This window comes from Cellulomonas sp. EB106-03-03-XG116 (assembly GCF_058792015.1).
On sequence record NZ_JBYTEP010000035.1, the window covers coordinates 1 to 46,850 of the forward strand.

Annotated in this window: 35 protein-coding genes; 15 read left to right on the forward strand and 20 right to left on the reverse strand. The window is 76.2% G+C overall.

The window, feature by feature from the left end; translation table 11 throughout:
• Positions 1-418 precede the first annotated feature (418 nt).
• Positions 419-1,282, reverse strand: coding sequence for an isochorismatase family protein (locus tag AC3WUG_RS13145; protein ID WP_492328074.1), 864 nt, complete (start codon positions 1,280-1,282; stop codon positions 419-421).
• Complete coding sequence (locus AC3WUG_RS13150) at positions 1,279-2,862, reverse strand: purine-cytosine permease family protein (protein WP_492328075.1); 1,584 nt, start codon at positions 2,860-2,862, stop codon at positions 1,279-1,281. The genes AC3WUG_RS13145 and AC3WUG_RS13150 overlap by 4 nt, the downstream gene beginning before the upstream one ends.
• Positions 2,863-2,974: 112 nt before the next feature.
• Between AC3WUG_RS13150 and AC3WUG_RS13155 the strand changes: the two genes are divergently transcribed.
• Positions 2,975-3,784, forward strand: coding sequence for a phosphotransferase family protein (locus tag AC3WUG_RS13155; RefSeq protein WP_492328076.1), 810 nt, complete (start codon positions 2,975-2,977; stop codon positions 3,782-3,784).
• 73 nt (positions 3,785-3,857) lie between these two features.
• Here the strand turns inward: AC3WUG_RS13155 and AC3WUG_RS13160 are convergent, their stop codons facing one another.
• A complete protein-coding gene (locus AC3WUG_RS13160) occupies positions 3,858-4,667 on the reverse strand; it encodes an ABC transporter permease (RefSeq protein ID WP_492328077.1) in 810 nt (269 codons plus the stop codon).
• Positions 4,664-5,599: an ATP-binding cassette domain-containing protein gene (locus tag AC3WUG_RS13165; RefSeq protein WP_492328078.1), complete on the reverse strand. Its 936-nt coding sequence runs from the start codon at positions 5,597-5,599 to the stop codon at positions 4,664-4,666. The genes AC3WUG_RS13160 and AC3WUG_RS13165 overlap by 4 nt, the downstream gene beginning before the upstream one ends.
• 86 nt (positions 5,600-5,685) lie before the next feature.
• Between AC3WUG_RS13165 and AC3WUG_RS13170 the strand changes: the two genes are divergently transcribed.
• Together AC3WUG_RS13170 and AC3WUG_RS13175 are read left to right on the forward strand one after the other, a co-directional pair.
• Positions 5,686-6,996: a TetR/AcrR family transcriptional regulator gene (locus AC3WUG_RS13170; RefSeq protein ID WP_492328079.1), complete on the forward strand. Its 1,311-nt coding sequence runs from the start codon at positions 5,686-5,688 to the stop codon at positions 6,994-6,996.
• A 58-nt stretch (positions 6,997-7,054) separates the two neighbouring features.
• Positions 7,055-7,867: an exodeoxyribonuclease III gene (locus AC3WUG_RS13175; protein WP_492328080.1), complete on the forward strand. Its 813-nt coding sequence runs from the start codon at positions 7,055-7,057 to the stop codon at positions 7,865-7,867.
• 102 nt (positions 7,868-7,969) lie between these two features.
• Here AC3WUG_RS13175 and AC3WUG_RS13180 read toward each other — a convergent pair whose 3' ends face one another.
• Both AC3WUG_RS13180 and AC3WUG_RS13185 read right to left on the reverse strand, forming a co-directional pair.
• Positions 7,970-9,196 (reverse strand): hypothetical protein, encoded by a 1,227-nt coding sequence (locus AC3WUG_RS13180; protein WP_492328081.1) that lies wholly within the window; start codon positions 9,194-9,196, stop codon positions 7,970-7,972.
• 68 nt (positions 9,197-9,264) lie between these two features.
• Positions 9,265-10,578 (reverse strand): MFS transporter, encoded by a 1,314-nt coding sequence (locus AC3WUG_RS13185; protein WP_492328082.1) that lies wholly within the window; start codon positions 10,576-10,578, stop codon positions 9,265-9,267.
• A 56-nt stretch (positions 10,579-10,634) separates the two neighbouring features.
• On the opposite strand from AC3WUG_RS13185, the gene AC3WUG_RS13190 reads away from it, so the two are divergent.
• Positions 10,635-11,243 carry a winged helix-turn-helix transcriptional regulator gene (locus tag AC3WUG_RS13190; RefSeq protein ID WP_492328083.1) on the forward strand — a complete coding sequence of 203 codons (609 nt, stop codon included), beginning with the start codon at positions 10,635-10,637 and terminating at the stop codon, positions 11,241-11,243.
• Positions 11,244-11,247: 4 nt separating this feature from the next.
• Here AC3WUG_RS13190 and AC3WUG_RS13195 read toward each other — a convergent pair whose 3' ends face one another.
• The 9 genes from AC3WUG_RS13195 to AC3WUG_RS13235 all read right to left on the reverse strand — a co-directional run bounded on the left by AC3WUG_RS13195 (position 11,248) and on the right by AC3WUG_RS13235 (position 20,384).
• The gene (locus tag AC3WUG_RS13195) at positions 11,248-12,450 is read right to left on the reverse strand and encodes an ABC transporter permease (protein WP_492328084.1); all 1,203 of its coding nucleotides are present in this window, start codon (positions 12,448-12,450) and stop codon (positions 11,248-11,250) included.
• The gene (locus tag AC3WUG_RS13200) at positions 12,447-13,265 is read right to left on the reverse strand and encodes an ABC transporter ATP-binding protein (protein WP_492328085.1); all 819 of its coding nucleotides are present in this window, start codon (positions 13,263-13,265) and stop codon (positions 12,447-12,449) included. The genes AC3WUG_RS13195 and AC3WUG_RS13200 overlap by 4 nt, the downstream gene beginning before the upstream one ends.
• Complete coding sequence (locus tag AC3WUG_RS13205; protein ID WP_492328086.1) at positions 13,262-14,290, reverse strand: permuted SH3 domain-containing protein; 1,029 nt, start codon at positions 14,288-14,290, stop codon at positions 13,262-13,264. The genes AC3WUG_RS13200 and AC3WUG_RS13205 overlap by 4 nt, the downstream gene beginning before the upstream one ends.
• Positions 14,291-14,523: 233 nt before the next feature.
• The gene (gene galK, locus AC3WUG_RS13210; protein WP_492328087.1) at positions 14,524-15,786 is read right to left on the reverse strand and encodes a galactokinase; all 1,263 of its coding nucleotides are present in this window, start codon (positions 15,784-15,786) and stop codon (positions 14,524-14,526) included.
• A 5-nt stretch (positions 15,787-15,791) separates the two neighbouring features.
• The gene (locus AC3WUG_RS13215; protein ID WP_492328088.1) at positions 15,792-16,610 is read right to left on the reverse strand and encodes a DeoR/GlpR family DNA-binding transcription regulator; all 819 of its coding nucleotides are present in this window, start codon (positions 16,608-16,610) and stop codon (positions 15,792-15,794) included.
• 106 nt (positions 16,611-16,716) lie between these two features.
• On the reverse strand, positions 16,717-17,001 hold the full coding sequence (locus AC3WUG_RS13220; protein WP_492328089.1) for a PspC domain-containing protein: 285 nt from the start codon (positions 16,999-17,001) through the stop codon (positions 16,717-16,719).
• Positions 17,002-17,210: 209 nt separating this feature from the next.
• Positions 17,211-18,377, reverse strand: a complete 1,167-nt coding sequence (locus AC3WUG_RS13225; protein WP_492328090.1) for an Mrp/NBP35 family ATP-binding protein — start codon at positions 18,375-18,377, stop codon at positions 17,211-17,213.
• Between the two features lie 62 nt (positions 18,378-18,439).
• Entirely contained in the window at positions 18,440-19,048 is a 609-nt protein-coding gene (locus tag AC3WUG_RS13230) for a DUF1003 domain-containing protein (RefSeq protein WP_492328091.1), read from the reverse strand.
• Entirely contained in the window at positions 19,041-20,384 is a 1,344-nt protein-coding gene (locus AC3WUG_RS13235) for a magnesium transporter MgtE N-terminal domain-containing protein (protein WP_492328092.1), read from the reverse strand. Before AC3WUG_RS13235 ends, AC3WUG_RS13230 begins: the two co-directional genes overlap by 8 nt.
• Before the next feature lie 161 nt (positions 20,385-20,545).
• Between AC3WUG_RS13235 and AC3WUG_RS13240 the strand changes: the two genes are divergently transcribed.
• Positions 20,546-21,283, forward strand: a complete 738-nt coding sequence (locus AC3WUG_RS13240) for a YflT domain-containing protein (protein WP_492328093.1) — start codon at positions 20,546-20,548, stop codon at positions 21,281-21,283.
• 66 nt (positions 21,284-21,349) lie between these two features.
• Here the strand turns inward: AC3WUG_RS13240 and AC3WUG_RS13245 are convergent, their stop codons facing one another.
• A complete protein-coding gene (locus AC3WUG_RS13245; protein ID WP_492328094.1) occupies positions 21,350-22,918 on the reverse strand; it encodes an aminopeptidase P family protein in 1,569 nt (522 codons plus the stop codon).
• Positions 22,919-22,995: 77 nt separating this feature from the next.
• On the opposite strand from AC3WUG_RS13245, the gene AC3WUG_RS13250 reads away from it, so the two are divergent.
• The 7 genes from AC3WUG_RS13250 (at position 22,996) to AC3WUG_RS13280 (ending at position 35,038) form a co-directional block, all read left to right on the forward strand.
• Positions 22,996-23,838: a PHP domain-containing protein gene (locus AC3WUG_RS13250; protein WP_492328095.1), complete on the forward strand. Its 843-nt coding sequence runs from the start codon at positions 22,996-22,998 to the stop codon at positions 23,836-23,838.
• The gene (locus AC3WUG_RS13255; RefSeq protein WP_492328096.1) at positions 23,835-24,458 is read left to right on the forward strand and encodes a MarC family protein; all 624 of its coding nucleotides are present in this window, start codon (positions 23,835-23,837) and stop codon (positions 24,456-24,458) included. The genes AC3WUG_RS13250 and AC3WUG_RS13255 overlap by 4 nt, the downstream gene beginning before the upstream one ends.
• Positions 24,459-24,670: 212 nt before the next feature.
• Positions 24,671-30,673 (forward strand): RHS repeat-associated core domain-containing protein, encoded by a 6,003-nt coding sequence (locus AC3WUG_RS13260; protein ID WP_492328097.1) that lies wholly within the window; start codon positions 24,671-24,673, stop codon positions 30,671-30,673.
• Between the two features lie 468 nt (positions 30,674-31,141).
• A complete protein-coding gene (locus AC3WUG_RS13265) occupies positions 31,142-32,578 on the forward strand; it encodes an RHS repeat-associated core domain-containing protein (protein WP_492328098.1) in 1,437 nt (478 codons plus the stop codon).
• A 187-nt stretch (positions 32,579-32,765) separates the two neighbouring features.
• Positions 32,766-33,170 (forward strand): hypothetical protein, encoded by a 405-nt coding sequence (locus AC3WUG_RS13270; RefSeq protein ID WP_492328099.1) that lies wholly within the window; start codon positions 32,766-32,768, stop codon positions 33,168-33,170.
• A 151-nt stretch (positions 33,171-33,321) separates the two neighbouring features.
• Positions 33,322-33,735: a hypothetical protein gene (locus tag AC3WUG_RS13275; protein ID WP_492328100.1), complete on the forward strand. Its 414-nt coding sequence runs from the start codon at positions 33,322-33,324 to the stop codon at positions 33,733-33,735.
• A gap of 421 nt (positions 33,736-34,156) precedes the next feature.
• Positions 34,157-35,038, forward strand: coding sequence for an oxygenase MpaB family protein (locus tag AC3WUG_RS13280; protein ID WP_492328101.1), 882 nt, complete (start codon positions 34,157-34,159; stop codon positions 35,036-35,038).
• Between the two features lie 210 nt (positions 35,039-35,248).
• Here the strand turns inward: AC3WUG_RS13280 and AC3WUG_RS13285 are convergent, their stop codons facing one another.
• Both AC3WUG_RS13285 and AC3WUG_RS13290 read right to left on the reverse strand, forming a co-directional pair.
• Positions 35,249-36,991, reverse strand: coding sequence for a DEAD/DEAH box helicase (locus AC3WUG_RS13285; protein WP_492328102.1), 1,743 nt, complete (start codon positions 36,989-36,991; stop codon positions 35,249-35,251).
• A gap of 253 nt (positions 36,992-37,244) precedes the next feature.
• Entirely contained in the window at positions 37,245-38,528 is a 1,284-nt protein-coding gene (locus AC3WUG_RS13290; protein WP_492328103.1) for an MFS transporter, read from the reverse strand.
• A 142-nt stretch (positions 38,529-38,670) separates the two neighbouring features.
• On the opposite strand from AC3WUG_RS13290, the gene AC3WUG_RS13295 reads away from it, so the two are divergent.
• The gene (locus tag AC3WUG_RS13295; protein WP_492328104.1) at positions 38,671-39,435 is read left to right on the forward strand and encodes a ferritin-like fold-containing protein; all 765 of its coding nucleotides are present in this window, start codon (positions 38,671-38,673) and stop codon (positions 39,433-39,435) included.
• Between the two features lie 66 nt (positions 39,436-39,501).
• Here the strand turns inward: AC3WUG_RS13295 and AC3WUG_RS13300 are convergent, their stop codons facing one another.
• Both AC3WUG_RS13300 and AC3WUG_RS13305 read right to left on the reverse strand, forming a co-directional pair.
• A complete protein-coding gene (locus AC3WUG_RS13300; protein ID WP_147794234.1) occupies positions 39,502-39,726 on the reverse strand; it encodes a DUF3107 domain-containing protein in 225 nt (74 codons plus the stop codon).
• 42 nt (positions 39,727-39,768) lie between these two features.
• On the reverse strand, positions 39,769-40,494 hold the full coding sequence (locus tag AC3WUG_RS13305; protein ID WP_492328105.1) for a TetR/AcrR family transcriptional regulator: 726 nt from the start codon (positions 40,492-40,494) through the stop codon (positions 39,769-39,771).
• Between the two features lie 154 nt (positions 40,495-40,648).
• Here AC3WUG_RS13305 and AC3WUG_RS13310 point away from each other — a divergent pair, with 154 nt between their 5' ends.
• Together AC3WUG_RS13310 and AC3WUG_RS13315 are read left to right on the forward strand one after the other, a co-directional pair.
• Positions 40,649-44,071, forward strand: coding sequence for an ATP-dependent helicase (locus AC3WUG_RS13310; RefSeq protein WP_492328106.1), 3,423 nt, complete (start codon positions 40,649-40,651; stop codon positions 44,069-44,071).
• Positions 44,068-46,850: ATP-dependent helicase (locus tag AC3WUG_RS13315; protein WP_492328107.1), on the forward strand; the 2,783-nt coding region annotated here is incomplete at its 3' end. The genes AC3WUG_RS13310 and AC3WUG_RS13315, both read left to right, overlap by 4 nt.

Genomic DNA, 46,850 nt, shown 5'->3' on the forward strand with positions numbered 1-46,850 from the left:
ACGGCCTTTGTCGGCAGCGTCAGGTGTGGAGAAGAGACAGGCCGCGACCCGGGCGTCGCGCTGCCCGCGGGGCGTCACCCGGCGCGCGGCCTGCGGCGCGCGGCTCGCGGCTCGCAGCGCGAGGTCGTCACATCGGGACGAGGTCGTCACTCGTTTCCACCGACCTCGCTCGGATGTGACGACCTCACGGGTCGCCCGCCGAGGTCGGCGGTTGCGGCCACGGCGACCGGTGCGGAACCGTCGACGTCGGGCGCGACCGCCGACGTCGGGCGGAGGCGCCGACGTCGGGCGGAGGCGACGACCTCGGGCGGAGGCGACGACGGAGGCGGAGCTCGCGGGGTCGCCGGGCGGGGTGGGCTCGCCGCTCCAGCGCGTGGTGCAGCGCGGCGTCTGCGCGACCGGCGAGGCCCCGCGGACGTCAGGCCGGTGGGGCCGTGGTCGTCGCCAGGATCGCGCCCGCCGTGGTCGCGTCGACCACGTCGGCCAGCGGGGCGTAGAGCCGGATCGCGTCCAGGGCGCGCGCGTGGCTCGCGTCGTCGGCCCCCGCGCACGCCTCCGCCACGACGCGCACGGCCACGCCGGCGTCGGCCGCGGGGAGCGCCGTCGACAGCACGCAGCAGTCGGTCGAGACGCCGGCGAGCAGCATGGTGTCGCCCGGGCGGAGGTGCGCCGCGAGGTCCGGGCCCCACTTGCCGAAGGTCGTGGCGGTGACGACGGACGACGCCGCGGCGAGGTCGGCCAGCTCCGGGACGATCGCGTAGGCCGGGGCGTCCTCGGGCTGCAGGGCGAACGGCCAGTCGGCGTAGTACGCCACCCACGCGCCCTCGGGGCGCTCCGGGGCGACGAACCGCGTGAACACGGTGCGGTCGGCGCCCGCCTGCTCGGCGAGGGCGCGGACGACGGGCAGCGCCTCCGCGAACCGCGGCGCGGCCCACGGGCTGCCCGGGTCGGCGAACACGGGCTGCATGTCGATCACGACCAGCACCGCCCGCCCGGGGGCGGCACCCTCCGCACGCGCGTCCGTGGTGCTGCGGTCGCTCGTGGTTCCGCGCTCGCCCGTCGCACCGCGCTCGCCCGTCGCACCGCGCTCGCCCGTGGTGCCGCGCTCGCCCGTCGCACCGCGCTCGCCCGTGGTGCCGCGGTCGCCCGCCGTGCCGCGGTCGCTCGTCGCACCGCGCTCGCCCGTGGCGCCGTGCTCGCCCGTGGCGCCGCGCTCGCCCGTCGCGCCGCGCTCGCCCGCCGTCGCCCCGCCCGCGTCGTCGCCCACCGGGGCGGCCGTCACCGCGCCACCCCCGCGCCCGCGCCGGCGTCCACGGCCCCGGCCGTCGGCGGCAGCGCCTCCTGCCGCCGCACCGCCCCGCGGCGCAGCAGCAGCGTCCCGAGCAGCCCGACGGCCAGCGCCACCAGTACCCCGAGGTTCGCGTACGCCCAGGCGCCCGAGGTGCCGCCGAGACCGAACGGCCCGAGGAGGTAGCCCTGCCAGGACAGCCAGCCGGCGGACGCGTTGGTGACCAGGCCCCAGCCGAGCACGGTGCCGAGTGCGAGCAGCGTCAGCGGCACCCCGGCGGCCCGCCCGTAGCGACCCCGCGGGTCGAACAGGTCGAGGTCGTCGTAGTCGCGGCGCCGCAGGACGATGTCGGCGATCATGATGCCCGCCCACGCCGCGATCGGGACGCCGAGCGTGATGAGGAAGCCCTGGAACACGCCGAAGAAGGTGTCGGAGCCGAACACGATGTAGATCGTCCCGAGCACCATGATCACGCCGTCGATCCCGGCGGCGACGGGCCGCGTGATCGGCAGCCCGGTGGACACGAGCGCCAGCCCGGACGAGTAGATGTCCAGCACGGCGCCGCCGATCAGCCCGAGCACCGCCACGACCGCGAACGGCACGAGGTACCAGGTCGGCAGGATGGTGGTGAGCGCGCCGATCGGGTCGTCGCTGATGGCCGCGCGCAGCTCCGGGTCGGAGCCGGCCAGCAGCAGGCCGAACAGGAGCAGCACGACGGGCGCGAGCGAGGCGCCGAACGTGGTCCAGCCGACGACGCCGCGCCCCGAGGTGTGCCGCGGCAGGTACCGGGAGTAGTCGGCGGCCATGTTGACCCAGCCGAGGCCGAAGCCGGTCATCATGAAGACGAGCGCGCCGATGAACGCCTGGGCGGTGCCGGAGGGCAGTGCGGTGACGGCGGCGGTGTCCACGTGGTCGAGGACGAGCAGCACGTAGCCGACGGTCAGCACGGCGGTGACCACGGTGATGATGGTCTGCATCCGCATGATCAGGTCGAAGCCGAACACCCCGCCCGCGATGATGAGCGCCGCGACGACGACCAGGGCCACGACCTGCACGCCGGTGCCGCCGCCCCAGCCGAGCGCCTCCACGACGGTCGCGGTCGCGAGGGTGGCGAGCGCGGTGAGGATCGTCTCCCAGCCGACGGTGAGCAGCCAGGACAGCACCGCGGCGACCCGGTTGCCCTGCACGCCGAGGGCGGCGCGGGACAGCACCATCGTCGGGGCGGACCCGCGCTTGCCGGCGAGCGCGACGATCCCGCACAGCAGGAACGAGAACACGATGCCGACGACGCTCGCGACGACGGCCTGGGTGAAGGACACCCCGAAGTCGAGGACCCACGCGCCGTAGGACAGGCCGAGCACGGAGACGTTCGCGGCGAACCACGGCCAGAACAGCTGCCGCGGGGTGCCCTTGCGGTCGCGGTCGGCGATGACGTCGACGCCGGCGGACTCGACGGCCAGCGCGCGGCCGGGCGGCACGGCGCCGCCGGGCTCCGCGTCGGGGCCGGGCGCGGGGACGGAGCCGGGCGCGGGGACGGGGCCGGGCGCGGCGCCCGCCGGGGGAGGGACGGTCATGCGACCCATCCCACCACCGCGGACGCCCGCGGTCACCCCCTGGGGGCAGGCCTGGGGACGACGCCCGGCGCGTCGGGGCTGCCACGATGGTGGGGTGTGTCCGGGAGGGCTCGTGGACGAGGTGATCAGGGCGGTGCTCGGGCCGGGCGCCCGGACGACGTCCGTGCTCGCGGGCGCCGGCGGTGCGTCGGTGCGCGCCGTGACGAATCCCGGTGGCGAGGCCCTCGTCGTGAAGACCGCGCCCGCGGGTGCGGCGCCCGACCTGCTCCGGGCGGCGCTGGCGCAGGAGTCGGCGCGGGCGGCCGGGGTGCCGGTGCCGCGCACGCTGGCCGCGCGGGTGGTGGCCGGGACGCAGGTGCACGTGACCGAGCGGGTGGCCGGCCGCGGGTGGCACGAGGTGCACCCGCGCGTGGGCGACGCGGCCCGGCGGGCGGTGCTGGCCGAGCTCGCCGGCGTCCTGGCGCGCCTGCGGGCGGCGGCGCAGCCGGGGTTCGGCGAGCTCGACGCGCCGGGCGCGCCGGAGCGGGACGCCCTGCGCGAGCGGACCCGCCGGCGGGTCCCCGCCGGGTGGCGGCTGGACGCGGCCGAGCGCCTGCTCGACCGGTACGACGCCCTGTTCGACGGGGCCGGGGGCGCGGTGCTCGTGCACGGCGACCTGCACCACGCGAACGTGCTGGTGCGGCCGGACGGTCCCGGGTGGCGGCTGGCGGCGGTGCTCGACTGGGACAGCGCGTGGGCCGGTCCGGCGGACGCCGACGCGGCGCGGGCCGCCCTCTGGGACGGGATGCCCGGATCGCCCGACGACGCCGACGGACGCGCCGCGGTCCAGCAGCTGCTGTGGTGCCTGGAGTTCCGGGACGAGGGTGCCCGGCACCGCGCGGACACCGCGCGGCTCGCTGCGCGCCTCGGCGTCGCGCTGTGACGTCGGGGACCGCCGGCGGGGTGCGCCGGCGGTCCCGGCGCGGCCGGTCGGGGCGGCCTGTCGGCGCGGCCGGTCAGCGCGTCGCGCGCCGCCGGAACAGCCAGGCCGCGGTGAGGCGCGCGACCACGAGCAGCCCCGCGCACCACGCCAGCGCCACGAGCGGCTGCCCGCCCGGCGCGCCGATCAGCCACGCGCGCACGGTGTCGGTCACCGGCGTGACGGGCTGGTAGGTGGCGATCCACTCCAGGACCCGCGGCATGGACTCGGGCGGGACGAACGCGCTCGACACGTAGGGCAGGAACATGATCGCGAAGGTGAACCCGTTGGCGGCCTCGGGACCGGACGACACCATCCCGATGCACACCGCCGTCCAGGTCAGCGCGAGGACGTAGAGCAGGACGAGCCCGGCGACGGCCAGCCACCCGCCGGCGCCCGCGGTCGGCCGGAACCCGGCGAGGTACGCCACGCCGACGACCAGCGCGGTGGACACGGCGTTGCGGACGACGGACTCGACGACGTGGCCGGTCAGCGCGGCGACCGGTCGCACGGGCAGGGTCCGGAACCGGTTCATCAGGCCGCCGGTCATGTCGGACGCCACGGAGACGGCCGTCGTGGCGGCGCCGTAGCCCGCGCAGAGCAGCACGATGCCGGGGACGACGTAGTCGACGTAGGCGGCCTGCCCGGTCTGGATGGCACCGCCGAACACGTAGACGAACAGCAGCATGAGGATCACCGGCAGCGCGATCCCCATGATCAGGGTGTCGGGCGTGCGCAGGGACCGGCGCAGGCTCCGGCCGATCATCGCGGCGGTGTCCTGCAGGGCCCAGCCGCCGGCGGGCGGGCGGGTGACGGCGCGCGCGGGCGCGAGTGCGGTGGCGGTCACGAGGCCTCCCGGGCGAGCAGGTCCGCGGCGTCGGCCGCGGGCGCGTCGGCGGCCGGCGCGGCGTCCGCCGGGCGGCCGGTGAGGGTGAGGAAGACGTCGTCGAGCGTGGGCACGGCGACCCGCCAGGACTCGACGGGCAGCCGGCGGAGCTCGACGTCGGCGAGGATGCGGCGCACGTCCGGCACGGAGGCGTCGGTCGCGACCCGCTCGGTCCGCCCGTCGGCCAGCTGCAGCTCGACGTGCGCGGCGCCGACCTGGCGTTTGAGCTCCGCGGCGGTGCCCTGCGCGATGACCCGGCCGTGGTCCAGGACCGCGACGCGGTCGGCGAGGGCGTCGGCCTCGTCCAGGTACTGCGTGGTCAGCAGCACGGTGGCGCCCTGCCCGACGACGTCGCGGATGACGGCCCACAGGTCGGACCGGCTGCGCGGGTCGAGCCCGGTGGTCGGCTCGTCGAGGAACAGCACGGCCGGGCGGGTGAGCAGCCCGACGGCGAGGTCGAGCCGCCGGCGCATCCCGCCGGAGTAGGTGCGCACGAGCCGGTCGGCGGCGCCCTCGAGGTCGAACAGCCCGAGCAGCTCGTCCCCGCGGGTGCGCCCGGCGGAGCGGGGGAGGTGGGCGAGCCGGGCCATCAGCCGGAGGTTCTCCCGGCCGGTCAGCAGCTCGTCGACCGCGGCGTACTGCCCGGTCAGGCTGATCGCCTCGCGCACCCGGTCGGGCTCGCGCACGACGTCGTGGCCGGCGACGGCCGCGGTGCCGCCGTCGGGGCGCAGCAGCGTGCTGAGGATCTCGACGGTGGTGGTCTTGCCCGCGCCGTTCGGCCCGAGCAGCGCGAGCACCTGGCCCTGCGGGACCGCGAGGTCGACGCCGGTCAGCACGGTGGTCGACCCGAACGCCTTGCGCAGCGCCCGGGTCTCGATCATCGGGGTGTCCATCGCCGGCTCCTTTCTGTCTACGTCGTACACGGATAGTGCGGTGTGTATGTTGTACACAGTTGTCCGCCCGACGGTCAAGGAGTCCGATGCAGCCCGACGACGAGCGGCCTTCGGCCCCCGACGCCCCCGACGCCCCCGACGCCCCCGGCGAACCGCACGACGGGGACGACCCCGCCGCGCGCAAGCACGCCGAGGCCCTGCGCCGGGACCGGGAGAAGGCCGCGCGCGCCGCCCAGAAGGAGGCGGCCCGGGCGGAGAAGGACCGGGAGCGCGCCCGCCGCGACGCGGAGAAGGCGCAGCGGGACCGGGACCGCGCCGCCCGCGCGGCCGAGAAGGAGGTCGAGCGGCTGCGCGCGGAGCAGGAGCGCGCGGTCCGCGAGGTCGAGCGCGAGGCCGACCGCGCCGAGCGCGAGGCGGAGAAGGCGGCGCTGGACGCGGACCTCGCGGCCCGGCGCGCGGCCCGGCAGGTCGAGCGGGCGCGGCTGCGGGCCGAGGCGGCCCGGGAGCCGGGCGACGAGCAGCCGGGCGCCGACCTCCCGCCGGGCCTGGCCGTGCTGTGGCGCCCCGCCCCCGTCGGCCGCCGGGGGCCGCGGCCCGGGCTGACGCTGGACGGGATCGCGGGGGCGGCCATCGCGCTCGCGGACGCGGACGGGCTGGGCGCGGTGTCGATGGCGCGGGTCGCGGAGCGGCTGGGCGTGACGACGATGGCGCTCTACCGGTACGTGTCGAGCAAGGACGACCTGCTGGCGGTGATGCTGGACGCGGCGCTGGCGGAGGCGGTGGAGGAGACGGGGCCGGCCGACGCGCCGGGATCGCCCGGCGGCCCGGGTTCGCCCGGCGCGGGGGACGACGGCGCGCCCGCCTGGCGCGCCGCGCTCGAGCGCTGGTGCCACGACCAGCTCGACCTCGCCCGCCGGCACCCGTGGGCGGTCCAGACCCCGGCCGCCGCCGCGCTGCCGGGGCCGGCGCGGGTGGCGTTCCTCGAGCGCGGGCTGCGGGCGCTCGACGGGACGCCGCTGACCTGGCCGGAGCGGACCGCGGTCGTGGGGCGGGTGTCGCTGCACCTGCTGGCGGAGGGGCAGGTGGTCGCCGCCGAGGCGCAGGCGGCGCGGGCGGCCGAGGCGGTCGCGCGGGAGGACGGCGGCGCCACCGGTGCGGGTCCGGCCGCGCACCCGGCGCTCGTCGACTACGCGTCGCTGCTGCGCGCGGTGACGGACCCCGAGCGGCACCCGGTGCTGGCGGAGGCGCTCGACGCGGGCGCCTTCGACGACGACGCCGTCGCCGAGGACGACGACGGGCACCCCGACTGGGGGCTGCGGCTGGTGCTCGACGGGGTGGCCGCGGTGATCGCGCGGGCGGAGGCGCGCGAGGCCGCCCGGACCGCCGCGGACGGCTGACCTCGGGGGCCGACCGCGCGGTCCGTCCGTGTCGGTGGCATGAGGTTGGATGGTCCGCGTGCTGACGGTAGCGAGTGTCAACGTGAACGGGATCCGGGCCGCCTTCAAGCGGGGCATGGCCGACTGGGTCGAGGCCCGCCGGCCGGACGTCCTGCTGCTGCAGGAGGTGCGCGCCTCGGACGAGATCCTCGGCGACCACCTGTCCGCCGCGGACTGGCACCTGGCCCACGAGGCCAGCGAGACGAAGGGCCGCGCGGGGGTCGCGATCGCCTCGCGGCTGCCGATGCGCGCGGTGCGGATCGGCATCGGCACCGGCGTGCCCGCCGACAGCGGCCGCTGGGTGGAGGCGGACCTCGAGCTGCCCGCGGCGGACGGCGCCGAGCCGCGGCTGCTCACCGTCGTGTCCGCCTACGTGCACTCCGGGCAGGCCGGCACCCCGAAGATGGACGAGAAGTACGCGTTCCTCGACGTGATGACCAAGCGGCTCGCGGAGCTCGCGGGGGAGGGCGCGGACGTGGTCGTCGCGGGCGACCTCAACATCGCGCACCGCGAGGTGGACATCAAGAACTGGCGCGGCAACCGCAAGGCGGCGGGCTTCCTGCCCGAGGAGCGGGCGTACCTGGACACCTGGTTCGATGAGCAGGGCTGGCGCGACCTGGGCCGCGAGCACGGCGGCGAGGGCCCCGGCCCGTACACGTGGTGGTCGTGGCGCGGCCAGGCGTTCGACAACGACTCCGGCTGGCGGATCGACTACCAGCTGGCGACGCCGTCGCTCGCGGACCGCGCCCGGACGGTGGAGATCGACCGGGCCGCGACGTACGACGCGCGGTTCAGCGACCACGCCCCGGTGGTCGTCACCTACGACGTCTGACCCGCGCGGCGGGGCCGGACGCGCGGCGGTGGGCGACGTCCGCCCGCGGCGCGGTGCCGGTGGCGGCGGTCGCGCGCGGCCGCACCCGGCGCGCCCCGGGATTCACCCGGCGTGCGCCGCCTCCCACGCCTCCGACGGCGAGCCCGGCCGCCCGCCGTGCATCGACACGACCGTCCCGGTCGCGTCGGCGGTCAGGTAGGCGTCGTCGTACTCGTCACCGACCCAGAGGTGGAACTCGACCGGGGTGGTCACCGCCGGGTCGGTCGCCCGCCGCACGAGCACGGACGGCCCGCCGGGCGCGGTGATCCCGGTGAGCTCCGGCACCTGCGCGACGAGCGGCTCGACCAGCGACCAGTCGACCGCGGTCACGTCGAACAGCTCGTCGGGTAGCGTGGCCGGGTCGGGCTGCATCGTCGCGGCACCGTCCCGGGCCGCCTCGCCGTCCCGCCAGGTGTACCGGTCGGTGGTCGGCGCGCCCGGCGCGGTGAGCCCCTCGGCCACGATGTAGTCGCCGTAGATCCCGACCTCGGTGAACTGGGTGCCGCCCGCCACCGCCGCCAGGTCGTCGACCGCCCCGCGCGTGTTCGCCGCCGCGAACAGGTCGACCGGCGCAGCGGTCTCGGCGTCGGTGACCGGGCCGCTCGCCGCACCGGCCTCGGCCTGGACCTCCTCCAGCGGCGTGCCCTGCACCAGCGCGAGCGCCTCGTCGCGGACCGGCCAGACCCGCGCGCCGAACCCGACCAGCGCGAGGACCAGGAGCAGCACCGCCGGGATCCGGATCAGCCCGCGCCGGTCGCGGCCCCGTGCGGGCGCGGCCTCCCAGACCGGCGCCTCGGGCAGGTCGCGGACGTGCGTGTCGCGGTCGGCGATGTCCTGCCAGCCGGCGGGGGCCGGGTCGAGCAGCGCGACGTCGGGCCGCTCGGCGTCGAGCTGCGCGACGACCACGACGGCGCCGCGCTGCAGCCCGGGCAACCGCCCCAGGTTGACGACGCTCCGGGTGGTCGTGGTGTACGCGGGACGGGTGCGGGACGCGACGACGAGCCGGATCTCGCACAGCGGCTGGTCGTTGATCGTGGTGCCGGTGGCCCGGGTGTCCAGCACCTTGGCCAGGCTGACCCGGTTCTCGCGGAGCGCGGCCTCGACGTCCTGCGGCCGGGCGTGCCGCGACCCCGCGAACGTGCGCCCGATCGACACGAGGACCATCAGCGGCACCATCACCCCGAGGGAGGCGCCGAACGCCCACTCCCACCCCGCGTCCAGGTCGGCGACCCGGAGGACGACCGAGGCGACGAAGAACCCGATGACGGCGGAGAGGAGCAGGCGGAGCACGGACCCCACTCTGCCCAAGCTGCCCGAAGCATCTCAAACCGGGCATGTCGCTGACGTGCGGGAACGCGTCACTCGGGGGTGGGCGCGCCCGGCAGCTCCCGCATCCGCAGCAGCGGCGAGAGCAGCACCGGCAGCGCCGCGACGACGGCACCGGCGGCGCCCACCCACAGCGTCGTGGTGGCGCCGAAGGTGTGCCCGAGCCAGCCGCCGAGCAGCCCGCCGATCGGCGTCGTGCCCCACACGATGAACCGCACCGAGGCGTTCATCCGGCCGAGGAGGGGCGGCGGGCACACCCGCTGCCGGAAGCTCACCTGCGCGACGTTGTAGACGACGACCGCGAAGAAGAACAGCGCTCCGCCCGCGATGAGCGTGGCCTGCGGCGGGAACGGCAGCACGGCCGCGAGCGGGGTCAGCGCGGCGCCCGGCGCGAACGCCAGCGCGGACAGGGGGATCACCCGGCCCTCGCCGAACCAGCGCACCAGCCGGTCGGAGGCGACCGCGCCGAGCAGGCCGCCGACCGCCGAGGCGGACAGCACGGTGCCGTACGCCGCCTCGTCGAGACCGAGCGTGCGGAGCGCGAAGATCACCGTGACCGCGCCCGCGGCGGCGGTGAACAGGTTGCCGATCGCGGTGCAGGCCACGATCCGGCGCAGCAGCGGCTGCCGGACGACGAAGTGCCACCCCTCCGCGATCTCCTCCTTGAGCGGCCGGCGGTGCTCGCGGGGCGGCAGCTCCTCGACCTTCCGGATCCGGGACAGGGCCAGCGCGGACACCAGGTAGGTCGCGACGTTCACCGCGAGCAGCACGGGGGCGAGCACCACCCGCAGCAGCGCACCGCCGATCGCCGGCCCCGCGACCTGCGCCACCGACTGGGTGGCCTGGAGCTTCGCGTTGCCCTCGCCGATGTGCGCGAGCCCGACCAGCCCGGGCACGTACGACTGGTGCGCGACGTCGAAGAACACGGTCGCGACGCTCATCACCAGCGCCCCGGCGTACAGCACGGCCATCGAGGCGTGCCCGGTCAGCGCGAGCACCACGACCACCGAGAGCGCGGCGGCCCGGACCAGGTCCGCGGTGATGAGCACCCGGCGCTTGCGCATCCGGTCCACCCAGGCGCCGGTCGGCAGCCCGATGACGAGGAACGCCGCGGTCTCGGCGGCGGTCAGCAGGCCCATCTGCCACTCGGTGGCGTGCAGGTCCCGCACCGCGAGCACCGGGAGCGCGATGCTCGTCAGCTGGAAGCCGAGCTGGCCGAACGCGTCGCCCGCCCACAGCCGGCGGAAGTCCGGGTGCCGGGCGAGCGAGCGCCGGGTGCCGGGCGGGTCCGGCTCGACGGGCGCGGAGGTGCCGAGCGGCGGGCCGGCGGGTGCGGGGGTCGACATGGCACCAGGGTGGCGCGACTGATTGAGAGAAGTCAATCGGTGATTAGGATCGGACCATGGCACCGTCCCCCGACCCCGACCGCGACCGCGACCGCGACCGCGAACCGGCCCCGGCGTGGGCCCCCGCCGCGCCCGACCCGGCGGGAGGTCCGGACTCCGCGCCCGACTCCGCCGAGCTGGACGCCGACGCCCGGGCCCTCGCGTCCACCCTCCGGATCCGCATCCTCCGGCTCTGCCTCGACGACCCGCTGACGAACCGGGAGATCGCCGAACGCCTGGGCAAGAACCCTGCGACCGTGCTGCACCACGTCCGCACCCTGGTGGACCGGGGATTCCTCGCCGCGGAGCCGGTCCGCCGGGGCGCGCGCGGCTCCCGCGAGGTGCCGTACCGGGCGACCAGGAAGTCGTGGCGCGTGCCCGACTTCCCCGGTAAGTGGCAGCTCATGCTGTCGACGTTCGTGGAGGAGGTCGCCGAGGCCGACCCGGAGTCCGTGCGGATGACCCGGCTCGGCGTTCGGCTCAGCGCGGACGAGCGCGACGAGCTCATGTCCCGGGTGGACGCGTTCTTCGGTGAGCTGGCCGAGCGCCGTCCGACGCCGGAGGGCCGCCCGTACTCGATCCTGTTCGCCCTGCACGAGGACGCCGGCCGGCTCCCGCGGGGGTAGCCGCTCAGTACCGGATCGCGTCGATCACCTTGACCCGGACCGCCCAGACGGCGGGCAGCAGCCCGGCCAGCGCACCGACGCCCGCCGCGCAGGCGAGCCCGGTGAGCGCCGCCGACAGCGGGAACGGCGGGCGGTCCTGGAGGACGGTCCCGAACATCCGGTCGACCGGCAGCAGGTCGAGCGCGACCACGGCCAGGGCCACCCCGACCGCGCCCGCGACCAGCGTCGCGACCACCGACTCGAGCAGCACCCCGAAGAACACCCGGCCCGACGTGGCGCCGAACGACCGCCGGATGCCGATCTCCCGGATCCGCTGCCGGACGGTGACCAGCGCGATGTTGAGCAGCCCGAGGCCGCCGAGCAGCAGGGCGAACCCGCTCACCGCGAGCACCACCCAGCGCGCGGCGGCGTCCAGCACGGCGGGGTCGCCCTCCGAGGTGTAGGCGTCGACCTGGTACCCGGGCAGCGCCGCGGTCAGGTCCGCGGTCACCCGCTCGCGCAGGGCGTCCACGTCGGCGGGCGGCACCCACAGCTCGAGGGCCGGCGGCTGGGACCCCTGGCCCCACGGGTCGACGGCCAGCCCCCAGCGGTCGGCCTGGTCGAGCAGCACCGTGTAGGTCGGGGGCTCGTCGGTGTACTGGTTCGGCACCACCCCGATCACCTCGGCCGTGACGGGCTGCTGGCCCTGCAGGACGACGGTCGGGTGCCCGGACAGGTCCTCCGCGCCGAGCGCGGCGAGGAACGCCTCGTTGACGACCAGCGTCGGCGCGAGCCGGTCCGCGTCGCCCGGCGCGAAGTACCGGCCCTGGGTCGGCACGATGCGGTGGATGATCCCGTACGCGGGGTCGACCATCTGGCCGTTGAGCACCTGCGCTCCGCCCGGGAGCTCGGCGGCGACCTGGCCCCAGGTCGTGCGCGACGCGTAGGTGACGGCGTACCGGTCGACGACGTCGAGCATCGCGGCGGACGCGGCCGCCCCGTCGGAGGCGCCCGTCGTCGACCACGCGGAGACGCTGATCGTGGTCTCCCGGCCGTTCCAGCGCTCGGTCTGCTCCCGCATCGCCTGGCCGAGCATGTCGACGGCGGCGGTGACGCCGGTGATCGCGGTGACCGCCGCCGCGACGCCGATCAGCGAGAGCAGCACCCGCAGCTTGTGGACCCGCAGCTCGTCCCAGGCCTCGACGAGCGCGCCGGCCAGCCCGGTCACGCGGCACCGCCCGGGAGCGCGGGGCGGTCGGGGCCGGCACCGACGGCGGCCGGCGTCCCGTCGGCGGTCGCGCCGAGCGTGGGGACGTCGCCCACCCACTCCGCGAGCGACCCCGGCCGGTCGGGGGCCACCAGGGTCACCGGCACCAGCACGCCGTCCGCCAGCCGGTAGTGCCGGCTGGACCGCGCGGCCACGGCGAGGTCGTGCGTGATCGTCACGAGCGCCGCGCCGGACTCCCGGGCGATGTCGTCCAGCAGCGTCATCACCGCGCCGCCGGTGTCGACGTCGAGGGCGCCGGTCGGCTCGTCGGCGAGGATCACCCGCGGCCGGCGGACCAGGGCCCGGGCGATCGCGACCCGCTGCTGCTCGCCGCCGGACAGCCGGTCGGGCAGGTCGTCGAGCCGGTCGCCCAGCCCGACGCGCTCGAGCATCTCGGCCGCGAGCCGGTCCCGGGACCAGAACTGCCGGCCCCGCGCGTACAGCAGCGGCGCGGCGACGTTCTCCAGCACGGTCCGCCCGGTCAGCAGGTTGAACTGCTGGAACACGAACCCGAACGACGCCCCGCGCAGCCGCGCCCGCCGGCGGCCCGACAGCCGCCGGGTGGAGGTGCCGCCGAGCAGGTACTCGCCCTCGGTGGGGGAGTCGAGCAGCCCGAGCAGGTTGAGCAGCGTCGACTTGCCGGTGCCGGAGCGCCCGACGACGGCGACGTGCTCGCCGGCGTCCACGCTCAGCGTGACGCCGCGCAGGATGTGCAGCACCCGGTCGTCGGCCAGCCGCACGGACCGGGTGACGTCCGTCAGCTCCAGGAGGCTCATCCGCCGCACACGTTCGGGTCGGCGGTGGCGGGGTCGGTGCAGTCGACGTCGGTCAGGCTCGACACCGGGGCGTACTCCAGGACGGTGTCGCCCTCGGCCAGCCCCTCGGTGATCTGCACCTGCTTGCCGTCGGTGAGGCCCAGGACCACCGCGCGCTGCTCGCTCGCGCCGTCGGCGCCGACGACCCACACGTTGCCGTTCTGCACGGAGCCCTGGACGGCCGTCACCGGCACGACGAGCGCGCCCTCGGCCGTGCCGTTCACGATCTCGATGTCCGCGCCCAGCCCCGGGAACGCGGTGACCTCCGCCGGCACGGCGCAGGAGACGGTCCCGGACGTGGTGGTGCCGGCGTCGGGGGCCTGCGGGTCGGCCGGCTCGTCCTGCGCGGCCGCGCCGATCCGCAGCCCGGTGCAGGTGAACGGCGCGGGACCGCCCTTGAGCGTGACGGTGGCCTCGCCCGGCGCGTTCACGAGCCGGTACTGCTGGTCCGGCGTCAGCGTGCCCTGGACGGACAGCGTGCCCGGGGTGACGGTGCCGACCGAGTCGCCCACGGCCACGACCTGGTCCTTCAGCACGGAGAGGCGCAGCGTCCCCGGCGTGCCCGCGAGCACCGTCTGCCGGGTGACCTTCGGCTTGTTCTCGGTGACCGTCTGCATCCCGGTCTCCGGGTCGGTGGCGACGGTGGGGTCGACCGGGGTCTCCGAGCGCAGCTCGAGCACCGGGGTGTCGGCGGCGACCGCCTGGCCGTCCTCCGCGAGCAGCCGGTGCACGGTGCCGGCGAGCGTCGCCCGGACGGGCTTCGCCGGGTCCGCGACGACCGAGGCGGAGACCGTGACCGCGTTGGTGACGGTGCCGGTGGCGACCTGCACCTGCGGCTCGGTCACCTGGGCGGACGGCTGCAGCGGGTCCTCCGCCGCGGACACCCGGTCGGCGCCCGCGAACGCGATCTTCGCGAGGGCGACGGCGATGACCGCCCACAGGACGATGCGGATCGCGGGGAACACGATCCGGCGCGTGACGCCCACGGCGCCTCCTCCGGTCCACGCGCGCGGTCCGGGGTGCCGCGCGCTATCTTGCGGCGAACGCTACCGCGCGAAGCGGACTACCGAGGCCGGTTTCGGGCACCGACTTCCCACGAGGACGACCCGGGCACCCGCGGCCCGCCTTGGCGCCGAGATCGGTGCTCCGGGCCGAGATCGGTGGTTCGGAGCACCGATCTCGGCGAGAAGCACCGATCTCGGCGAGCGCCCGGCGTGGGTCAGGCCGCCGGGGCGCTCGCGGTGGCCACCAGGAACGCCGGCGCGTGCAGGCCCTCGGCCGCGAACGCCGCCGCGACGGCACCCGCCACGGCGTCGACCGCGTCGGCGCGCACCAGCGCGATCGCCGAGCCGCCGAACCCGCCGCCGGTCATCCGGGCGCCGAGCGCGCCGGCCTCGCGCGCGGACTCGACCGCGACGTCGAGCTCGCGGCAGGACACCTCGTAGTCGTCGCGCAGCGAGGCGTGCGAGGCGTCCATCGCCGACCCGACCTCCTCGACGCGGTCGTCGTCGAGCAGCCCGACGAACTCCTCGACGCGCGCGATCTCGGTGACGACGTGCCGGACCCGGCGCACGAGCACCTCGACCTCGTCGCGGCCCTCGCCGACCGGGCCGGTGCCGTGCGCGAGCGCGGCGAGGGCGTCGCCGAGCCCGTGCAGGTCGATCTCGCGGAGCGTGGCGATGCCCAGGCGGGACGCGGCCTCCTCGCACGCGGCGCGGCGGGCGGCGTACTGGCCGTCGACGAGCGCGTGCTCGGCCTTGGTGTCGATGACGAGCAGCGCGAGGTCGTGCGCGGACAGGTCGAACGGCACGTGCCGGGTGGACCCGTCGCGGCAGTCGAGCAGCAGCGCGTGGCCGGCCCGGGCGCGCAGCGACACCGCCTGGTCCATGCCGCCCGTGCTGGCGCCGGCGATCTCGTTCTCCGCGCGGATGCACGCGTCGGCCAGCGCGGCGCGCCCGGCGTCGTCCGGCGCGTCCGCGGTTCCCGCGAGGCCGAGGCCGTACAGGGCGTCGAGGGCGACCGCCGCGGCGCACTCGAGGGCCGCCGACGAGGACAGCCCGGCGCCGTAGGGGACGCACGAGTCGACCGCGACGTCGAAGCCGCCGACCTCGTGGCCGGCCTCGCGCAGCGCCCAGGCGACGCCGACGACGTAGGCGGGCCAGCCGCTCACCGCGCCGGGCGCGACCTCGGACAGCGCGACCTCGCGGACGCCGGTGCTCTCCTGCGCCGACACCAGGCGCACGGTGTCGCCGTCGGTGCGGCGCACGGCGACGTAGGTGCGGTGGGGGAGCGCGAACGGCAGGCAGAGCCCGCCGTTGTAGTCGGTGTGCTCGCCGATGAGGTTCACCCGGCCCGGCGCGGACCAGGTGGCGTCGGGCTCGGCGCCGAACCGGTCGGCGAACAGCGCGCGCACGCGCTCGGCCCCCGCGGCGGGCTCCCAGGCCCCGACCCACACCGGGGTGTCCTCGTGCTGCTGCTCCATGCGGGTCATCGCTCCTCGGGCTGGTGGTCGGTCGGGGTGAGCAGCGCGCAGCCGGCGTCGGCCAGCACCGCCCGGGCGGGCTCGGGGAGTCCGGCGTCGGTGACGACGACGTCCACCTCCTCCAGGGACGCGATCCGGGCGAGCCCGACCACGCCCCACTTCGTGTGGTCGGCGAGCACGGTCACGGCGGCCGCGCACCGCAGCAGCGCGCGGTCGGTGGCGGCCTCCGCGAGGTTCGGGGTCATCAGACCCGACTCGTCGAGGCCGTGCACGCCGAGGAACAGCCGGTCGACCCGCAGCGTCGCGAGCGCGGTGTCGGCGACGGGGCCGACCAGGGCGTCGGACGGGGTGCGGCTGCCGCCGGTGAGGATCACGTCGAGCGCGGGCGCGCCCGCCCCGGCCGCGGCGTCGTGCAGGGTCCGCGCGACCGGAAGCGAGTTGGTGACCACGGTCAGCGGCCGCAGCGCGGGGTCGGCGGCGATCTGCTGCGCGAGCAGGTGCACCGTCGACCCGGCCGACAGCGCGACGGCCTGGCCGGGCTCGATGGTGCGGGCGGCGAGGGCGGCGATGTCCCGCTTCTCGGCCGTGGCCCAGGTGCTCTTCTCGGCGAAGCCGGGCTCGTCGGTGGGTCGGCCGGGCCCGCCGTCCGCGGCCACCGCCCCGCCGTGCACGCGGCGCACGAGGCCGGCGCGGTCGAGCTCGGTGATGTCCCGCCGCACGGTCATCTCGGAGACGTCGAGCTGCTCCACCAGGTCGGCGACGCGGACCGCTCCGTGGGCGCGCACCTCCGCGAGGATCCGGTCCTGACGCTGACTCGCGAGCACCGCGACAGTATCCACCAGGACCGGACAGGAACCAACACCGCCGGCGTCGGGGGCGGGTGGGGCGCCGCGCCGCGGGTCGGAGGGACGCCCGCGGCGCGACGCCGGCTCAGGCGGCCGCGGCGGCCGGCGCGAGCGGGAACGCCCGGGCGTACGCCTCAGGGCCGTGCCACCGCTCGACCCACGCCTGGTGCGGCATGAGGATCCAGAGCAGCGGGTACAGCAGCACCGGGGTGCCCGGCAGCACGACCAGCACGATCACCGCGAGCCAGCGCATGGGCCAGGCGCCGATGCCCACGCGCTGCGCGAGTCCCGCGCACACCCCGCCGAGCACCCGGCCCTCCTGGGGCCGGACCAGGCCGTGCCGCCACATGAAGCCGTAGATCCCGTTCATCGTCATCTCTCCTCCGGTCGGTTCTGATACCCAGAACACTGCCGGGGAGCCGGGGTGCGGCACATCGGGGGACGACCCGGGGCCGCCCCTGAGATCACCGGGACCGGGGTCGGCCGGACGGGCGACGCGGGCGGCCCGGCCGCGCCGGTCGCGGGTCGCCCGCGCGGACGAGCGGGGTCCGCCCGCGGGGGGACGGCGCCCGGCGGGCGTCAGCGCCCGACCGGCGTCAGCCCGAGCGACTTCCCGGCCAGCCCGCGCGAGCGAGCGGTCAGCGCCGTCGCCACCCCGCGCAGCGCGACCGCCGCGGGGGAGTCCGGGTCGGTGAGCACGACGGGCGTCCCGCCGTCGCCGGCCTCGCGCAGCCGGATGTCGAGCGGCACCTGGCCCAGCACCGGGACGGTCGTGCCGGTCGAGCGGGACAGCCCCGCGGCCACCCGCGCGCCACCGCCGGCGCCGAACAGCTCCAGCCGCGAGCCGTCCGGCTGCTCCAGCCAGGCCATGTTCTCGACGACGCCGACGACGCCCTGCCGGGTCTGGGTGGCGATCGACCCGGCGCGCTCGGCGACCTCCGCCGCCGCGAGCTGCGGGGTCGTCACGACCACCAGCTCGGAGCCGGGCAGCAGCTGCGCCACCGAGATGGCGATGTCGCCGGTCCCGGGCGGCAGGTCGAGCAGCAGCACGTCGAGGTCGCCCCAGAACACGTCCGCGAGGAACTGCTGGAGGGCGCGGTGCAGCATCGGCCCGCGCCAGACGACGGGCTGGCCCGGCGGGACGAACATGCCGATCGAGATCACCTTGACCTCGTGCGCGATCGGCGGGAGCAGCATCTCGTCGACGCGGGTCGGCGGCTGGGTCACGCCGAGCATCCGCGGGATCGAGAAGCCGTAGATGTCCGCGTCCACGACGCCGACCCGCAGCCCCTGCTGCGCCATCGCGACGGCGAGGTTCGCCGTGACCGACGACTTGCCGACGCCGCCCTTGCCGGAGGCGACGGCGAACACCTTCGTCAGCGAGGTCGGCTTGCTGAACGGGATCACGGGCTCGGCGCCGCCGCGCAGCCGCTCGGTGAGGGCCGCGCGCTGCTCGGGGCTCATCACGCCGAGCGCCATCCGGACGTCCGCGACGCCCTCGACGGTCCGCACGGCCGCGGTCACGTCCTTCGTGATGGTGTCCCGCAGCGGGCACCCGGCGGTCGTCAGGTCGATGCCGACGGTGACGAGCGCGCCCGCGGCCGGGGTGGTGTCGACGTCGACCGACCGGACCATGCCGAGGTCGGTGATCGGCCGCCGGATCTCCGGGTCGAGCACCCGGGTGAGGGCCTCCCGCACGGCGGCGGCGACGGCCTCGGGGTCACGGGTGTCCAGCGCGGGCGACATGCCGTCCATCGTAGGTGCGCCCGCGGTGGTGCCGGCCGGGACCCGGGCGCGAGACCCGCGGCTCAGCCCGTGGGGGTGCGCCCGCGGTCGTCCGCGACCGCCCGGCGGTCCCGCTCGCGGGCGCGGTCGGCGCGCCCGCGGTCGACCCGGTCCCGCGCGGCCGCGTCGCGCGCCGTGTCCGCGGCGTCGTCCTCGGCCGCCTCGCGCTCCTCGACCAGCTCCTCCAGCAGGTTCCGCAGCTCGGACCGGACGAAGTCGCGGGTGGCGACCTCGGACAGGGCGATGCGCAGGGCCGCCATCTCCCGGGCCAGGAACTCGGTGTCCGCCAGGTTCCGCTCGGCGCGCTGCCGGTCCTGCTCGGCCTGCACCCGGTCGCGGTCGGTCTGCCGGTTCTGCGCGAGCAGGATCAGCGGCGCGGAGTACGACGCCTGCAGCGACAGCATGAGCGTGAGGGCGGTGAAGCCGTTGGCGGCCTTGTCGAACCGGAGGTGCTCCGGGCCCCACGAGTTCCAGACCAGCCAGGCCGCGCAGAACAGGCTCAGCCAGAGCAGGAACTTGGGCGTGCCCATGAACCGGGCGATGCCCTCGGAGACCTTGCCGAACGCGTCGTCCTCGAGCTTGGGCAGCAGGCTGCGGCGCGCGGTCTTCGGGGTGTCGAGACGGTCAGCCACGGCGGCCTCCCCTCGGGGTCGGGCGTGCCGCGGGGCGGCCGCCGCGGGCGCCGACGGCGGGCACCTCGCCCGTCGGGACGGGCTGCACCTCCTCGTCGGTCTCGCGCCAGTCCTCGGGCAGCAGGTGGTCGAGCACGTCGTCGACGCTGACGGCGCCGAGCAGCCGACGGTCGTCGTCGACGACGGGGATCGCGAGCAGGTCGTAGGTCGCCAGCCGGCGGGTCACCGCGAGCAGCGGCGCGTCGGCGGGCACGGGGTCGATGTCGGTGTCGACCAGGGCGCCGATCGCCTCGTGCGGCGGCTCGCGCAGCAGGCGCTGCAGGTGCACGACGCCGATGAACCGGCCGGTGGGCGTCTCCAGCGGCGGCCGGACGACGAACACCATCGACGCCAGGGCGGGGGTGAGGTCCTTGCGGCGCACGTGGGCGAGCGCCGCGGCGATCGGCGTCTCGGGGCCCAGGACGACCGGCTCGGTCGTCATCAGGCCGCCCGCGGTGTTGTCCTCGTACGCGAGCAGCCGGCGGACGTCCCGCGCCTCCTCGGGCTCCATGAGGGCCAGCAGCTCGGCCTGCTGGTCGTCGGGGAGCTCGCCGAGCAGGTCGGCGGCGTCGTCGGGCTGCATCGCCTCGAGGACGTCGGCGGCGCGGGTGCGCTCCAGGTGCGACAGGATCGCGACCTGGTCGTCCTCGGGCAGCTCCTCCAGCACGTCGGCGAGGCGCTCGTCGTCCAGCGCGGCCGCGACCTCCATCCGCCGGGTCGAGCCCATGTCGTGCAGCACGTCCGCGAGGTCCGCGGGCTTCAGCTCGTCGTACTGCTGGAGCAGCAGCGCGGCGCCCTGGGCATCCGCGGCGGTGCGCGCCAGCCCGGCGATCTCGTCGATGTCGAGCAGCTCGGGCACCCCGCGGCGGCGCAGCAGCCCGCCGCGCCCCGTGTGCTTGCGGACGAACACCTTGGCGACCAGCCAGTCGCCGTTGCGCTGCCGCTCGATCGCGACGTCCTCGACCGTCGCCGAGCCGGAGCCGTCGGCGAGCTGCACGGTGCGGTCGAACAGCTCGCCGACCACCAGGGTCTCGAACGGGCGCTGCTCGAACCGGCGCATGTTCACCAGGCCGGTGGAGATGACCTGGCCGGCGTCGATCGCGGTCACCCGGGTCAGCGGCACGAACACCCGGCGCTTGCCGGGCACCTCCACGACCAGGCCGACCGCGCGCGGGGCGCCCTTGGGGCGGAGCAGCACGACGACGTCGCGGACCCGCCCGACCTGGTCGCCGATGGGGTCGAAGACGTTGGTGCCGGCGAGGCGCGCGACGAAGACTCGGGTCCCGGTGCCGCTCACGGTGGTCAGCGTAGACGGCGCACGCCCCCGGGGCGCGCCGCGACGCGGGTGGTCCCGGGCCGGGTGCGACCCTGGCCGGATCCTGGACGCCGACCACGAAACCCCTGCGTATCGGCCGTACCGCCTGGCGCCGCGACCCCCCGTGGGGCGAGGATGGAGGCATGTCGTTCACCGGCGGTGCCCGCATCCCCCAGACGCCCACGCTGCCCCAGGGCGAGACGGTCGCGTCCTACGGCACGTACCTCGAGGCGCAGAAGGCCGTCGACCACCTCTCGGACCACCAGTTCCCGGTCCAGATGGTGACGATCGTCGGCACCGACCTGCGCATGGTGGAGCGCGTCACCGGCCGCCTGACCTACGCGCGCGTCGCGATGGGCGGGTTCGGGTCGGGCGCGTGGTTCGGCGTGTTCATCGGCCTGCTGTTCCTCCTGTCCGGCGGCTCCTCCGGGATCCTGTTCGCGGCCGTGCTGTTCGGCGGCGCCGCGGGCCTGCTGCTCGCGGTGCTCGTCTACGCGACCAGCCGCGGGAAGCGGGACTTCACGTCGCAGAGCCAGATCGTCGCCGCGCAGTACGCCGTGCTGTGCCGGGCCGAGCGCGCGCACGAGGCGCGCCAGATGCTGCGCGAGGTCGGCGGCGTGCGGGTGGGTGCGGCGACGCCGGTGCCGCCCGCGGCCCCGATGGGCGGGCGGCCGTCCGACCGGACGGCGGCGTACCCGCAGCCCGCGCCGGGGCAGCCCGCGCCGGGCCAGCCGCCGGTCGCCCCGGGACAGCCGCCCGCGCAGCCGCGCTACGGCCAGCTCGCGCCGCAGCCGCCGGCCGAGCCCCGCTACGGGCAGCTCGCCCCGCAGCCGCCGGCGGGTGCGCCCGAGACCCAGCCGGGCGCCGAGAAGCAGGACTGACGACCGACGGCCCGGTTCCCCTCGCGCGGAGGGGGACCGGGCCGTCGTGCTGCCTGGATCGTGGCGTCAGCGGGGGAGCAGCCCCGCCATCCACGCCTCGACGTCCTCCGGGGTGCGGGGGAGCGCGGCGGACAGGTTCTCGTTGCCGTCGGCGGTCACGAGCACGTCGTCCTCGATCCGCACGCCGATGCCGCGCAGCTCCTCGGGGACCCGCAGGTCGTCGACCTGGAAGTACAGGCCCGGCTCGATGGTGAACACCATGCCCGGCTCGATCACCGCGTCCAGGTACATCTCCCGGCGGGCCTGCGCGCAGTCGTGCACGTCCAGCCCGAGGTGGTGGCTCGTGCCGTGCACCATCCAGCGGCGGTGCTGCTGGCCCTCGGGGCTCAGCGACTCCTCGACGGGGACGGGCAGCATGCCCCACGCGCCCAGCCGGTCGGCGATCACGTCCATCGCGGCCGCGTGCACGTCGCGGAACCGGTTGCCCGGCACGGCGACCGCGAACGCGGCGTCCGCGGCGTCGAGCACGGCCTGGTAGACCCGCCGCTGCGCGTCGGTGAACGTGCCGTCGACCGGCAGGGTGCGCGTCACGTCCGCGGTGTAGAGCGAGTCGACCTCGACGCCCGCGTCGATCAGCACGAGCTCGCCCTCGCGGACCTGCCCGTCGTTGTCCGTCCAGTGCAGCGTGGTCGCGTGCGGCCCGGCGGCGGCGATGGTCTCGTAGCCGACGTAGTTGCCCTCGACGCGCGCCTGGGACAGGAACGTCCCCTCGATGACGCGCTCGCCGCGCCGGTGCGCGACGGCCTCGGGCAGCCGGCGGACGACCTCCGCGAAGCCCTCGGCGGTCGCGGCGACGGCGCTGCGCAGCTCGGCGACCTCGTGCTCGTCCTTGACCAGCCGCAGCTCGGACAGCGCCTCGACGAGCACCGCGTCGCGCTCGCCCGCGTCCTCGGCCGCGCGGATCTCCGCGACGACGGCCTCGACGGCCTCGTCCACGCCCGGGACGACCAGCACGCGCACGCCGTCGGCGCCCGCGTCCTTGGCCAGGGCGTCGCGCAGGTCGTCGCTGTGCGCCGTCGTGATCCCGGTGACCGTCGCCATGTCCTCGAGCGTGGGGCGCGGGCCGACCCAGAACTCGCCGTACCGGGCGTCGGAGAAGAACTCCTCGGTGTCCCGGCCCGCGAGCGGGCGCATGTAGAGCACGGCGCGGTGCGTGGACCGGCCGCCGCCGGGCAGCTCGTCGCCCTCGCCGTCCGCGGCGGGGTGCAGCACCAGCACGGCGTCGGGCTCCTGCTCGGCGCCCAGGCCGGTGAGGTGGGCGAACGCCGAGTGCGGGCGGAACCGGTAGTCGGTGTCGTTCGACCGCACCTTGTAGGAGCCGGCCGGGACCACGAGGCGCTCGCCCGGGAACGCGGCGGCCAGGCGGGCACGGCGCGCGGCGGTGAACGGGGCCGCCGGGCCCGGGACCGCGCTGCTCGCGGGGCGCTCGGCCCAGCCGGAGGTCACCCAGTCGAGGAACGCGGCCGACTGGGGGCGCTGGCTGCGGTTCGAGCCGCGGTCGGCGAGGGTCTGCTCGCCCTCGGCGGGCTCGGACAGGGCGGGCGCGGGGGTCTCGGGCGTGGGGTCGGTGGCCATGCGCCCAGTCTGGCACCGCGGACGGGGCGAGGGGGCGGGCGGCGCAGGTCACCGGTACCGGTGAGTAGCCTTGCGCGGTGCGCATCGACCTCCACACCCACTCGTCGGTCTCCGACGGCACCGAGACCCCGGGGGAGCTGGTCGCCTCGGCCGCCGCGGCCGGCCTCGACGTCGTCGCGCTGACCGACCACGACACGACGGCCGGCTGGGCCGAGGCGTCCGACGCCGCCCGGCGGCTCGGCGTCGCCCTCGTCCCCGGCACCGAGGTGTCCGCCCTGTCGCGCGGCGTCAGCGTGCACCTGCTGTCGTACCTGCAGGACCCGGCCGCGCCTGCGCTCGCGGACGTGGTCGCGCAGACCCGGGACGCGCGGCTGCACCGCGGCCGGGCGATCGTGGAGCGGCTGTCCGAGGACCTGCCGATCACCTGGGACGACGTGCTCGCGCAGCAGTCGCCCGGCACGGTCGTCGGCCGGCCGCACATCGCGGACGCGCTGGTCGCGCTCGGCGTCGTCCCCGACCGGACCGCGGCGTTCGCCGACCTGCTGTCGGCGCGCGGCCGGTACTACGTGCCCTACTACGCACCGGAGGCGGTCGAGGCCGTCCAGGCGGTCCTGGCGTCCGGCGGGGTGCCGGTGTTCGCGCACCCCGGCGCCGACGGCCGCGGCCGGGTCGTGCCGGACGCCGACATCGAGGAGCTGGCCGAGGCCGGGCTCGCAGGGCTCGAGGTGCACCACCGGGACCACACCCCCGAGCAGCGCGCCCGGCTGACGGCGCTCGCCGACCGGCTCGGGCTGCTGGTCACGGGGTCGAGCGACTACCACGGGACGGGGAAGGACAACGTGCTCGGCGAGAACACGACGGCTCCGGAGGTGCTCGCGGAGATCGAGCGCCGGGGCCGCACGGCGGTGGTGCGCGGATGAGCGCGGTGCTCGACTGGCGGCTGCTGTCCGAGGTCTTCATCACCCTGTTCGTCATCATGGACCCGCCCGGGACGGTGCCGATCTTCCTCGGGCTCACCGGCACGATGACCCGGCAGCAGCGGAACCGCGCCGCCCGGCAGGCGATCCTCGTCGCGTTCGGCGTCGTGCTCGCGTTCGCCGTGTTCGGGCAGAGCCTGCTGTCGTACATGCACATCTCGCTGCCCGCCCTGCAGGCGTCCGGCGGCCTGCTGCTGCTGCTCGTCGCGATGGAGCTGCTGACCGGCAAGTCCGAGGAGCCGCAGCCGTCCGGGAACTCCAAGGTCAACGTCGCGCTGGTGCCGCTCGGGACCCCGCTGCTCGCGGGGCCGGGCGCGATCGTCGCGGTGATGGTGTTCGTGCAGCAGAGCGACGGGACCCTGGCCGACTGGGTGGCGATCGCGGTCGGCATCGTGCTGGTGCACGTGTGCCTCTGGCTGGCGATGCGGTTCGCGGGGGTCATCCACCGGCTGCTCGGCGACTCGGGGACGACGCTGGTGACGCGGATCGCCGGTCTGCTGCTGGCGGCGATCGCGGTGCAGCTGGTGGCGGACGCGGTGACGGCGTTCGTGAAGGCGGCGTAGCGCGCGGTCGCGGCGGTGTCGCCGCGAGCGTGTGCGTCCCCGAAGTGACCCTTGTGAGGGCGTCGGGCCGCCGATAGCGTCGTCGCTCGCAGCCGCGCGGACCGACCCGGTGGGTCGGTCGTCTCGTGCTCCCCAGCGACGGCGGTGTGCTCGTGCTCCTGCGTGGTCGATCCGGCTCCGGTCCCTCCCACCCCGGCACGCTCCGCGCGCGCGTGCGGCGGATCGTCGCGTCGTCGGTCGTGGCCTGCGTGGCGGTGACGGGGTTCCACCTGCCGACCGCGGTGGCCGACCGGGGCCGCCCGGCCGGATCGGTGGTCGTCCCGGGGGCGCCGGAGACCGAACTCGAGACCGAGCCCGAGACCGCGCTCGAGCCTCAGCCCGGAGCCGAGCCGGCGGCGGATCCTCGTCCCGAGCCCGCCCCGGCAGCGCCGCAGGAAGGCGAAGGGCGGTCCGCCGACCGTTCGTCCGAGAGGGCCGGCCTGCCCGACACGATCGCGGCCGTCTCGACGCTCGCCGGCAGCGGCCTCGCCGAGTCCGCCGACGGCGTCGGGGCGGACGCGGGTTTCCTCGCGCCGCGCGGGATGCACGTCATCGGGAACCTGGGCTACGTGTTCGACACCGGGTACCTGCGGACCGTCGATCTCACCACCGGCGAGGTCCGGAAGGTCGCGGGGACCGGCGTCGTCGGGTACAGCGACTCGACCGACCCGATGGCCGCGAAGGTCGACGGGACCGCCGCGATGGCCGACGACGGGGAGCTCCTGTACTTCATCGCGAGTTGCCCGCAGAGCAACGGGTTGCACCGGACGTGCCTGCGCACCTACTCCCTGACCACGGGGGCCGTCCGGACGGTGCGGATCTCGATACCCGAGCAGTTCCTCGCCCGGCAGGATGGCGTGCTGTACGGCGCGACGTCCGCGGGCGTCACGCGGGTGGACCCGGCCACGGGGGAGTCCACGACGATCGCGACGATCGCCCGCGCCGGCGGCACCACCGTGAACGTCCAGGGCATGGCCTCCGACGGGCGGTACCTGTGGGTGTCCGCCATAGACTCGTACGTCTCGGGCATCACGACGCTGACGAAGGACCCGCGACTGGTGCGCGTCGACCCGCTGACCGGGGCGCAGACTCCGGTCGTCAGCGAGAACCTGCCGCTGCAGTACTCGTCGCTGCGATTCGTGGGGGATCGGCTGTACGCGGTGACGTCCAGCCGCGTCGTGCTGCTCGACACCACGGGCGGCCCCGCGCGCACTGTCGCCGGCCAGCCCACCGCACTCGGGCACCTGGATGGTTCCGGGGCCGAGGCCTGGTTCGACTCGATCTCGGGGCTGGGTTCGGACGGCACGACCCTGTTCGTCACGGAGCGGAACAACCGACGGGTGCGCGCTCTCGCGAACACGCAGGAGCCCGAGCGCCGGCTGCCCGACGTCGCCCGCTCGACCGTGGCGATCGCGCCCGCCCTGGTGTCCACGTTCTCCGGGAGCGGTGAGACGGGGTACCGCGACGGTCCCGCGTCGTCGGCCCAGTTCACCGCGCCGTCGGGTCTGCACGTCATCGGGAACCGTGGGTACTTCGTGGACAGCAACCGCCTGCGCGTGGTCGACCTGGCAACGGGGGCCGTCGCGACGGTCGCCGGGACGGGCGTCGCCGGGCAGAAGGACTCGCCCGACCCGCTGCGGGCGACCTTCAGCGGGGGCGCCTCGATCTCTGACGACGGGCAGTTCCTGTACGTGGCGCACAGCTGCGCGACGTCGGGGAACCCCGAGATCAGGTGTCTGCGGAAGATGTCCCTGACGACCGGGGCGGTGTCGACGGTTCTCATCGACAGCCTGGTCAAGGGGATCACGGTCGCGGGCGACGGTCAGGTGTACACGGCCGTGAACTCGACCGTGTTCCGCATTGATCCGACGGACGGCACCAGTTCGGCGGCGGCGAGGATCCCGGCAGCAGCCAGTGGCTGGGTCACTCACGCGCAGAGTCTCACCGCCGACGACCGCTACCTCTGGTTCGCCTCCTTCGAGGAGTATCGGGATCTCATCCCGCGGTACCAGAACGCGTGGATCACGCGCATCGACGTACGAACCGGTGAGCAGGTCGTACTCCCGGCGGGCGTGCCACGGACCAGCTATCCCTCTCTCGTTTCCGCGGGCGACTACCTGTACGCCGCGACGACGAGGGAGGTGGTGCGGATCGCGAAGTCGGACGGGACGACGGTGTCGATCGCCGGCGACGCCGACGCCGGCGGTTACCGGGACGGAAACGCCTCCGAGGCCCGCTTCAGCTCCATCAGCGGCATCGCGTCGAACGGGACATCGCTGTTCGTCCTCGATCAGAACAACCGGCGCATCCGCTCCCTGGTCCAGGGAACCTGGCCGACGACCGGTGTCGGCTCCTCGGGCCCGAGCCGGGCCGAGACCACCGGCGGCCGCAACCCGTCCCAGGCGCAGTCCCAGTGCTGCCACGGCGATCCCGTGAACAGCGCGACGGGCGAGCTCTGGGACTCGGTCACCGATCTGCGGGCCTCGACCGCCGGCCTGCCGCTGGAGCAGCAGCGGCACTTCTCCACCTGGCGGAAGAACGAGGCGGGCGCGCTGGGGCACGGCTGGTCGACGGATGTCGAGATGCACGTGCGGCGCACGGCGTCGGCGACCGGCTCCGGGCTGGCGGGTGCGTCGGCAGTCGAGGTGGTGCAGGAGAACGGCAGCACGGTCACCTTCACCCGGGCCACGGACGGCACGTACTCCGCTGCCGCTCGCGTGCTCGCCACCCTGACCGGGGACGACGCGGGCGGGTTCGTCCTGGCCCGGCACGGCGCCGAGTCGTTCACCTTCGACGACGAAGGCCGGCTCACCCGGGTCGAGGACCGCAACGGCAACGCCCACGCCGTCGTGCGTGCGGACGACCGGGTGGTGCGCGTGGAGTCCAGCACGGGAGCCGTCCTGCGCTACGGCTGGGTGGGCGACCGGATCGAGACGGTGACGGACGCCCTCGGGCGGGAGGTCCGGTACGAGTACTCCGAGGACGGCGACCTGGTGGCGGTCTCCGGGCCGGACGGCGCCGTGACGCGGTACACCTACCAGGACCACCGGATCGAGACGGTCACGTCGCCGATCGGCGGGGTGCTGACGAACGCGTACGACGCGGCGAACCGGGTCGTCACCCAGACGGACGCCCTCGGCTACGCGACCACGTTCGAGTACGGCGACGGGACGACGACCGTCACGTGGCCGGACGGCGGCGTCAGCGTGGAACGGTACGTGGACAACCAGCTGCGCGAGGTGACCACCGCGCTCGGCACGGACGTCGAGCGGACCCGGCGGATGGAGTACGGGCCGACGAACCAGGTGATCCGGACGGAGGACAGCGCGGGTGGCGTGACCACGGCGGAGTATGACGCCCAGGGCGGCCTCGTCTCCGCCACGGACGAGCTCGGTCGCACGACGACGTTCGAGCGGGACGCCGCAGGCCGGGTGCTCGGCACGACGGCGCCGGACGGGACGACGCAGCGGGCCGAGTACGACGAGCGCGGGAACCTGGTGGCGTCGACGGACGCGACCGGTGCGACGACCCGGTACACCGTCAACGGCGACGGCACCGTGGCGGCGGAGATCGACCCGACAGGGCTGCAGACGTCGTACGAGTACGACGCCGCGGGCCACGTCGAGCGGGTCGTGGCGCCCGACGGCTCGGCCACCCTGCTGGAGCACGACGCGGCGGGTCGCCTGCTCTCGGAGACCGACGGGACGGGCGCCGTGACGGTCTACGAGTACGACGGCGCGGACCGGGTCACGGCCGTGACCGACCCGACCGGGGCCAGGACGGAGCTGGATCGCGATGCCGAGGGCGGCGTCACGCGGATGCAGGAGGGGGACGGCCGGACCTGGACCTGGTCGCACGACCCGACCGGGCAGGTGGTGTCGGCGACGGACCCGACCGGTGCGACCACCACGTCCACCTACGACGGCGCAGGGCGGGTGGCGGTGGTCACCGACCCCGCCGGGGGCACGACCGAGCACCGGTACGACGCCGCGGGCAACCTGGTCGCGGTCACCGACCCGCTCGGCCGCGTCACCCGGGCGACCTACGACGGACGCGGGCTGGTCCTCGCGACGACGACGCCCGGCGGGGCGACCACCCGGGCCGAGCACGACGCCGCCGGGCAGCTGGTGGCTGTGACGGACGCGACCGGCGGAGTCACGCGGACGACGTACGACGAGGCGGGCCGTCCGGTGACCGTCACGGACGGCGACGGGCGAGAGGTGACGGCGACCTACGACGCGGCGGGACGGGTCCGCACCACCGCGACGGCGGACGGCGAGGAGCAGACCTGGGAGTACGACGCCGCGGGCCGGCTGCTGACCTACACGGACGCGGCGGGGGCGAGCACCACGTACACGTACTCCGCACGAGGCGAGGTCGCGACCCGCACCGACGCCGCCGGCCGGGTCACCGCGCTCACCCACGACGGCGCCGGCCGGGTGGTCGCGAGCACCGCGCCGGACGGCGAGGTCACCGAGCTCGATCACGACGCCGCCGGCCGGGTCGTCGCCGTCCGCTACCCGACCGGCACGGCGGACGTGTCGTACGCCTACGACGCGGCGGGCCGCCGGACGGAGATGACGGACGGCACTGGGACCACCGCCTACACGTACGACCCGGCCGGGCGGCTCGCCGAGGTGCGCGCGCCGGCCGGCACCGTGGCCTACGAGCGCGACCCGCTCGGTCGCGTCGTCGCGACCACCTACCCCGACGGGTCGCGGGTGGCCCGCGAGTGGGACGCGGCGGGCCAGCTCACCGCGGTCGAGGACTGGGCCGGCGGACGGTACGCCTTCGGGTGGGACGACGACGGCGGGATCGCCTCGGCCTCGTACCCGAACGGCGTGACCACGTCGTACGACCGCGACGCCGCGGGCCGGGTGGCCGGGATCGCGACCTCCGGCCCCGGGGGCGCGCTGCTCGACCTGGCGTACGCCTACACGGACGGCGGGCTGCTCTCCGGAGCGGACGCCGTGCGCCCCGGGGCGGACCTGAGCACGGGGTACGGCTGGGACGACCAGGCGCGGCTGGCGCGGGTGACCGGCTCCGGGGCGGGCGAGCTCGGCTACGCCGCCGGCGGCCAGGTCGCGGCGCTGCCCGACGGCACGACGCTCACCTACGACGACGCCGGGACCCTCACCTCCGCGCGGATCGCCGGAGTGCGGACGCAGTACTCCGCCGACGCCCGGGGCAACCGGCTGGCGGAGCAGGGTGGTGACCGGGACCGCACGTACACCTGGGACGCGGCGAACCGCCTGATCGGCCTCGACGACGCCGACGGGGCCTCGTGGACCTACGGGTACGACGGCGACGGCCTGCGGGCCACCGCCGCCGAGGCGGATGGGACGTCGCGGACGTTCCTCTGGGACGTCGAGGGGGAGATCCCGCTCCTGCTCGCCGACGGCGCCGCCCGGTACGTCCACGGGCCGACCGGGTCGCCGGTCGCGCAGCACGACGACGAGCACGGGTGGCTCTACCTGCACGGCGACGTCATCGGCAGCGTCCGCGCGGTGACGGACGGCGACGGTGCGACGGTCGCCGCGACGGACTACACCCCGTACGGCACGCCGGTCGGGGTCGCCGGGGTGGCGCTCGTCGGCGCGGTGACAGCGTTCGGCTTCGCGGGCGAGTACACCGACCCGACGGGGCTGGTCTACCTGAGGGCGCGGTACCTGGACCCGGCGACGGCACAGTTCCTGTCGGTGGACCCGCTGTTCGACGTCAGCCTGAGCCTGTACGGGTACACGCACGGGAACCCGCTGATGTTCGTCGACCCGCTGGGGCTGATCTGGTACCAGCCGTGGACGTGGACGGCGGACACGTGGTCGAACATCGGGGTGGTGGCCGGGGTGGTGGCGGTCGTGGTGGGTACGGTCGCGACGGGGGGCGCGCTCGGTGTGGTCGGGATCGGTCTGACGACCGTCAGCGTGGGGGCCGCAGCCATGGCGATGGTCGCCGACTGTGGCTACGACGGTTGGACGAGCGGCACATGCCGCGGTCGCGGGATCGACCTCGCGGCGTCGGCCACTGGGGCGCGCCTCTCGATGGCGTCTCCGGGAACGGCGTTCACCGCCAGGCACGTGAGCGACAGCTCACGCTTCCGAGTACACGTTGAGCGCACGAGCGCCGGGTTCGCAGGCTCTGCCTTCGGCACCGCGCGAGGGAGCATCTGCGGATGACCATACGTGCCGACACGACGGAAGCGTCTCGGGCTGGCCTCGTCCCGGGGCACGACCTCCCCTGCGAAGCGAACGGATGATGGCTCCGCTCACTGGAGCGCTCGTCGTGGTGGCGGCGTTCGTGGCCTTCCTCTCGCTCGTACCGACTCAGGGCTGGGTCATGCTCGGAGCGGGTTTGCGAGACGTCGGCACCAAGTTGTGGTGGAGTTCCGGGGTCGTGATGGGGTCGACCGCGTGCGTGCAGGCTGTCCTGGTACCGGGATGGGCCGCGCGGCTGTGCGCTCTCGCGGCGGTAGCCGTTTCCGTGTCGTCCTTGTGGTTCCCACCGAGCCGCCCGCGAGCATCGCGGCGGAGTGAAGGTCGTCGAGCGGTTCCACGTCGCGACGGGTGGCGAGGACTGCGGGAGACGCTGGCCGTATTGTCGGTAGTGCTGCAGTTCGTGACGGTGGTCGTGGCTCACGAGGCGCCATGATCAACTGGACGAACCACGGCGCGGTCGGCCGATCGAGGACGGTGGAGGACCGCGGATGCGATGGCCTGATCGGACTCGGACGTGGACGGTGTCGAGGTCGCCGGGGCGGCGCTCGTCGGCGCGGTGACTGCGTTCGGCTTCTGGGGCGAGTAGACCGACCCGATGGGTCGGTCTACCGCCGGGCGCGGTACCTGGACCCGAGGGCGGCGCAGTCCCTGTCGGCGGACCCGTGGTCGACCTTCGGCACCGGCGCCGGAATCGCAGGGCTAGTCCTCGGCTCGTTCTTCACGAGCGAGGCGGTAGCTCTGGCTGTCGCCGGCCTGACAGCCTTGAGCGTCGGCTCCCAAGCTGTAACCGCGGCGTCGAACTGCGGCTACAGCGGGTGGAACAGCGGGATCAGCCGTCAGCGTCCCATCAACGTCACGACCTCGTTCGTCGCCACCCGCGCGGCTGACACCGTCAGGAGGACAGCGATCTCGGCCGGGCACGTCGCCCGCGAGTCGCGACAGGTCGCCAAGGCGGGGGCGTCCTGGACGTCGTTGTGGACCTACACGTACGACGGCGACGGCCTGCGGGCCACCGCCGCCGACACGGATGGGACGTCGCGGACGTTCCTCTGGGACGTCGAGGGGGAGATCCCGCTCCTGCTGGGCGACGGCGCCGCCCGGTACGTCCACGGGCCGACCGGGTCGCCGGTCGCGCAGCACGACGACGAGCACGGGTGGCTCTACCTGCACGGCGACGTCATCGGCAGCGTCCGCGCGGTGACGGACGCCGACGCCGCGACGGTCGCCGCGACGGACTACACCCCGTACGGCACGCCGGTCGGGGTCGCCGGGGTGGCGCTCGTCGGCGCGGTGACAGCGTTCGGCTTCGCGGGCGAGTACACCGACCCGACGGGGCTGGTCTACCTGAGGGCGCGGTACCTGGACCCGGCGACGGCACAGTTCCTGTCGGTGGACCCGCTGTTCGACGTCAGCCTGAGCCTGTACGGGTACACGCACGGGAACCCGCTGATGTTCGTCGACCCGCTGGGGCTGATCTGGTACCAGCCGTGGACGTGGACGGCGGACACGTGGGCCAACATCGGAGTGGGTGCTGGCGTCGCGGCACTGGTGGTCGGCGCCATCGCGACAGGCGGGGTGCTCGTCGTCGTGACTACTGGACTGACCGCGCTCAGTATCGGGGCGGGTGTGATGGCTGGCCTGGCGGACTGTGCGTACCACGGCTGGACGACGGGCGTCTGCCGCGATCGCGGAGTCAGCGCAGCGATCTCCGCGGCGGGAGCGGGTGCGGCCGACACAGTGAAGAAGACGGCGATGTCCGCGAGGCACGGCGCTGATCGGTCGCGCTCTGCCGCGAAGCTCGAGTCGGCTGTGTGGTCAGCGGCCGGCACGGTAGTGAGTACCGAGTACGGCTCGAACTGCCGGTGAGTGCTCTGATGAGGACGAGGGCCGATAATGTGCGACTCCCTCTCTGGACCTGCCTGACTGCGAGGTCACGACGACCGGAGCAGCACGGGCCGCCAGGGCGGAGTCGGCCGATTGGCAGCGACGGCGCCGCTGCCATTCGCGTACCCACGTCGGGTGTGTGTTCGGGTGTCAGGTCGCGCTGGGGTTGGTGCTGATGCCGTCCTCGCTCGCGCTCGAAGCGGTGCTCGTCGTGGTGTACTTCGTCGCGTTCATGTGCTGCGCGTACATGGAAGGTGCCATGCGGTTCGGCCCGCCGAGATGGTTCACGGAGCGGTGGTGGTGGGTCTCCGGCACGGCTTGCATGTGCTCCGCCGCGGTGGCGGTCGTGCTGTACCGGTCGTGGCAGGCGCGTGCCACGGCGTTCTGCGCGATCGCCCTCGTGGCGCCCTCGCTGTGGTTCCGGCCGGGACGCGTGCGCCCGTCGCGCCAGGTCGTCACAGGTCGCCGGGCGAAGCCGGAGACCGACAGCTGGCGAGGGCTACGACGGGTGGCAGTGGTGGTCGGGCTGGTGCTGCAGGTCCTCGCTCTTCGCGTGGCCGATGGTGCGGGATGACCCGGGGCATTCGCTGCGGTGGCTCCGCCCGGCAGACCGCGATCACGTCACGCCACGTGAACGCATCCTCGAGGAATGCGGCGCTCGGCGCGCGAGCGGGTGTGCAGCTCGGAGGATCTGCCTTCGGCGCAGTCCGAGGGTCGATCTGCGGATGACGGCGTGGTCCCCTGCGACGCTCATCGAACCGGCGCTCGCCGCACTGCCCTTCGGTGCCTTGCTCGCGTGCGTCATCACGCAGAACTGGACGCCGCACCCGTACGCGCCGTTGGATCGCTTCGCCAAGCGCGTGTGGTGGTCACCCGGGGTTGCGACGGCCATGACCTCTGCCGTCCTCGTGGTGTTGCACGACTCGATGGAAGCCCGAGCGGTGGTAATGGCCGCTCACGTGGTGTCCGTCGTCTCGTTGTGCTTCCCCCCGAGTCGCGAGCGGCACCGGGTCGGCCGGTACAGGGGTAAGCGCTCGCGGCCGCGAGACGACGCATGGGACCGGTTGAGAACGCTGGCTGCGGTCACCTCGCTCGTGCTGCAGTTCCTGGCGCTGGCAGTCGCTGAGGGCACGCGATGACGGCACCTCCCGGCGAGGTAAGCGGTTTCGCTGGGCGCCGTGGGTGGGGGCGTCTCCACCGCGACCGTGGCCGTCGTGGTGCTCGGTCTCGTGGTGACGCAAGGGTGGTTGCGCTCGGGGGCGTTGCCATCGGTCTCGTGGGTATCAGCGAAGTGGCAGCTGGGCTCGCGGCGGTCGCTGAGTGCGGGTACAGCGGCTGGAACAGCGGCGCGTGCCTTCGTCGCGGGGACAGTCTTGCCGTGTCCCTCGCTGGTGGGCAGGCCGCGGGGACGGTCCAGCGCACCGCGATGACTGCGCGCCGTGTCGCCTGGGTTCTTGGTCCAGGTCGCTGCGGCCGCGTTCGTGTTCCACGCCGGGTCGTGAGGCGGACGCCGCCGCCCGCCCGCTCGCCGCGCGGCGCCCGCGGGGCGAGGATCGGCGCGTGAGCACCCCCACCTCGTCCCTCCGTGGCCGGCTCGGCGACGAGCTGTTCGCCCGCGTCGCCGGCCCGCGCGGCCCGCAGGTGCGCGACCGGATCCACCTGACCCCCGGGCCGCGCTGGTTCGGCCCCGACGACGCGATCCGGCGGGTCCACGGCGACGCGTCCATGTTCGTCGGCGGGCTGACCGCGCTGCTGCTGCAGTCCTGGCACCCGCTCGCGATGGCGGCCGTCGCGGCGCACTCCGGCTACCGCGGCGACCCGTGGGGCCGGCTGCAGCGCACCAGCACGTTCCTCGCCGTCACGACGTTCGGCACCGCCGAGCACGCCGAGCAGGCGGTCGCGACCGTGCGGGCCATCCACGACCGGATCACGGGCGTCACCGAGGACGGCGAGCCGTACGCCGCCTCGGACCCGCACCTGCTGCGCTGGGTGCACATCACCGAGGCGCACGCGTTCCTCACCGCGCACCAGCGGTACGGGGCGCACCCGCTCGACACGGCGGGCTGCGACGCCTACGTGGCGCAGTCGGCCCGGGTCGGGCGCGCGCTCGGCGCCGAGGACCTCCCCGAGACGGCCGCAGGGCTGCGCGCCGCGCTCGACTCGTACCTCCCGGAGCTGCGCGGGACGCCGGCGGCGCGGGAGGCCGCGGAGTTCCTGCTCGCCGACCCGCCGCTGCCCGTGCCGGTCCGGCTGCCGTACGGGGTGCTCGCGGCGGCGGCGATCGCGGGCCTGCCGCGGGCGTCGCGCGCGCCGCTCGGGCTGCCGGACGTGCCGTGGCTGGACGCGACGCTGGCCCCCGCCGGCGGCCGGGCGATCACCCGCCTGATCCGCTGGGCCCTCGCGACGACCCCGGCCCCGCCGACGGCGGACGCGCGCGCCTGACCCGGCTCCGGGCCAGGTCGTCCGTCGACCCGCCCGGTCCGGTGACGCCGGCCGGCAGCCGTCCGCCCGTGAGGTCGTCACAACCTGGTGAGGTCGGCGGAAACGAGTGACGACCTCGTCAGGTTGTGACGACCTCACCGTGCGGGCTGACAGCGCGAGGGCGCCGCGGCCGGGTGGCCGGGGCGCCCTCGGGCGTGCGGTACGTGCGGGTCAGGCCTCCGCGGGGGCGGTCGGGGCCTGCTCGCCCGTGCCGCCGCCCTGGCCGCCGCGGGTGCGCCGGCGGTTGCGCCGGCGGCGCGGGGCGGCGCCGTCCTCGCGGCCCTCGGCGGGGCCGGTGGTCGCCTCGGCGGGGCCGGTCGAGCCCTCGGCCGCGGCCGACGCGACGGGGGCGTCGCCCGAGCCGCCGCGACGACGGCTGCGCGAGCGCCCGCCCTCGCCGCCCTCGGTCCGCGCGCCGCCCTCGGAGCGACCGCGGCCCTCGCCGCGCCCGCCCTCGCGGGAGCCGCCGCGCGGGCCGGAGTCCCGGCCGCCGCGGCCGCCGTCGCGCGGGCCCGAGTCCCGGCCCGACGAGTGCCGCTTGCCGGTCTCGCCCAGGTCCTCGAGCACCTCGGCGTCCAGGCCCTCGCGGGTCCGCTTGGAGCGGGGGAGGCGCCCGGTGGTGCCCTCGGGGATGCCGAGGTCAGTGTACAGGTGCGGCGACGAGGAGTACGTCTCCTGCGGCTCCGGGAAGCCGAGCTCCAGCGCCTTGTCGATCAGGCCCCAGCGCGGGACGTCGTCCCAGTCGACGAACGTGACCGCGGTGCCCTTGTTGCCCGCGCGGCCGGTGCGGCCGGTGCGGTGCAGGTAGGTCTTCTCGTCCTCGGGGCACTGGTAGTTGATGACGTGCGTGACGTCGTCGACGTCGATGCCGCGGGCGGCGACGTCGGTGGCGACCAGGACGTCGACCTTGCCGTTGCGGAACGCGCGCAGGGCCTGCTCGCGCGCGCCCTGGCCGAGGTCGCCGTGCAGGGCGCCGGCGGCGAAACCGCGCTCGACGAGCTCGTCGGCGACCTTCGCGGCGGTGCGCTTGGTGCGGGCGAACACGATGGTGAGGCCGCGGCCCTCGGCCTGCAGGATGCGGGACAGCACCTCGACCTTGTCGAGCGCGTGCGCGCGGTAGACGACCTGCTTGATGTTCTTGACCGTCTGGCCGGCGTCGTCGGGCTCGGAGGCGCGGATGTGCGTCGGCTGCGTCATGTAGCGGCGGGCCATCGCGACGACGGCGCCCGGCATGGTGGCCGAGAACAGCATGGTGTGCCGCGAGGCGGGGGTGCGGGCCAGCAGCTTCTCGACGTCGGGCAGGAAGCCGAGGTCGAGCATCTCGTCGGCCTCGTCCAGCACGACGCACTTGATCCGGGACAGGTCCAGGTGGCCCTGGTTCATCAGGTCGATCATGCGGCCCGGGGTGCCGACGACGACCTCGACGCCGCGCTGCAGCATCTCGATCTGCGGCTCGTACGCGCGGCCGCCGTAGAGCAGCGCGATGCGGACGGAGCGCCGCTTGGAGGCGGTCTCCAGGTCGCCGGCGACCTGGACCGCGAGCTCCCGGGTCGGGACGATGACGATCGCCTGCGGCTTGCCCGGGGCGGGCAGGGTGTCGAAGCCGTCCTCGCCGGGGGCGACGACGCGGTGCAGCAGCGGGACGCCGAAGCCGAGCGTCTTGCCGGTGCCGGTCTTGGCCTGGCCGATGATGTCGTGGCCGGACAGCGCCACGGGCAGCGTCATCGCCTGGATCGGGAACGGGGTGCTGATGCCGGCGTCGGCGAGCGCCTGGACGATCTCGGGGCGGACGTCGAAGTCCGCGAAGGTCACGTCGGCGGCCTGCACGGAGGCGGCGGTGGGGGTGTCGATGGTCTCCACGGCGACGTCCTCGGGCGCGAGGGCGTCGGTGGTGCTGGGGTCGGTCGAGGTCACGGACTGCTCTTCACTCGTGAAGGTGGCGTGCGGCGCGTCGCGCCCCGCGAGGGGGGTCCGCGACGGGCATCGCCACAGGTGGTCCGGCAGCCGATCGTGCAAGTCAGCGAGAGCGGGCCGGGCGCCGGGGCGCCGCGGTTCGCTCGGCGCACCGTGGTCGGGACGACCGGGCAACCGATGAACACGCCCGATGATACGCGCAGGGCCGCCCGGACCGCGGGGACGGGGCGGGCGGCAGGCGCGCCGCCGGCGCTCAGCGCTCGGCGGCGACGGGCTCGGGCGCGTCCGCCGCGGCGTCCTCCGCGGTGTCCTCCGCGGTCGGCGCGTGCCCGGCCGCGCCCACCGCGGCCCGGAGCCGCCGCTGCTGCGTCGCCGCGACCACCAGCGCGACGGCGGTCGTGGTCACGGTCACCGCGAAGGCCGCGGTGTGGCCGGACGCGTCCGCGAGGCGCCCCGCGATGCTCGACCCGAGCGCGTAGCCCACGCCGGTCGCCGAGGCGAGGGCCGTCATCGCGGCGCCGGTCCGCCCGGCCGGGACGACCCGCTCGCCGAGCGAGAACACGCCGATCATGTACGGCGCGACCGCGAACCCGAGCACGGCGACGGCGGCGGTCAGCGCGGGCAGCGAGTCGACCAGCAGCAGCGGCCAGGACAGCGCGACCAGGGCGCACGCGGCGACGAGCACGCGCCGCTCCTGCCCGATCCGCGCCGGGATGAACGCGGTGCCGATGCCGGCGGCCGCGCTGCCGACGCCGAGCACGGCGTGGATCAGGCCCGCGAGGCCGGGCTGGCCCGCCTGGGTGGCGAGCACGGTGGTGCCTGTCTGGGTGGCGCCGAACAGCACGCCGACCGCGGCCTGCGCCACGACGAGCACCGCGAACGCGGGGGTGAGCAGCCGGCCGGCGGGCCGGGCGTGCGGGCCGGTCGCGGTGCGCCGGGCGGTCGGGTGCAGGGCGAAGGCGGTGCCGAACACGGCCAGCAGGACGGCGGCCGTGACGAGCGCGCCGGCGGGGGACAGCCAGACGGCCACGAGGCCGACCAGGGCCGGGCCGATCGCGAACGACGCCTCGTCGACGGCGCCCTCGTAGGAGAACGCGGCGTCGACCAGGCGGCGCTGCTCGGGGCCGGTGCCGGCGGTGATCGGCCGCCAGCGCACGCGGGCGAGCGGGCCGACCTGCGGCAGCGCGAGCCCGGTGACGGCGGCGACGGCGACCAGCGCCGCGCCGCCCGCCTCCTGGTGCGCGAGCAGGGTCAGCGCGCCGAGCGCCGCGGCGCCGGCGAGCGACTGGACGAGGACGACGGGCCGCTGGCCGAACCGGTCGGCGAGGCCGCCGGCGACCGGCGCGCCGACCGCGTTCGCGACGGCCAGCGCGCCCGCGGCGAGGCCGCCGAGGCCGTAGGTGCCGGTGGCGGTCGAGACGAGCAGCAGCGTGCCGAGCTGGGCCATCGCCATGGGCAGGCGGCCGAGGAAGGCGACGAGGACGTAGGCCGGGCCGGCCAGGCGGAACAGGCGCGCGTAGGCGTTCAGGGCGGACACGAGGGACCCTCCGGGTGCACGAGACGGGCGACGCGCCTCCCCGCCTCCAGGTCGCGTCCGGTGTCCCTCAGCTGGCCCCATCGTAGCCGGGCGCACCCGGCCCGGGCGAGGGTCGACGCGGGCACGGCGCTACCCTGGGCGGATGACCGAGGTCGCTCACGACGCCCAGCCGCAGGCCCAGCCGCCGGCGCAGCACGCCCCCGAGGCCGCCGACACCGTCGAGCTGCTCGGGCTGGTCGCCCACCTGCAGCACGTCGCGTTCAACCGGCTCGCCGAGGACGCCCGCGTCGCCCCCACCACCGCCCAGCAGCTCGAGCTGAGCCGGCTGGCCGCCGCCGCGGTCGACCGCCGGGACCGGGTGCTCGCCCGCGTGGTCGAGCTCGGCGGCGAGCCCGAGCGGTGCCTCGGCGCGTACGCCCGGCTGCTCGAGGACTTCGACTCCCGCACGCAGCCCAGCACCTGGTGGGAGCGGCTGCTCCGGTCCTACGTGGCCGACGGCGTGTCCGACGACTTCTGCCGGATCGCGGCGTCCGCCGTCGACGACCGGTCCCGCGCGCTGCTGCTCGAGGTGCTCGACGACGCGGCGCACGCGAACCTCGCCGTCGGCGAGCTCGAGGCCGCCGGGGCGCAGGACGAGGTGCTGGTGTCCCGGCTCGCGCTGTGGGGCCGCCGCCTGGTCGGGGAGGCGCTCGGCGTCGTCCAGCAGGCGATGTCCGCGCACCCCGCCCTGGGCCGGCTGGTGACCCGTCGGGAGGCGGAGGCCCGCGCCGGGGCCCAGGAGCCGGCCGCCGCGCCCGCCGCGGAGGCACCGGTCGCCGAGGCCGACGGCGCCGCCCCCGCGAAGCTGTTCGGCGAGCTCACGGCCGAGCACACCCGCCGCATGTCGCGCCTGGGCCTGACGGCCTGACGCCCCGACGACGACGCCCCGCACCGGATGTCCGGTGCGGGGCGTCGTCGCGTCTGCGGGTGCTGCTCAGATCGCGCCGAAGCCGACGCGGCCCTTCGACTCCGTGCCGATCTCGACGTAGCCGATCGAGGCGGACGGCACGATGACGCGCCGGCCCCGGTTGTCGGTCAGCTCGAGCACCGGCTTGCCGTTCAGGGCCTCGGTGACGGCGGCGGTGACCTCGTCGGCCGTCTGGTCCGACTCGATCACCAGCTCGCGGGGCAGGTTCTGCACACCGATCGTGATGTCCACGCTTCGTCGTCTCCTCGTCCGTCGTGTCGCTGCCCGGTCATCCTAGGCCGGGCCGACGTCGACGGGGCCGTCGAGCGGCCCGCGTTCGCCCTGGGTGGACACGTCGTCCGGCCCTGCGCCGGTCGCGGCGGCCCCGGGGACGAACCCGGCGACGCCGCCCCACGCCAGCCGCGCGACCAGGGTGGCGGTGTCGCGCGCGGAGCTGCCGTCCGGCGCCCGGAGCCGGCGGGTCGCGGCGGCCTGGGCCATCGCGGCGACCGACGGCGCCAGCAGGGCGGCGGTCTCCGCCGGCACGCCCGCGACCTCCCCGAGGACGGACTGCAGCCGGCGGGTGACGGCCTCGGTGGCCCGCTCGACCCGCGCGCGCACCTCCAGGTCGTGCCGGACGTCCGACTCGAACAGCAGGGCGGACGACTCACCGGCGCCGTCGACGAAGTCCACGTACGCGCGGACCACGCCGGTGAGGATGGCGCGGGCGTCGTGCGGGCGGACCTCGCCCGGCGGGTGCATGGCCACGGCGGCGTCGACGGCGGACAGCAGCTCGTCCCCGCGCGCGTCGACGACGGTGAGGTAGAGGTCGAGCTTGGACGGGAAGTGCCGGTACAGCACCGGCTTGCTGACCTCGGCGCGGTCGGCGATGTCGTCCATCGACACGTGGTGGAAGCCCTCGGACGTGAACAGCTCCTGGGCGATCGCCAGGACCTGCGCGCGGCGGAGCGCGCGGGGCATGCGCGCCGGGCGTCCGCGGCCGGCGGGGGGCTGGTCCATCGGGCGATGATAGCCACGGCCGGCGGGCGCTCAGCGGGGCGTCCGCGGCACGCACACACCGGTCCCGCGGCCGCCCGCCGCGGCCCGTCGACGGCCTCGGGGCGCGCCCGGCCGCGGTGCCCGGGGTGTCGGTGGCGTGTGATGGGATCGGGCCGTGACCCCGACCCCCGCCGGCCCGCCCCCCGCGGCCGGGCTGCGCCTCGTGCGGCCCGCGCTCGCGGACGTGCCGGCGCCGGTCCGCCTCGGCGCGGACCAGCGGGCCGTGGTCGACCGGGTCGTGGCGGGTGCCGACCCCGCGCTGCTGGTCGTGGGCGCGGCGGGCACCGGCAAGACGCTGCTCGCCGTCGAGGCGGTCGCGGCGGCGCTGGGCGCGGACGACGACGGGCTGTTCCCGTCGCCCGACCTGCCGTCGCCGGACGAGGTGCTGGTCCTGGCGCCGGGGCGCCGCGCGGCGGCCGAGCTGCGCGACCGGATCGGCGCGCGGGTCCGGCGCACGACGGGCCAGGCGATGGTGCGCACCCCGGCGGCCGCGGCGTTCGCGGTGCTGCGGGCGCGCGCCGCCCTCCTCGGGGACCCGGCGCCGACGCTGATCTCCGGGCCCGAGCAGGACCTCGCGCTCGCCGAGCTGCTCGCCGGCCACGCGGCGGGGGAGGGCGTGCCGCTGCGCTGGCCCGCGGGCGTGCCGGAGGAGGCGCTCACGCTGCGCGCGTTCCGCGGCGAGCTGCGCGACCTCGTCATGCGCGCCGCCGAGCGCGGGGTCGAGCCCGAGGACCTGGCGCTGCTCGGCGAGCGGCACGGCCGGCCCGAGTGGGTCGCCGCGGCGGGGCTGTACCAGGAGTACGTGGACGTGACGACGCTGCGCGCGGGCACGCCCGACGCCGGCGCGCGGTACGACCCGGCGGTCGTCGTCGAGGAGGCGGCCGAGGTGCTGCGCACCTGGGAGGACGAGCTGCCCGGGCCCCGCCCGCGGTGGCGGCTGGTGGTGGTCGACGACTACCAGGAGGCGACCGAGGCGACGGCGCGGCTGCTGCGGGTGCTGCAGGACGACGGCGCGCGGCTGCTGCTGCTCGCCGACCCGGACGCGGCGGTCCAGACGTTCCGCGGGGCGACGCCGGCGCTGGTCGGTCGGGCGGACGTCGCCGGGACCGGGCCGGGGGAGCTCGGGGCGGTGCGCCTGGTGCTCGACGGCGTGCGGCGGCACGGGCCGGTGCTGCGCGGCGTGGCCGCGCGGGTGGCCGAGCGGGTGGCGGTGGTCGGCGGCGCGGCGCACCGGCGGGCGCTGCCGGTGCCGGGGGCCGGTGCGCCGGTGCCGGGGGCCGGTGTCCCCGCGGCGGTCGACCTGCCGACGCAGGGCGTCGAGCCCGGCCGGGCCGGCCACGACGCCGTGCCCCGCGACGTGCTCCGCGCCGCCGTGCTGCCCAGCCCCGCGCAGGAGGCGGCCTGGGTCGCGCACGCCCTGCGCCGCGCGCACCTGGAGGACGGCACCCCCTGGGCCGAGATGGCCGTGATCGCCCGGTCCGGCGGCCAGGTCACCGCGCTGCGCCGCGCGCTCGGCTCCGCGCAGGTGCCGGTCGCGGTGGTCGGCAGCGACGTGCCGCTGCGCGACGAGCCCGCCGTGCGCCCGCTGCTCGACGCCCTGCGCGTCGCGCTGGGTCCCGACGCGGGCGGCTCCGCCCTGGACGCCGAGCTCGCCGCGCGGCTGTGCTGCTCGCCGCTCGGCGGGATGGACGCGGTGGGCCTGCGCCGGCTCCGGCGCAGCCTCCGGGCGGAGGAGGTGGCGCTCGGCGGCGGCCGCGCGAGCGACGAGCTGCTGGTCGAGGTGCTGCTGGACCCGGCGGCCGCCGCCGCGCTCCAGCCGGTGGTGCGCCGGCCGGTCGCCCGGATCGCGACCGTCCTCGCCGAGGGCCGGACCGCGGCCGCGGCGCCGGGCGCGGACGCGCAGGCCGTGCTCTGGGCGATCTGGGACGCGTCGGGGCTGGCCGAGCCGTGGCGGCGGTCGGCGCTCACGGGCGGTCCGGGCGGGGCGCGCGCGGACCGGGACCTCGATGCCGTGCTCGCCCTGTTCCGCGCCGCCGAGACCTTCGTCGACCGGATGCCGCAGGCCCGCGCGGCCGCGTTCCTCGAGTGGGTCGAGGCGCAGGAGCTGCCGTCCGACACGATCGCCGCGCGCGCCAGCCGGGACGCCGTCTCCGTGCTGACGCCGGCGGGCGCCGCGGGGCGGGAGTGGGACGTCGTCGCGGTCGCGGGCGTGCAGGAGGGCGTGTGGCCCGACCTGCGGCTGCGCGACTCGCTGCTGGGCTCGCAGGCGCTGGTCGACGTGCTGGCGGGGCGCGGCGCCGGCCGGGCGGCCGGTGCGGACGCCGCCCCCGGCGAGGCCCACGCCGCGGCAGAGGCCGGCGCCGCCGCGCGGGCCGCGGTGCTCGCCGACGAGCTGCGCTCCTTCCACGTCGCCGTGTCGCGCGCCCGGCGGGTGCTGCTCGTCACCGCGGTGTCCGACGAGGACGACCAGCCGTCGCCGTTCCTCGACCTCGTCGAGCCGAACGACGAGGACGACGACCCGCGCCGCACCGCCGCGCCCGCGCCGCTGGACCTGCGCGGCCTCGTGGCGCAGCTGCGCGGCCGGCTGGAGCAGTCCGCGCGCGCGGGCGCGCCCGACGCGGAGGCCGCCGCCGTGCTCGCGCGCCTGGTCGACGAGGGCGTACCCGGCGCCGACCCCGCGGAGTGGCACGGGCTCGCCGACCCGTCGAGCGACGCGCCGCTGTGGGCCGAGGGGCAGCGGGTCCCCGTGTCGCCCTCCCGCATCGAGACCGCCGGCACCTGCACGCTGCGCTGGGCCCTCGAGGCCGCCGGCGGCACGGCGCCGAGCAGCGCGCGGCAGTCGCTCGGCACGCTCGTGCACGCCCTGGCGCAGACGCACCCGCGGGGCGGCCGGGAGGCGCTGATGGCGGAGCTCGACCGGCGGTGGCCGGAGCTCGGGCTCGGGCACGGCTGGCCCGCGACGCTGGAGCGCCGGCGCGCCGAGGCGATGGTCGGGCGCCTGGCGGACTACCTGGAGCGCGCCGGCGAGCCGCTGGCGATCGAGGCGCGGTTCGAGCTCGAGCTGGACCGCGCGGTGGTGCGCGGGACGCTGGACCGGGTCGAGCGGGCCGAGCCGGGCGACGGCGGTGCCGGGGCCACCGCCGGCGACGAGGGGCCGGTGCCGGTCCGCGTCGTCGACCTCAAGACCGGCCGCACCGCCCCGTCGGCCCAGGAGGCCACCACCAACCCGCAGCTCGGCGCGTACCAGCTCGCGGTGGACGCCGGGGCGGTCGAGGGCCTGACCCCCGGGGCGGTCAGCGCGGGCGCGCAGCTCGTGTTCGTCTCCGACGTCAACAAGAACAAGGCGGCGCTCCGCGAGCAGCCGCCGCTCGGCCCGGACGCCCCGGACGACCCGTCCTGGGCCCGGACCCACATCGAGGAGGTGGCGGAGCGGATGGCCGCCTCGTCGTTCGCCGCGACCGCGAACCCCCTGTGCGACCGCTGCCCGGTGCGCCGGTCCTGCCCGCTGCGCGACGAGGGCGGGCAGGTGGTCGCGTGACCGCGCCCGCCCTGGCCGCCACGCTGTCCGCCCAGGACATCGCCCGGCTGCTGCGCCGCGACCCGCCGACCGACGAGCAGGTCGCGGTCATCGAGTCGCCCCTCAGCCCCGCGCTCGTCGTCGCGGGCGCGGGGTCGGGCAAGACCGAGACCATGTCCGCGCGCGTCGTCTGGCTGCTCGCGAACGGCCTCGTCGCGCCCGAAGAGGTCCTCGGCCTCACGTTCACCCGCAAGGCCGCCGGCGAGCTCGCCGAGCGCGTCCGGCGCCGGCTGCGGCACCTCGCGCGCGCCGCCGCGGCCGAGGGCGTGCACCTGCCCGGGCTGTCCGTCGCCGAGGACGCGGCCGACGGCGGCGCGGCGCTCCTCACCGTCGCCCGGCCGACCATCTCCACGTACAACGCGTACGCCGCGTCCCTCGTCGGGGACCACGGCCTCCGGATCGGCGTCGAGCCGTCCGCCCGCCTGCTCGGCGAGGCGGCGCAGTGGCAGCTGGCCAGCGAGGTCGTCGAGTCGTGGACCGCCGACCTCGACTCGTCCGCCGCCGTGTCGACGGTGGTCGAGGCGGTGCTCACGCTGTCCGGCGCGCTGGACGAGCACCTGATCGACGCCGACGAGGCGCGCCGTGGCATCGAGGGGATCGTCGACGACATCGAGGCGACCCCGCCCGGCACCCCGCCGCGGCAGCCCTACGCCAAGGTGCGCGAGCTCGTGGCGTCGCTGCGCGAGCGGCAGCGGATGCTCGACCTCGTCGCGGCGTACCGGGAGCGCAAGCGCGCGGCGGACGCCCTCGACTTCGGCGACCAGGTCGCGATCGCCGCCCGGCTGGCCCGGGACGTGCCGGAGGTCGGCGCGGGGGAGCGGGCCAGGTTCCGGGTGGTGCTGCTCGACGAGTACCAGGACACCTCCTACGCGCAGCTGGTGCTGCTCTCGCAGCTGTTCGGCGGCGGGCACCCGGTCACCGCGGTCGGCGACCCGCACCAGTCGATCTACGGCTGGCGCGGCGCCAGCGCCGGGGGGCTCGAGCGGTTCCCGACCGACTTCCCCGACGTCGCCGCCGACGGCGACCGGCGCCCTGCGGCGGTCTACGCCCTGTCGACCTCCTGGCGGAACGACGTCGCCGTCCTCGACGCCGCCAACCACGTCGCCGCGCCCCTGCGCCGGCCGGAGAAGGCGCGCGTGGCGCTGCCGACCCTCGGCGCCCGCCCCGGTGCGGGGGCCGGCGAGGTGATCGCCCACCTCGCGCCCACGCTGGAGGAGGAGGCGCAGGCGGTCGCGGAGTTCGTCGTCGCGCGCTGGCGGCCCGAGGGCGGCCCCGGGGTCGACGGGGGCGCGCCCGCGCCCGGCGGCGGCGGGGTGACCGCGGCGGTGCTGTGCCGCAAGCGCGCGCAGTTCCCGGTGCTGCACCGCGCCCTGCGCGCCGCGGGGCTGCCGGTCGAGGTCGTCGGCCTCGGCGGCCTGCTGAACACGCCCGAGGTGGTCGACGTCGTCGCGATCCTGCAGGCGGCCCACGACCCGTCGCGCGGGGACGCGCTCATGCGGCTGCTCACCGGCGCGCGCACGATGCTCGGCGCGGCGGACCTGCACGCGCTCGCGGACTGGTCGGCGCACCTCGCCCAGGGGCTCGACGCCCGCGCGGCGGCGGCCGTGGCGCGGGACCGGGCGGCATCGGCGGCGGGGGCGCCGGGCGCCGTGGGCCCCGGTGCCCTCGCGGGCGACGGGGTCGCGATCGACGGCGCCCCGTCCGCGGGGGTCCCCGGCGACGGCGCCGCCGAGCCCGCCCCGGTCGTGGCCGACGTCGTCGACGAGCGCAGCATCGTCGACGCGGTCGACTCCCCGCCCCCGCCCGGGTGGCGGAGCCCGTCCGGCCGCGGCCTCACCCCGACCGGCCTGGCCCGGGTCACGGCGGTCGGCGAGGTGCTGCGCGCCGTCCGGCAGCACACCTACCTCTCGCTCCCGGAGCTCGTCGCGCACGCCGAGCGGCTGTGGGGCCTCGACATCGAGGTCGCGTCCCGCGCGGGCGTCGCGCCGGGCCGGGCGCGCGCGCACCTCGACGCGTTCCGCGAGGTCGCCGTGCGGTACGCCGACGCGACCGACGACCCGACCCTCGGCGGGTTCCTCGCCTGGCTGGAGTCGGCCGACGCGCACGAGCACGGCCTCGACATGCCGGTCGCCGAGCCGGACCCCGACGCCGTCCAGCTCATCACCGTGCACGCCGCCAAGGGGCTGGAGTGGGACGCGGTCGCCGTGGCCGGCCTGGTCGACGGCGGGCTGCCCGCCACCCGCACCCAGGGCCCGAACGGCCCGACCGACTCCGCCTGGCTGACCGGCCTCGGCGAGCTGCCCTACCCGCTGCGTGGCGACCGGCACGACCTGCCCGACTTCGCCTACGCCGGCGCCGCGGACCCGAAGGACCTGGAGGAGCGGCGCAAGCAGTTCCTGCTCGACGCGGGCGACCACCAGGTCGCCGAGGAGCGGCGGCTCGCGTACGTGGCGTTCACCCGCGCGCGGGCGGCGCTGCTGCTGACCGGAGCGTGGTGGGGCGACGGGTCGCGGGTGCGGCCGCCGTCGGTGTTCCTGACCGAGGTGGTGGACGCCGGGCTGGCGCGGGTCGCCGGCTGGGCCGACCTGCCCGACGAGAGCACCGAGAACCCCCGGACGCAGGAGGCGGCGGGCGCGGTGTGGCCCGCGGACCCGTTCGGCGGCGAGGCCGAGGGCGGCCCGGTACGGCGGTCCGCGGTCGAGGCGGCCGCGGCGGCGGTGCGCGCGGCGCGGGACGAGCG

What these genes read in the sequence shown, in the direction of transcription:
- AC3WUG_RS13245 (WP_492328094.1), bottom strand. Translation starts at nt 22,918, where the DNA reads ATGGCCACCGACCCCACGCCCGAGACCCCCGCGCCCGCCCTGTCCGAG.
- AC3WUG_RS13220 (WP_492328089.1), bottom strand. Translation starts at nt 17,001, where the DNA reads ATGAACGGGATCTACGGCTTCATGTGGCGGCACGGCCTGGTCCGGCCC.
- AC3WUG_RS13150 (WP_492328075.1), bottom strand. Translation starts at nt 2,862, where the DNA reads ATGACCGTCCCTCCCCCGGCGGGCGCCGCGCCCGGCCCCGTCCCCGCG.
- AC3WUG_RS13255 (WP_492328096.1), top strand. Translation starts at nt 23,835, where the DNA reads ATGAGCGCGGTGCTCGACTGGCGGCTGCTGTCCGAGGTCTTCATCACC.
- galK (WP_492328087.1), bottom strand. Translation starts at nt 15,786, where the DNA reads ATGGAGCAGCAGCACGAGGACACCCCGGTGTGGGTCGGGGCCTGGGAG.
- AC3WUG_RS13240 (WP_492328093.1), top strand. Translation starts at nt 20,546, where the DNA reads ATGTCGTTCACCGGCGGTGCCCGCATCCCCCAGACGCCCACGCTGCCC.
- AC3WUG_RS13170 (WP_492328079.1), top strand. Translation starts at nt 5,686, where the DNA reads ATGCAGCCCGACGACGAGCGGCCTTCGGCCCCCGACGCCCCCGACGCC.
- AC3WUG_RS13275 (WP_492328100.1), top strand. Translation starts at nt 33,322, where the DNA reads ATGACGGCGTGGTCCCCTGCGACGCTCATCGAACCGGCGCTCGCCGCA.
- AC3WUG_RS13190 (WP_492328083.1), top strand. Translation starts at nt 10,635, where the DNA reads ATGGCACCGTCCCCCGACCCCGACCGCGACCGCGACCGCGACCGCGAA.
- AC3WUG_RS13200 (WP_492328085.1), bottom strand. Translation starts at nt 13,265, where the DNA reads ATGAGCCTCCTGGAGCTGACGGACGTCACCCGGTCCGTGCGGCTGGCC.
- AC3WUG_RS13295 (WP_492328104.1), top strand. Translation starts at nt 38,671, where the DNA reads ATGACCGAGGTCGCTCACGACGCCCAGCCGCAGGCCCAGCCGCCGGCG.
- AC3WUG_RS13225 (WP_492328090.1), bottom strand. Translation starts at nt 18,377, where the DNA reads ATGTCGCCCGCGCTGGACACCCGTGACCCCGAGGCCGTCGCCGCCGCC.
- AC3WUG_RS13265 (WP_492328098.1), top strand. Translation starts at nt 31,142, where the DNA reads ATGATCAACTGGACGAACCACGGCGCGGTCGGCCGATCGAGGACGGTG.
- AC3WUG_RS13185 (WP_492328082.1), bottom strand. Translation starts at nt 10,578, where the DNA reads ATGTCGACCCCCGCACCCGCCGGCCCGCCGCTCGGCACCTCCGCGCCC.
- AC3WUG_RS13165 (WP_492328078.1), bottom strand. Translation starts at nt 5,599, where the DNA reads ATGGACACCCCGATGATCGAGACCCGGGCGCTGCGCAAGGCGTTCGGG.
- AC3WUG_RS13305 (WP_492328105.1), bottom strand. Translation starts at nt 40,494, where the DNA reads ATGGACCAGCCCCCCGCCGGCCGCGGACGCCCGGCGCGCATGCCCCGC.